The following is a 57,671-nucleotide window of genomic DNA, read 5'->3' as shown; positions in this document are numbered from 1 at the left end:
CTGTCACCTTACTAGCGGATTTTTTCTCTTTCGCTGCAACGGATGTTGGTAAGCTGAACGTGACGGCAAGAGCCAAAGCCGTTATGCCAATGCCGACAGGCCGAGTCCAACCTGATAATATATTATGCTTTACTATTTTCATTTTTTTCTATAATCCTCCGACTAAGATTAGCGTCGTTGCTAAGGATAACACGCACATTCTTATTGTAAAACACTCCAGGAAGTTCCATTGTCAAGCCCTATTCAGAAAAATCACTGAACTTTTCAAGGGTATTAAGTCTCTATATGATCGACATTGTGAAAGACTTATCCAATAACTGGGCTTACAATAACTTTTTATCTAACCTGTTTGTGAACGGGGCACTAGACTCATATTAGGTATGGAATTATGAAAAACGGGGAATCAATGCGAATTTTACATATTGGCGCACTATTAATGCTAGCAACGTCGCTAGCGGCCTGTAGCTCCCAAAATGTTCAGCCAAACACAGCGCTGGCTAGTAATGGGGATACACATGCGCAACCTGAACTTTTTGAGGTATCTCAGCCTCAACCCACTACACGCAGCACACAATCTCAACCTTACATTCAACAACAAAATCAGCAGATTGCCTCAACAAATAGAGAAAATAACAGTACACCTGCTGCCCAAATAACACCAACCCAACTAGGTTCAGCAGGGGCTGACAAGACCTATCGTGGCCAAGGCCGACTGAATAGACTACCTGACAATATCGCCAGCAGTCTGCGGCTGCGTGGCCTACCAGAGCAAAACCTTGGGGCGTATGTCCGCCCGGTTAGCGGGGCACAACCACTACTAGTAGCCTATGCTGATACTCCCCGTAACCCCGCATCTACGATGAAACTTGTTACAACCTATACAGCCTTAGGTGTACTAGGCCCAAACTACCGCTGGCCTACAGAAATTTATACAACCGGCAACCAAATGGGTGACACGTTGCAAGGGGATGTCGTTATTAAAGGTTACGGCAACCCTAACTTCGGTGAACAAGATTTCCGTCAATTGCTACAAGCCCTACGGGCACAGGGTGTGCGTAATATCAACGGTAACTTCGTCGTCGATAAAAGTTACTTCAATGTGCCACAGCAAGCGGCTATCGATAACAATGTGAATGCTGATTACAACGCCCAGCCAGAAGCATTGCTCTATAACGAACGCGGCAGTTGTTACGAAATGCGCAACAAAGCAGGGCAAGTTGAGCGCATGTGCCCGATCAAACCGCGCAACGGTAGCGATCTAAACGCCAATCTGTTCGCCGATTTCTGGCGTATCTGGGTGGGTGAAATGAGCGGCACGCTAAATGGTGGCCTACAAGTACAATCCGTACCGGCGGGCGCAAAACTGGTTAATACGCAGTATTCATCTCCCCTGCGCGACATCATTGTTGAAATCAACAAAGAAAGTAATAACGTCAAAGCCCGCCAATTACTCCTTTCTGCGGGAGCGAAACAATTCGGTGCACCGGGTACAACCCAAAAAGGGGCTGGTGCAGTGGGACAGTGGCTAGAAAGCCGGGGACTGCGCTTTTCTAACCTAAAAATCGAAAATGGTTCTGGCCTCAGCCGGATAGAACGTATTTCAACGCGGGAAATGGGGGAGATGTTAGTCGACGCCTATAATAGCCCTTATCGTGATGATTTAATGCGCTCAATGGCGGTACTTGGTACAGATGGTACTGTAAAAAATCGTCTGAAGAATTTGACAGGACGCGGTAAATTCAAAACAGGAACATTGCGTGATGTACGTGCATTAGCTGGCTACTTGACTGCTGCCAATGGACAAACCTACGTCGTTGCCCTATTACACAATGATGCCAATATTCGTGCTACTGCCAAAGAAGCACATGATGATTTGGTAGAGTGGGTATACTATGGTTCTCAAAATAATGTCGCAAGCGCACAATAAATAAACAAAACCGATTAATGATCGAATAAAAAAACCCGCTTACGCGGGTTTTTTTATGTCTACTTTATAATCATTCTTATATTTTATATAATCATAATCATTCCAAATGATATGAATAATACCCAGCCTAACATTTCGACTATTTCTTGAATCGGTATTTCTAAAACCGTCATTTGATAAAAAACAATGATAAGAAGCATTGGTAATGCGTCATGCAGATTCTCGACAAGAGAATTGCATAAGTTATTGATTTTTTTAGTCATATTTATTAACCCTTATACGGGTGCCTTATCAAATGGCAATTAGTTATAATAATCAGATACACTATAACACATACACTAGCATTACGATAATGATCAGCACCTGAATCCATTTAACTATTGTTAGCCAGCTCTCAACCCCGAAAGCTTCTTTATCAGAGTAAATAAATAGCAAAAATCACGCAAACTAAATTATCTTATCAATAATGATTAAATTTCCCCCCAGAGATCATGTTCATCAGCATGAGTAATGCGCACTTGGGCAAACTCTCCAACGGGTAACTCCACGCCTTCAATAATAACCTGCCCATCAATTTCAGGCGCATCACGATGGCTGCGAGCAATACTTTGTCCATCACCAGCTTCATCCACCAGTACAGTCATGGTTTTACCGATCAAACGACTAAGCTTTGCCGCACTGATCTCCGCCTGTACTTCCATAAAGCGCTCTAAACGCTCCTCTTTGACTTCCTCAGGAACAGCGCCGTCGATAGCATTGGCGGGCGCACCGTCCACTGCTGAGTACGTAAAGGCGCCCACTCGGTCAAGTTGCGCTTCCTGCAAAAAGTCCAACAGCATCTCAAAGTCGTCCTCGGTTTCACCGGGGAAACCCACAATGAAGGTACTGCGCACCGCGATATCCGGGCAGGTTTCACGCCAGTTTTTCAAACGATCCAAGACTTTCTCTGCATGAGCCGGGCGACGCATCGCCTTCAGCACCGAAGGACTGGCGTGTTGGAAAGGAATATCCAGATACGGCAAAATTTTGCCTTCCGCCATCAACGGAATCAGGTTATCAACGTGTGGGTAAGGGTAAACATAATGCAGACGCACCCATACACCCATGTCGCCCAAGGCTTCCGCCAATTGCTGGGAATGGGTTTTGATCGGGCGGCCTTGCCAGAAACCAGTACGGTATTTCACGTCAATGCCATAAGCACTGGTATCTTGTGAAATCACCAGCAATTCTCTGACACCGGCATTCACCAGATTTTCAGCTTCCTGCAACACATCACCGATCGGGCGCGATACCAGATCACCCCGCAATGACGGGATAATGCAGAAGGAACAACGGTGGTTACAACCTTCCGAAATCTTCAGGTAAGCGTAATGGCGCGGCGTCAGGCGCACACCCTGTGGCGGGATCAAGTGCATATACGGGTCATGCAGCGGCGGCAGATGCGCGTGTACCGATTGCATGACCGCTTCATAAGCATGGGGGCCACTGACCGCCAGCACGTTAGGGTAAGCATCCAGCACCTTGTCGGCGTTTGCCCCCAGACAGCCAGTGACGATCACCTTGCCATTTTCATGCAAAGCTTCGCCAATCGCATCCAGCGACTCTTCCACCGCCGAATCAATGAAACCGCAGGTATTCACTACCACCAGATCGGCATCATCGTAACTGCCGCTGATTTCATAACCTTCGGCACGTAATTGGGTAAGGATACGTTCGGAATCTACCAATGCTTTGGGGCAACCGAGACTAACGAAACCGACACGGGGCTGAGCTTGCTTCATAACTAAATAGGGGCTAAGTAATTGGAAAGGCGGTAATGATAGCTGATCCCTACGCATTATGCTTCTAGTGTGGAAAAAATCCCTGTCACACAACATATTGTGTCAAGACTTTTCAGTGATGATTTTCAAAGTTATACACAACCCCTCCACACCAACAGCAAAAATTGACATTACACAAAATAATACCACGAAAAACAGAAGCAAAATGGCAACACAATGATTTAAAAAGGATTTTTCATTGTTGTTTTTTTACACAATGTGGCAATAATCCTTATAAAACAAGCCACCTAGCATCCTTCAAACAAAACTTTCCACATAGTTATCCACAGGTTCTGGGGATAACTCACTTAAGATCATGATTCAGCTAATATTAAGATCACCCTATAAAGGCCTTGGGAGCATCCCTATCGAAAGGCATATACAGGCAAGCCGCCCGTTTGGTTAGAATGTTGGTCGATTGCGCATTCACATTCTAGAGAGGAGAATTCCAATGTCCCAAAAACACCCAGTTATCGCTGTAACAGGTTCCTCCGGTGCAGGCACCACCTTCGTCAAACGCGCGTTTGAGCACATTTTCTTCCGTGAAAAAATCACGGCAACAGTGGTGGAAGGCGATAGCTTCCACAGCGTTACCCGTGCTGAATTCAAGCAGCGCTCCGCAGTAGAAAGTAATTTCAGCCACTTTGGCCCTCACGCCAACGACTTCCACTCACTGGAAGCCCTGTTCAAAAGCTACGGCGAAACCGGCAGCGGCAAAAAGCGCTACTACCTGCACAACGATGCTGAAGCCGTGCATCACGTCAAGCGATTGGCGGATTTGGGTGTGGCTTGTAATGCGAGTTCTGGCGAATTCACTCCGTGGGAAGACACCGAAGCCAACACAGACATCCTGTTCTACGAAGGGCTGCATGGCTTGGTGAAAGATGCCAGTACCACTAAGAAATACGGTGGCTACGACGTGGCTAAATACGTGGATCTGGGCATTGGGGTTGTACCCAGCGTAAACCTTGAATGGATCCAGAAGATTTCCCGTGACCACGCTGAGCGCGGCTATTCACCGGAAGCGACCGTCGACACCATCATGCGTCGGATGCCGGATTACATTAACCACATCACCCCGCAATTCTCACGCACCCACATCAACTTCCAGCGTGTGCCGACCGTGGATACCTCCAACCCGTTCATTGCGCGTGATATTCCATCACCGGATGAAAGTTTCGTGATCATCCGTTTCGCTGACCCGAAACGTTTCAACGTGGACTTCCCATTCCTATTATCCATGATCCACGACTCCTTCATGTCACGCCGTAACAGCATCGTCGTGCCGGGTGGCAAAATGGTACTGGCCATGGAACTGATTCTGAACCCGATCATCCATGACATGATTGAAGCGAAGCATAAAGCGTAAGCTCATCCCCTCGGCGTTACAGTTGCGAGCGCATCGCCTCGCAACGTAATGCTGCGGTTTCAGCGGCATAAGGTTCTGGAACAAACTTCCCCCATACCGGTGCAGGCCAAGCCGCATCACGCTGAAAGCGAGCAATGTGGTGCAAGTGCAATTGCGGCACCATATTCCCCAACGCGGCCAGATTCAGCTTGTCAGGCTGGAATAATGCCATCAAAGCACTGTTAACCTGATCCGACTCTGCCCACAACTGCTGGCGTTCTGCTGGCATCAATTCATGGATTTCACGAATACCCGCACGGCGTGGCACGAGGATGAACCACGGGTAACGCGACTCATCCATCAACAATACCCGGCACAGCGGCAAATCCGTCACCAAATGGGTATCTTGTGCCAATTGCGGGTGCAAGCTGAAACCCGCTTCGTGTTCACTCATGGCTGTGTTTCCTGCATGGCTTTGAGGGTATCAGGGCTAAATTCAAACGAATCGTAAAACAGTTGTGCTTCTGGCAGGCCATGCGCCAAAAATGCGGTTTTCGCAGCATTCACCATCGGCGGTGGGCCACTCAGGTACACATCATGACCGGATAACGCCGGGAAATCAGCCGCCACGGCCTCATGCACCCAACCAGTACGCCCTAGCCACTGATCTTCCGGCTGCGGTTCGGACAGCACTGGCACATAAGTCAGGTGCGGGTGGCGAGAAACCCAACTGCGTATAACGTTATCCATGTACAAATCCGCCTTGGCACGCACGCCCCAGTACAGATGCACCGGCTTTTCCAAACCTTGCGCCATCATCTGCTCCAGCATCCCCTTGAGTGGCGCAAACCCCGTACCGCCCCCCATCAGGATCAACGGACGTTCTGATTCGCGCAGGTAGAAACTGCCCAATGGCCCTTCAATCCGCAACAACGCCTTTTCCTTCATCTCATTGAACACATGGTTAGTGAAATACCCACCTGGCACATGACGGATATGCAATTCCAGAAACTGGTCGTTAAACGGCGCATTCGCCAACGAAAAGCCCCGGCGCTTGCCATCTTTCAGCAAAATGTCGATGTATTGCCCCGCCAAAAAGCGCAAACGTTCCGACGCAGGCAATTTCAGGGTCAGTTCCATCACATCATCCGCCAGCTTGCGCAGCTTTTCGACCCGCACCGGCAACGCCTTGATTTCAATATCCGGTTCTGTGCCCACACGCGGGGAATCAATTTCCAGATCGCTCAACGCCCCCGCCATGCACAGAAAGGCTTTACCGCGCTCCTCATCGTAAGGAGCCAGCCCTTGCGGCTCACCAAACGGGTAATGCACCTGACCACTCAGCACCGTTGCGGCGCACGAACCGCACACCCCGCCCCGGCAGCCATATGGCAAAGCCACGCCTTGGCGCAAACCCGCCTCCAGCACCGTTTCATTCGCCTCTGCCAAAAAAGTATGCCCGGAGGGCTGCACCGTTACCTTGAAAGTCATCGCATTATCCATTGAAGAATCAAATTGACTGATTTTAACCTGCTGGTGCGGCTTGTGCTATTCTCCAGAATTTTCATCCACTTGTTGCCCCGGAGAATACTATGCGTATCGGAACCCCGCTCTCCCCTTCAGCCACCCGCGTCATGCTGCTTGGCAGCGGCGAACTTGGTAAGGAAGTCATCATCGCCCTGCAACGTTTAGGGGTCGAAGTGATCGCGGTAGACCGCTACCCGAATGCGCCGGGGCATCAAGTGGCACACCGTTTCCACAGCATCAATATGGCCGACCCGGCAGCCTTGCGAGCCTTGGTGGAAGCCGAAAAGCCGCACTTGATCGTGCCTGAAATCGAAGCGATTGCCACCGATGAATTGGCCGCCATCGAAGCGGCTGGCCTTGCCGAAGTCATCCCCACCGCCCGCACCACGCAATTGACCATGAACCGCGAAGGCATCCGCCGTCTGGCAGCGGAAGAACTCGGCGTACCGACCTCGCGTTACCACTTCGCCTCCAGCCTTGCCGAGATGCAGGCCGCTGCTGATGATGTGGGCTACCCGTGTTTCGTCAAACCTGTCATGTCCTCTTCCGGCAAAGGCCAATCCATGCTGAAAAGTGCGGCGGATGTGGCTGATGCATGGGAATACGCCCTTTCCGCTGGGCGCGTCAATCATGGGCGCGTGATCGTGGAAGAATGCATCCACTTTGATTACGAAATCACCCTGTTGACCGTGCGTGCCGTGGGTGCGAACGGCGCAATCGAAACCCACTTTTGCGCCCCCATCGGGCATCGTCAGGTCAAAGGCGATTACGTCGAAAGCTGGCAGTCACAACCGATGACCGACAGCGCCCTTGCCAAAGCGCAAGACATCGCCTCAAAAGTCACCGGCAATCTCGGCGGACGTGGCCTGTTCGGAGTGGAATTATTCGTCAAAGGTGACGACGTATGGTTTTCGGAAGTTAGCCCACGCCCGCACGACACCGGCATGGTGACAATGGCAACGCAGTTTCAGAACGAATTCGAGCTGCACGCCCGCGCGATTCTGGGCTTGCCGGTGAATACGTCGCTGCATTCTACGGGTGCAAGTGCGGTGATTTACGGCGGCATGGACGCAGAAGGCATCGCGTTTGAAGGCGTAGAACATGCGCTGCAAGTGCCGGAAAGCGACATCCGCCTGTTCGGGAAACCCGAGTCATTCGAGCGGCGGCGTATGGGCGTAGCATTAACGCGTGGCAAAGATATCGATGAAGCTCGCGCACGTGCAGTGGAAGCCGCTCAGCGAGTCAAACCAGTCGTAGATTAACAATCTTACGAAAATTCAGCACAAAAAAACCCGGCACAAGGCCGGGTTTTTCTATTCGGTATAAGCCGTGGGGGGCTTCTTACCAACGACCACCGCGTGAACCGCCGCCGTTGCCGCCACCGAAACCACCGCCACCGCTGCGATTGTTATCGCGTGGTGCTTGTGGCTTCGCTTCATTAACTTTCATGCCGCGACCGCCCATATCAGCGCCGTTCAGGCCGTCGATAGCTTTTTGTGCTTCGCTGCTGCTAGACATTTCTACGAATGCAAAGCCTTTGTTCTGCCCAGTATCACGGTCAGTGATAACGCTAACAGATGTAACATCGCCGTATTGAGCAAATTTTTCTTGCAGGCTTTGTTGAGTAACGGAATATGGCAAGTTGCCAACGTAAAGCTTAGTAGCCATGAGAACCTCCTAAAGGTTTCAGTAAACCGCTCAAGAGGATGTAGGCGAAATACCCGCAGACTCGATAGAAACGATATTGTAAAAAGTGTGACTATACAGGTTTTCGGGTAAGAAGAAAGCCAAATATTTGGATTAACTAGCAACTGCTATGCAGATTGCCAGTTAATCTGTTCTTGAGTGCTCAGGCAGAGGCACCATCATCACTCACATCTAGTGCAGCCTTGCGCTCTGCTTCTGCCCGTTGCAGGTGCAAATCAACAGCGGCTTTGTGGCGTAACTCAATGATATCCTTGCGCTCTTCCCAACGCTTTTCCAGAATGTTTTCGTGGGTAGGAATGGTTTGCTCATCAAACAATACCTGACGCAACAAGCGGAAACCGAAGCGTTGCAGCACCACGTCATCTTGCCATTCGTGACGCATTTCTTCACTGATCACATAAACCTTGGAGAAAGCGGGGCTTTCCACAAAACGGCGGAAACGGTCAATGTCAAAACTGGCCATGAAATACAACTGGTAGCTAAGCGGATCAGGCTTGCCAATCGCGGGGCCTGCCGATTTCTTTTTCAGCATCAACTGCATCCACTCGCGGTTGATTTCGTCGTATTCCGGCACGCCTTGGGCAGCGCGGTAATCGCGGACGGTCATAACCTTTTCGGTATTCCAACCCTGGCAATGCGCTTCCTTGTTACGGAAATAGAATTGCACGTCTTGCGAGGAGTCCGCCGCACGGTGCGACAGCAAACCCAGCCCGTAATAGCGGCACGCCGCCGGACGGTCTTCGTAGACGCTGCAACCTTCCTCACGCACAAACAGGCAGGTTTTGTTGTCATCGGTACGCAGCTTGATACCGGGCAAGCCTTGCCCATCGACCTCAAACGGCACGGTATGTTTATCGAGGAATTCGCTGGATGTCATTCCCAAACGCTTTTTCAAACGCAGGATGTCATACGGCGCGAGTGTCACATCGGCCGCTTTACAGCAAATGTTGAAACAGGAAACACCAGGGTGACAGTCAAACTGAATGGTGGTGTCATCCGTCAGCAGTTCAGGGACGAGGGTGCTGTGGAATTCCTCAGGAATATTGAGTTTTTCAGCCATAATAATGGTTACCGGGGTGTGGTCTGTGAAAACAGAAAGTATAAAAAGAACACCCCTGCTATGCAAACAGGGGTATTCACTGCAAGGGTGTTGATTTACTTACAGTTCAAAGGCAGGCAACTTCTTCTCCAGCAATTCATGCTTGAGCGTCACATACTTCGGCATACCGTTTTCGTATGGCGGGTAATCTTCACCGTCGATCAGCGGCAGCAAATACTCGCGGCAAGCCTCGGTAATGCCATAGCCATCTTCAGTGATGTATTCCATCGGCATCATTTTTTCGACGTTGGCAATGTCTTTCAACTCACCCACACCGATGTGCCACGCATACGGCTTGTTGGAATCGCGGATAACCGCTGGCATCACCGAGTTCTTGCCTTCCATCGCCAGCTCAACCGCTGCTTTGCCCAGCGCATACGCCTGTTCCACATCCGACTTGGATGATAGGTGACGTGCCGCACGTTGCAGATAGTCCGCAACTGCCCAATGGAATTTATAACCCAGCGCATCCTTGATCATGTTAGCCACGACCGGGGCAGCACCGCCCAATTGCGCATGACCGAAGGAGTCACGTGTGCCCTGCTCTGCCAGGAATTTGCCGTCAGGGTAATGGCAGCCTTCAGACACCACGATGGTGCAATAGCCGTACTGTTTCACTTTCGCATCAACCGTTGCCAAGAATTTCTCTTGGTTGAACTCGATTTCTGGGAATAGGATAACTACAGGAATATCGTTATTGGCATCTGTCGCCAAACCGCCTGCGGCTGCAATCCAGCCTGCATGACGACCCATCACTTCGAGCACGAAAATCTTGGTGGAAGTCGCACACATAGACGCCACGTCATAGCTAGCTTCACGAGTAGACACCGCAATGTACTTGGCAACCGAACCAAAACCAGGGCAGTTATCGGTAATAGGCAGATCATTATCGACAGTTTTAGGGACATGAATCGCCTGAATCGGGAAGCCCATTGCATCAGACAACTGCGAAACTTTCAAACAAGTATCCGCCGAGTCACCGCCACCGTTGTAGAAGAAGTAGCCAATATTGTGCGCTTTGAACACTTCGATCAAACGATCGTACTCACGCTTATTCTTTTCCAGACTTTTCATCTTGTAACGGCAAGAGCCAAAAGCACCAGAGGGGGTATGACGCAGCGCCGCCACATCTGCCGCAGAAATTTTGCTGGTGTCGATCAGGTTTTCCAGCAGTGCGCCGATGATACCGTTTTGACCAGCGTATACTGTGCCGATCTTGTCGCCGTGCTGGCGGGCGGTTTCAATCACGCCACAGGCGGATGCGTTGATAACGGCGGTAACACCACCGGACTGGGCGTAAAAAGCATTCTTGACGGTCATAACACAAACTCCTCTATGCGGTCTCTCAAACTAACGTGTGGATTTAAGTCGTGGGGAAATTTTTATTGCGCTCACTCTCATGGTCTGCCTGCAAACGCAGCAGGAAGAGAACACAGTCACCTAAGTCGGTGTATTCTTCAATGCCGGTGTTGAATTGTTCTTTAGCAGAGTAGAAAAATTGTGAACGGTAGCGATTTTCACCCGTCTTAGCGACGAGGAAGGTACAAGCGTCATGTTCCCAATACATCGCCGGGCAAGCGGTTACTTCGCGGTCACCCTTGGAGAGCCGTAGCTCCACCTCGACCTCCTCCGCTACGATGCCACCTTTGCGCCAACGCTCATTAATACTTTGCTGGATAATGGATTTTTCGAGGTCGGTCAAATCAGGAATTGCCATGATGCTGCCTCATTAGTGAACGGTTGTACTGCCAAAGTCGGTAGGTGCACCGGATTCAATCCCGTGCAATAACTCTTCCTTGCTAGCATCACGAATCGCAATAACTTTGACGTGGAAAGTCATGGTTTGCCCTGCAAAGGGGTGGTTGCCATCCAAGGTAACGGACTCTTCGGTGACACTGGTCACGGTGAAGGTTTTAATCTCACCGTTTTCGCCTTGAAACTGTGCTTCAGCCCCCAGCCGACGATAAGGTGGTGGCACATGCTCAATGTCTTGCACCAGAATCAGGTCAGCATCGGCTTCGCCCCATGCGCCATCAACGGCCGGAACTTCAACCGACACTTCATCACCCACGCGACAACCAACCAAGGCTTTTTCCACCACGTCATACAAGCGGTTATGGCGCATAAATACCATGCTCAAGGGTAAGTCCACTTGTTCCATGATGTCGCCATGACGGTCAGCGATACGGTACGTAAACTGGACTACCTTACCGGCTGCCACTTTTTCGGGAGATGCAGTCATTGTCGCTCCTAAATAAATTGTTCCCTTCGACTTCGCTCAGGGAACGGGATGTCGTTTAACCCAATGCCACGAAAATCTGATCGCGGATAGCATCAACCGAACCAACACCTTCGACACGGATATAACGTGGCGCCCGAGTATCCCCAGATGCTGACCAATCAGTGTAGTAACCGATCAGGGGTGCGGTTTGTGCGTGATAAATTTCCAGACGCTTCAATACGGTTTCTTCCGCATCATCAGCACGCTGGATCAGGTCTTCGCCGGTTTCGTCGTCTTTGCCTGCAACCTTAGGTGGGTTGAATACAACGTGGTAAGTGCGGCCGGAGGCAACGTGAACACGGCGGCCACTCATACGGCGCACGATTTCAGCGTCATCAACCGCGATTTCAACCACCGCGTCAATATCAACGCCTTGAGTTTTCAGAGACTCGGCCTGAGCCAAGGTGCGTGGGAAACCGTCGAACAGGAAACCATTCGCGCAATCTGCTTCAGCAGTACGCTCTTTGACCAGACCGAGAATGATTTCGTCAGAAACCAAACCGCCTGCGTCCATCACTTTTTTAGCTGCAACACCCATTTCGGTGCCAGCCTTGACAGCGGCACGTAACATGTCGCCAGTCGAAATTTGCGGGATATTGTATTTTTCTTTGATGAACCCAGCTTGTGTGCCTTTGCCAGCACCTGGACCGCCTAACAGGATAATTTTCATGCAATGATTCCTCCACTTTACTACCGTAGATGTAAATCAGGGCATCATGAGATGCCCTGATTTGGCCTAAACCCGATAGTAAGGTTTAGTGCTGTTTGCAAGCAACCCTTTATTAATGGGCAGCGGGCTTGAACAGCTTGGACTTGTCAACCAAGTCTTTGTGGGCGCGTTTGAACACGTTCCAAGTCTTGGTGTTTTTGTCGTAAACAGAGTTTACGAAGCAATGCCAGTTTTCTTCGTCTACCAGGTTGTAGTCCATACGGTAGTAGAAACCAGGGTAACGGCTTTCCTTACGGAATTGGATGTGCTTCATGTGCGCTTCAGCCGTCAGGATACGGTGATAGTTTTCCCATGCGCGGAGCAGTTCGTGCAGGTCTTTTGCACGCATTTTCTGCGCATCTTCTTTCAACATACCCAGCTTTTCTTCCGCTACCGCCAGCATGTGACCGTTGGTAGTGTAGTAAGTGGCAACACCTGCTACATATTCATCCATGATTTTTTGCAGACGGAACTGCAACATACGTGGCGTGATGTAGTGTGGGTTTACGTCGATCGCCGTGGTGTAGTCCTTGTGCTCAAGGAAAGTACGCACTGGCTGATAGATTTCGTTAACCAGATCTTCAACAGGCGTGTCCAGTGTAGGCACCCAGTCTTTGTTGTCCATGACGAACTTAACCATAGACTGTGCACACATACGGCCTTCAGTGTGTGAACCAGAAGAGAACTTGTGACCAGATGCACCAACGCCGTCACCAGCAGTGAACAGGCCACGTACTGTCGTCATTGAGCGATAGCCCCAGTTCCAGCCTTGTGGCAGGTGAGCAGGGATTTTGTCTGCTTCTGGATGCTCTTCAGTCGTTGGAGCGCCCACGTCTTCAGGACCAGAAGCCCAGATACCACAGCAGCCTGAGTGTGAACCCAGCAGGTACGGTTCGGTAGGCATCAGTTCAGAGTTTTTCTTCTCTGGCTCGATGTTTTCACCCACCCAGATACCGCACTGACCGATACACATGTCAAGGAAGTCTTCCCAAGCTTCTGCTTCCAGATGCTTTACTTCACGAGGAGACAGTGTTTCACGCAGTTTAGCCAGAGCGGTAACGGTATCCATATAGATAGGACCGCGACCTTCTTTCATTTCCTTCAGCATCAAGTGGTTACGCAAGCAAGATGCTGGAACCGCTGCCTGACCATACGGAGGATAGTCGTTCAACAATTCTTTGTTCTTGGTCATGTAGACTTCGCCGTAGGCGTTAGTCGCTTGCGCTTTGAACAGCAGGAACCATGCGCCAACCGGACCGTAGCCGTCTTTAAAACGGGCTGGAACGAAACGGTTTTCCATCATGGTCAGTTCTGCACCGGCTTCAGCAGCCATGGTGTAGGTGGAACCTGCGTTCCATACTGGATACCATGCACGGCCTTGGCCTTCACCAACGGAACGTGGACGGAAGATGTTTACGCAACCACCGGCTACCAGCAGGCAAGCCTTGAATTTGTAAACGTATACTTTGTCTTCACGGGTAGAGAAGCCAACAGCACCCGCCACGCGGTTTTTGTCGTTAGCATCATTGACCAGCTTAACGATGAACACACGTTCCTGAATGTTGTCAGAACCCAGTGCTTTTTTCGCAGCTTCAGCAACGATCCACTTGTAGGATTCGCCGTTGATCATGATTTGCCATTTACCGGAACGAACTGGCTCGCCACCGTCTTTCAACAGCTTGCCACCTTCTTTTGGCCAAGTAGCGCCGTCAAAACGCTCGCCGTTGACTGTTTTCCAGATGGGAAGACCCCATTCTTCAAACAAATGCACGGAATCGTCAACGTTACGGCCTAAGTCGTAAGCCAAGTCGTCACGGGTGATACCCATCAGGTCGTTGGAAACCATGCGAGCGTAGTCCGCTGGATCTTGGTTTGGACCGATGTAAGTGTTGATCGCAGACAGACCTTGTGCAACGGCACCAGAACGGTCCATTGCTGCTTTGTCGATCAGCTTAACCGTGATGTCAACGCCTGCTTCTTTTGCAGCGCCGATCCAAGGCATGATTTCATACGCCGCGCCGCACGCAGCCATACCGCCACCGATGATGAGGATGTCAACTTCTTCTTGGACAACCTCTGGATTACCAAATGTACCTGCCATTTGTGTTTCCTCAATACTTAAGAGTTAATAACGAAGCGTGTCTTGTAATTTACCAATTACTTGCAAATCAGTTCAGCCGGGTTGCCAGCGCGGTAGCCACCCATGACATCACGCGTCAACAGGGCTTTACCGAGGTTAGCCAGATCAGCTTTCGGCTTGCCGCCGTAGCAATCAATGGAACCTTCTGGGGTAGTACGGATCGGGAACTTGAAACGCTTCATGGTGCCGTTACGGAATTTGATAGACCACATGATGGAATCCTGACCACGCAATGGCTGTACAGAACCGCCGAGTGGTACAACGTCAGCATAGTGACGTGCTTCAATCGCGTTGGAGGGGCAGATTTTAACGCAGGAATAGCATTCCCAGCATTGATCCGGCTCTTGGTTATACGCTTTCATCGCGTGGCCTGTCGCAGAACCGTCAACGTCCAGCTTCATCAGGTTGTGGGGGCAGATGTACATGCAAGCGGTGCGGTCGCCGCCTTTGCAGCCATCACATTTGTCAGTACGTACAAACGTAGGCATGGTGTAACTCCTTGAAATTGATTGTATTGCTACATATGGTCACAGAACTCAACCAGTGAAGCCTGTTGCCCTTTCCTCAAAGCTCAGACTGCACCAGAGATACTTTAAACAGACTTAACTATTCTCACTTTGATAATAATCGATCAGGATCTGGGCGACTTCAGGGCGCGAAAACTCTTTGGGTGGTGCAATGCCATTGCCAAGCATTTCACGAACTTTAGTACCAGAAAGCAGGACAAAATCTTCTTTCTGATGATCGGGTGCTTCACACATCATCACAACCTTATCCAGCTTTTTGGAGTAAGCGGTGTGGTCTGCGCGGAAGATTTCGATATCAAGGGCGTCTTTAGGCACTTCATTATCGAAAATTTCCTGAGCATCAAATGCACCGTAATGATCGCCAACACCGGCATGGTCACGACCGATAATGAAATGTGTCGCACCCATGTTTTGGCGGAATACGGCATGTAATACCGCTTCTTTTGGCCCCGCATACAACATGTCGAAACCGTAACCGGTGACCATCGCGCTGTTCGGCGGGAAATACAGCTCAACCATCTTGCGGATGGCGGCATCACGTACCGGCGCGGGGATGTCGCCTTTCTTCAACTTGCCCAGCAGCATGTGGATGACCAAGCCATCACAGCCGAGACGATCCATCGCCATGTGGCACAGTTCTTCGTGTGCTAAGTGCATCGGATTACGGGTCTGGAAGGCAACAACCTTCTCCCAGCCGCGTTCGGTAATTTCATTGCGAATTTCAACAGCAGTACGGAAAGTATCCGGGAATTCGCTTTGGAAGTAGGAGAAGTTGAGAACCTTGATCGAACCTGACAGGCAAAACTTGCCTTGGGAATTGAACGTATCTGCACCGATATGCGCTTCACCTTCAGCAGGACGATAAATCTGCTGAGTCATGGTAGCCATTTCTGTGTCAGTGAACTCTTCGACACCCTCGACATCCATCACGGCAAGTACCGGATGCCCTTCCACGTTGGGGTCTCTCAGTGCAATACGATCACCGGCCTTGATACTGCCAGCATCTTCAAGCAGGTTCAGCACGGGTGTTGGCCAAAACAGGCCAGAAGTGGTGTGCATATTGCTCGCGACTGACAGCGCATCTGCTTTGTTCATGTAGCCAGTCAGCGGGTTGAAGTAGCCACCACCGAGCATCACAGCATTCGCTGCTGTCGCAGAGCTGACTACGATTGAAGCAAGACCTTCTGCTTCTTTCAGCAGCGCTTCGTTTTCAGCACTGTCATATACGAATAATGGATTCAGTTCGTCAGAACCATGAGGCTTGATCATGCCAATCTCCCGTCAGTGTGTGGTACTCGCCAAATCTTGTGTAGATTTTTAAGTGACCAACACCAATTCTATTCAGTATAGAAAAATTTCATTAGCCACTTGCTTGAAATTTTGAACCACGAACACTTTATACACTTTTAGTGCGCAAACCAATGAGTTTGTTTCTTCTGTATCATAAGGAAATTGTATCAAATACGTCTGTAAATGCTTATATTTAAAGTATATTATAATATTTGCATATTTTTATATGCCGATGAACAATTAGTTGATTTTATTACTGGGTTATTCGTAATTACCTGAATATACTTCAGGTTTTGGCTTTTGCACGACGTTGCAACCAGACATCCAGCCCTTGAGCATTCAGGGTCGCATCCACTGCCAGTAATTCACGACTATCCCTTTCGGGAAGGCTTACCCCATGAGCAACTATCTCTTCAAGCCAGGTACAAAAAATCCGCTCTTTGAGGGTATCGACGCGTCTTTCTGGTGCATTTTCCTCCGCCAGCGCCAATTGAGCCAAATTCTCAACACTCGCACGCAATGTTGGCAGCAGCCCCTGCACATCCGTTACCCGCCCGTAATGCGTCAATAACATCGCCGCCGGGTTCAACGCCGCCAGCTTATCCAGACTGCGCTGCCAGTCTTGCGGGGAAAAGGCCACGGGTGTGGTGGGTGCAAATATCCACGCTCCCCGATCCGTCACAAATTCGCGGTAAGCGATCCCAAAAGTATCGCCCGTAAAGCAATAACGGCTCTGCTCATCGAAAATGCAGCCATGATGATTGGCGTGCCCAGGTGTGTCGATGAACATTAGGGTGCGGCCATTCAGATCAATTGCCTGACCATCTTGCGCAATCACCACCCGCTCCTCAGGCACTGGAATCAGTTTGCCGTAATCCTTGGCAAAGCCTTCCTCACCATAAACAGCCGTTGCCCCCGCCTGCAAGCGGGACGGGTCAATCATGTGTGGCGCACCCTTAGGATGCACAAGCATGGTGGCATTCGGGCAACGCGCCATCAGCTCACCCGCACCACCGGCATGATCCAGATGCACATGAGTGGGGATGACGTAACGCACCTGCTCAGCCGTTAACCCCAGATCCGCTAACACTTCCATCAGCATGGGAATGGTGTGGTACGTGCCCGTGTCGACGAAAGCGGCCTCATCACCTTCTCGCACCAGATAGCACGCCGCCATTTGCGGACGGTAGAGGTCAGTATCAATACAATACACACCATTGCCCAAGTCTTCGTAACGTGCCGCCATATCCACTTCCTCCACTCATCTATACTGCAGTGCAGCAGTATAAACAGAAAATCAGGGAATTTGTCACTTGTCCCTGCAATTTGCGTATAATCATTAATCCTCACCACCACAGTCAGAATTAAAGGAGGCAGCCATGGCTCGCACCCCTTCCACCATGTTGGAACTTGGTACCGAAGCACCCGATTTTGCCCTGCTAGAACCAGCCAGCGGGAAAATAGTTACGCGTCAGGATTTTTCAGGCAAGCCCTTGTTAGTGGCCTTCATTTGCAACCATTGCCCCTATGTCATCCTGATCCGCGAAGTGTTCACACAACTCGCTAGGGATTATCAGGAACGCGGGGTAGCCATCGTCGCCATCAACGCCAATGACGTTGCCAATTACCCGGACGACAGCCCCGAAAAGATGGTCGAAGAAGTCAATAACCACGGTTACACCTTCCCCTACCTGTACGACGAATCGCAAGCTGTTGCCAAAGCCTATCAGGCAGCCTGCACCCCCGACTTATACCTGTTCGACGAACACCATACACTGTTTTACCGTGGGCAATTCGATGATGCTCGCCCCAGCAGCGATGTTCCGGTAACAGGTAATGACCTACGCCATGCACTCGATAGACTGCTGGACAACATGTATCCGCCTGCTGACCAAAAAGCGTCACTCGGCTGCAATATCAAATGGAAAGCCGGTAATGAACCGGACTATTACGGAACTTGAAACACATGAAACGCCCTGAATTGCTTGCCCCTGCTGGCACACTCAAATCCATGCGCCACGCCTTCGCCTACGGTGCGGATGCGGTGTATGCAGGCCAACCGCGCTACTCGCTGCGGGTGCGCAACAACGACTTCAAGAACGACATCCTTGAAGTGGGCATTGCGGAAGCACATGCCCAAGGCAAGCAGTTTTTTGTCGCGGCGAATATTTCCCCGCACAACAGCAAGATTGGCACGTTCATGCACGACCTTGCTCCGGTGATTGCGATGCAGCCGGATGCGCTGATCATGGCTGACCCCGGCCTGATCATGATGGTGCGCGAGAAATGGCCAGAAATGCCGATTCACTTATCGGTACAAGCCAACACCGTCAACTACGCTACGGTGAAATTCTGGCAAAGCATTGGCTTGACCCGCGTCATTTTGTCCCGCGAACTGTCGCTGGATGAAATCGCCGAAATCCGCCAGCAATGCCCGGATATGGAACTGGAAGTATTCGTCCACGGTGCCTTGTGTATCGCCTATTCCGGGCGCTGCCTGCTATCAGGTTACTTCAACCACCGCGACCCGAACCAAGGCACTTGCACCAACGCCTGCCGCTGGGAATACAAAACCACTGAGGCAGTAGAAGCCGCTGAAGGTAAATTCGTCCCCAAAGAAGCAGTATTGCCGATGGATTTGTTCAATCAGGCACAAAGCATGGGCAGTTGTGGCAATCAAGAACGCCACCCGCTGGCAGACAAGGTGTACTTCCTCGAAGAAACCAAGCGCCCCGGCGAGTTGATGCCAGTGATGGAAGACGAACACGGCACTTACATCATGAATTCCAAGGATTTGCGTGCCATTGAACACGTGCAGCGCCTAACGGAAATCGGCGTGGACTGCCTCAAGATCGAAGGCCGCACCAAGTCACATTACTACGTTGCTCGCACCGCGCAAGCTTACAAACAAGCCATTGATGACACACTGGCAGGCCGTGCATTCGACCCCAAATTGCTGGGCGTGCTGGAAAACCTTGCCAACCGGGGTTACACCGACGGTTTCTACGAACGCCACCACACCCACGACTACCAGAACTACATGCAAGGCGCGTCGATGGGGCATCAGCAACAATTCGTCGCCGAGGCCATGAATGTCGACCGTGAAAACGGCTGGATCGAGCTGGATGTAAAAAACCGCTTCAGCGTCGGCGACCGGCTGGAACTGGTATTACCTACCGGCAACCGCGAACTGGTGCTGGAACGCATGGAAAACCTCGAAGGCATTCCCGTCACCACCGCACCGGGCAGTGGCCACAAAATGCGCATTCCGCTCCCCGAAGGTGTGGATACCGACATGATTTTGGTCAGCCGTTTCCTGTAGGTATCAACAAGCAGCCAATCCGCGCCGTTTATCCCTACACTTACTGCCCCACTGATTAATTTCAGTAGAATCATTAGCGTATTAACCAACAATCGTGGAAATATATGCGCTTCGGTTTACTGTTTTTAGTCTTGGTGCTCGGCTTTTCCGTGTTTTCTGTGAATGCGGAAATTTACCGCTGGGTAGACGCCAGTGGTAACACGGTCTATGGCGATAACCCGCCAAAGCAAGGTGCTGCCAAACCTGTGAATTTACCCTTGCTGACGGTAGCGGATAGCCCTGCCCCTAGACAAAACACCCCCACCAGCGCCTCGGCAACTGATAAAAAAGCCGAAGCCACTGATGCAAACGCCGAAGCCTATTCCGATTTCAAGATCACCTCCCCGGTGGCGGATGAAGCCATCCGCGCCAACGAAGGTAACGTGACCATCACTGTATCCCTGAAACCGCAACTCAAACCGGGCGATGGCATAACCCTGTATCTGGATGCAAAACAGGTAGCCGCCGGTAGCTCGCTATCCTTTGCCCTCACCGAAGTGGAACGCGGCGAACACAGCGTGTTTGCCGTGTTGAGTGATGCCAGCGGCAACATTATCCAAAACACCGAACCTGTTAAATTCAACCTATTGCGGTACTCAGCCCTGCAAGGCCAATAGACCTACCCGCGCTATTCACGCACCCCGAAAATCGCCGTACCAATGCGCACGATGGTTGCGCCTTCGGCAATCGCCGCTTCCATATCATCTGTCATCCCCATCGACAGGGTATCCAGCGTGAAACCTTGCGCAATCAGCGCTTCTTGACACTCCCGCACTTGCGCGAAGACGGCGCGTTGCCTGGCAAAGTCATGTTCCGGGGCAGGAATCGCCATCAAGCCACGCAAACGCACGCCCGGTAACGCCGCAACCTCAGCCGCAAGCGCGGGCAACTCCCTCACTTGCACCCCGGACTTGCTGGTTTCACCACTGATATTCACTTGCAAGCAAATATTCAGGGCAGGCGCATCCGCAGGCTTTTGCTCACTAAGGCGCTTTGCCACCTTGAAACTATCAACGGAATGCACCCAACGAGCGGTTGCTGCAATTAGCCGGGTTTTGTTGGACTGGATAGGGCCGATGAAATGCCATTCGATATTGGCATCGGCCAATTCAGCCGATTTTTCAACCATTTCCTGCACGTAATTCTCGCCAAATAAGCCCTGCCCCGCAGCAAGCGCCTCACGGATATTCGTGGCGGGATGCTTTTTACTGACAGCCAGCAGGCTGACGCTGCCCGGCTCGCGACCGAAACGCTGTTCGGCAGCGCGGATGCGCTCGCCGATTGTCTGGATATTGTCATGGATTGTCATGATTTGTGTTACTTTCCTCACCAATTAACGACCTAAACAACCAACACGAATAATAACAACAATGGATATTACCCAACTGCTGGCGTTCAGCGTCAAAAACAATGCTTCCGACTTACACTTGTCGGGGGGGATGCCACCGATGATCCGTGTCGATGGCGAAATGCGCAAGATCAACCTACCCGTGCTTGACCACAAACAGGTACACGCACTGGTTTACGACATCATGAACGATCACCAGCGCAAAAACTACGAAGAACACTGGGAATGCGATTTCTCGTTTGAAATCCCCGGCGTGGCACGTTTCCGGGTCAATGCCTTCAACCAGAACCGTGGTGCAGGCGCGGTCTTCCGTACCATCCCCAGCAAGGTGCTGACGCTCGACCAACTCGGTGCTCCCGGTATTTTTCGCAAAATTTCCGAAAATCCACGCGGTTTGGTGTTAGTGACGGGACCCACAGGTTCAGGCAAATCCACCACGCTGGCAGCAATGGTCGATTACAAAAACGATACCGATTATGGGCACATCCTCACCATTGAAGACCCAATCGAATTTGTCCACGAAAGCAAAAAAAGTCTGGTCAACCAACGGGAAGTCCACCGCGACACCAAAGGCTTTGAAGCCGCCTTGCGTTCCGCCTTGCGTGAAGACCCGGACACCATTCTGGTTGGGGAAATGCGTGACCTCGAAACCATCCGCCTCGCCCTGACCGCTGCCGAAACCGGGCATTTGGTGTTTGGCACGTTGCACACCACTTCCGCCCCCAAAACCATCGACCGTATTGTCGACGTGTTCCCGGCAGCGGAAAAGGAAATGGTGCGTTCGATGCTTTCCGAATCCCTGCAAGCGGTCATCTCTCAAACCCTGCTGAAGAAAAAAGGCGGCGGACGGGTAGCAGCACACGAAATCCTCATCGGCACACGCGCAGTACGTAACCTGATCCGCGAAAACAAAATTGCACAAATGCGTTCCGCAATGCAAACCGGGCAAAGTGATGGGATGCAAACCCTTGACCAGTCACTCAAAAATCTGGTGCTGAAAGGGCTAGTCGATCGGGAAACCGCTCGCCGCAAAGCTGAAAACCCGGACTCCATTTAAGCAGAGGTAGATTATGGATCGCGATGCCGCCGTCAGCTATGTCCACAAATTGCTGGCCACCATGTTGGAAAAAAATGCTTCCGACTTGTATATCACGGCGGATGCCGCCCCCTCCGCCAAAATTGCCAGCGAAATGCTGCCACTGACCACACAAGCTTTGAATGAGCAAAATGCCCGCATGTTGGTACGAGCCATCATGAATGACCGCCAGCTCAAACAGTTTGAGGAAGAGATGGAATGTAACTTTTCCATCAGCCTGCCCGGCAAGGCACGTTTCCGGGTGAATGCCTTCACCCAGCGTGGTTGTGCAGGCATGGTACTGCGGCATATTCCCAGCCATATACCCGGCCTGAAAGACTTGGGTCTGCCACCGGTATTACGCGACATCGCCATGACCAAACGCGGGCTGGTGATCATGGTTGGTGCGACCGGCTCGGGTAAATCCACCACGCTGGCGTCGATGGTCGACTTCCGCAATACCAACTCCAAGGGTCATATCATCACCATTGAAGACCCGATTGAATTTGTCCACCAGCACAAAGGCTGCCTGATTACCCAACGGGAAATCGGGGTCGATACCGCCAATTACGAAATAGCCATGAAGAACACCCTACGGCAAGCGCCCGACGTCATCCTGCTCGGGGAAATCCGTGACCGCGAGTCGATGGATTACGCGATTGCCTATGCTGAAACCGGGCATCTGTGTCTGACGACCTTACACGCCAATAGTTCCAACCAAGCCATTGACCGCATTATCAACTTTTTCCCGGAAGAACGCCGCAACCAGTTATTGATGGATTTATCCCTCAACCTGAAAGCCGTGGTATCACAACGGCTGGTGCGCAAAGCCAAGGGCGAAGGGCGTTTAGCCGCCGTGGAAGTGATGATCAATACCCCGCTGATGGCTGATCTAATCCTCAAAGGCGACGTACCGGGGATGAAAACCCTCACCTCCAAGTCCCGTGAACACGGGATGCGTACCTTCGACCAAGCCCTATTTGATCTGATCGAATCCCGTCAGATTACAGTGAAAGAAGCCCTGCGCCATGCCGACTCTCAAAATGACCTACGCCTGCGCCTCAAGCTAGAAAGCCGCTTTGCCCAAGACAACGACTTTTTCAAGGGTCTGGATGATCTTGCTATCGAACCCATGGAGAATGCCCGCTAATGACCATCATCACCGAAGCTGATCTACGCATCACCCCCTTGCTAAACGTGATGGTCAAACAGAACGCATCTGACCTCTATTTGACAACAGGCGCTCACGCAACCATAAAAGTACGCGGGCAATTACGACACATCAGCCGTGAACCGATGAAGCCGGGTAATATTCGCCAACTAGCAGAAGAAATTCTCACTGCCACTGAAATTGAAGCCTTCTTTGCCGACCGTGAATTAAACAAAGGCTTTTCACTGAAGGGTATTGGGCGCTTCCGCATGAATTTCTACTTTCAGCGCGGCGAAGTATCGATGGTCATCCGTCACATTCGCTCCGACATCCGCAAGCCCGAAGAGCTCAAACTACCCGAAGTGCTAAAAAAACTGGTGATGCAAAAAGAAGGCATGGTGCTGTTTGTAGGCTCTACTGGCTCGGGTAAATCCACCTCAATGGCCTCCCTGATTCAGTACCGCAACGAAAACCACTGCGGGCATATTCTCACCATTGAAGACCCCATTGAGTACACCTTTCGCCACAGCAAATCCATTATCGGGCAGCGCGAAGTTGGCTTTGATACCCTCAGCTACGCCAACGCGATGCGCGAAGCTATGCGGGAAGCGCCAAACATGATCATGGTAGGGGAAGTACGGGATACCGAAACGATGGATGCCGTATTAGGCTTTGCCGATACCGGGCACTTGGTGTTATCGACACTACATGCCACCAATGTCATTCAAGCACTAGAACGTATGCTGTATTTATTTTCTAGCGAAAATAAAAATCGCGTATTGATGGACTTATCACTGAACCTGCGCGGCATTGTGGCACAACGGCTTATTCCCGATGAGAATGACGGCTTACATCTAGCAGCAGAAGTACTAATCAACACCCCCTATGTCGCAGAACTTATCCGTACTGGTCAATTCGGTGAGCTGAAAAGCATTATTGCGAAAGGCGCAGTCGATGGAATGCAAACTTTCGACCAAGCGCTATACCAACTTTACAATGACAACTACATCAGTAAATCCATTGCACTAGAATATGCCGGTTCACGCAACGACCTCGAATGGCAAATCAATTTTGGTCGCAGAGATGAGCTTAACAATACCATCAATCACGATTTACCTGAAATGGCTTGAATTAAACGGAAAGCGTAATAGGGGTACATTCAAATAACCCAATAAATCCGTCAGATTATCCATGCCCTCAACTGGAGGCTGGCGGACATTCAAAATAACACCCGCTAACTGAAGATGGCGCTGTTTAATGGCTTCGGCCACCAATAAAACCTGATTAATGCACCCGACCCGATCTTCTGCTACCAACACAACAGGCAGACCAAGAATTTGCGCAAGATCGGCATTCAACCCATCATTCGCCAACGGCGAATAGAAACCACCTGCCCCCTCCACATGCAAAAACTGCTGTTTATTCCAATGCAGAGGGCATGTAGCCGCAAGATCACGTAGCAACAACGTTTGCTTGGCCATATTGGCCGCCCGTGGTGGCGCAAGTGCTGCCTGAAAACGATAGGGACAAATCGCTTTATCCAACGGTACACCAGCGGCCTGAGCCAGTTGCCCTGCATCCGTCAATGCCTCATCTTTCAACCAGCCTGACTCTACCGGTTTACGCGGAATCACTTCTCGTCCCAACACTCTCAAAGCGTGTATCAATTGCACACCCACATGGGTTTTACCTACGCCAGTGTCAGTCCCAGTAACAAAGATACCCGGCGCATCAAACACGCCAGTAGCCTCTAGCCACTGAGCGAGTGACGGAACAATCATACCCATGCCAGCATCCTCCATTACGTATTTAAATACGTCACTGCAAACGTTCATAATCAGGAGCAGCATAATGGATAGAGTATCAACCTGAAATCAAGTAACAACGCTCGAACCATTCTCAACCTCTAGTTAATACACCTTCTTTATTCGCCACACTAAAGCTGAATACAAGATGATACTAGTAACAATCATCAAGCAATGACCAACATTACGCCGATAAAAGAGTCAGATGATTCTATTCAAAATAGATCAAAGATAAGCATCATTTTAAAAAATAGCCACTTGATATAAACATAAAAAAACCCACAAGAAAAATACCCGTAAATCATGCTTTACCCAAGCCAAGGCAAGCCTACGTTAAGGAAGCTCCAGCAAAATTAAATGAGAAGCTCTTTAAAAACTTATCATTATCCGTAATATTTTACCCCTAGCAACCTACTATTTCTCACGAAAAATACACAGACAAAACAAAAAATAAAATAGTATAACAATCTGATATTAAGGGCGCTTTCTAGGTTACTCACCAACAATACCAAAAAATGATACTTACACCACGCGCCGCCTAGTGATAGATTTATCTTATTGACTTGAACCGTTTTGACTAAATACACTACTAATAGATCAATAATTAATCGACTTTCGATTATGGTCAATAAATTTAACGAATAGATTGCTTGGTAAATAAAAATATGACAATGAAAAGGTTCACTTTTATCGTAGGCGCCTGCCTGCTAATCGCTAATCCTATAGCAGCTATCGCTAAACAAGATTGCAACCCTGACTTAGCCTCATCAACACCAACCCAACGCTTCAATCACAACGATAACGGCACACTCAATGACACTCAAACAGGCTTAATGTGGAAAACGTGCCTAGAAGGGCAAAGAGGCAGTAAATGCAAAGATGGCTCCCCCGAACGGATGCAATGGCAGATAGCAACAAATCGAACGCAACTCACCAATCAACGCAAATTTGCAGGCTACTCTGACTGGCGCCTACCAACGCTAACAGAACTAAAAAGCATCATAGAACAACGCTGTATAACACCAGCCAGCAATCTCGAAGTATTCCCTAACATGCGGGCCGTTAACCTGTGGTCAGGCAACCAGTCTGATCCTAAAGCATGGAGCATGGATTTTACTAAGGGTAAAATCCTCAATAACTTCAAAGGCGCTGGCAATTATGTTCGTCTGGTGCGCGACTCACGGTGATCCCGTCGGTAGCATCAGACTCACCCAATACTGGCTGCTGGTTTCGGTGATATTCAACATCCCCTGTGGGTAGAAACCGAATACCAGCACCAGTATACCCATCAGCAACAGGACACCGAGTTCCCGTTGCTTCAAGTCAGGCGCGTCACGGATAATGTCGTGACGTGCTTCACCCAAAAATGCCTTGCGATAGAAATTAAGGAAATACGCCGCCCCCAAAATCACCACAAACAACACCACCAAACCTGCACCCGTATGGGTTTCCAACACACTCACGATCAGCAAAAATTCCGCCGGAAAACTGCTAGTAGCAGGCATACCAATACTCGCCAAACCTAGGAAGAAAAACAGCGACGCCAACACCGGCATCGACTTCGCCACCCCGCCCAGACTCAACAATTCCGTTGACCCGGTACGCTGATGCAAGAAGCCGGTCAGCAAGAACAGCCCACCCGCAATCAAGGTAAAATTCAACAACTGGAACACGGCTCCCTGAATCCCCTGTGGACTAAACGCCGCTATTCCCAGCACCACCAGCCCCACATGACTCAAGGATGAAAACGCCAGCATCCGCCGCAAACTGGTTTGACTCAACGCCGCCACCGCTCCATACAGCACCCCGATCATCCCCAGCCCCACCAGAACCCAGCGGAACTCCAACGCCGCCTCTGGCACTAATGGCAAGCCAAAGCGTAACAAACCATACGCCCCCACTTTCAACCCCGTCAGCAGAGCCACCGTGGTCGCAGGGCCTTCCTGCGCCACCACCGGCAACCACGTATGCAGCGGAAACAACGGTATTTTCACCCCAAACCCGACCAACAGCAGGAAAAACACCGCCACCTGAATCTCTTTACTACGGCTTCCCTGCAACAACTCGGGATAGGAAAAGCTCATGCCTGTGGAATTATTCAACGCCAACAACACAAACCCCAGCAAGATCGGCAAGCCCCCCGCCAGCATGAACAAACTGTATTTCACCCCCGCATAACGCCGGTTCGCCCCACTACCCCACAAGCTGATCAAGAAAAACAGCGGCAGCAAAGTCATTTCCCAAAACAAGAAAAACAGAATGGTATCCAGCGAAGTAAAAATCCCCATCATGGTACATTCCAGCACCAACAACAAAGCAAAGTACAAACGCGGCATGGTACGGATTGCATTCCACGAGGCCAAAATCACCCCCACAAACAGCAAAGCCGTAAAGGGCAAAAACAATACCGACAGCCCATCCACCCCCATAAAATAAGCGATGCCCAGACTAGGCATCCACGCCGTTTTTTCCACAAATTGGAACCCAATCTGCTGCGAATCAAAGCCCGCCAGAATCACCAACGTCACCCCCAACGTTAGCAACGCCGTAGTCAAAGCCGCCCAACGTGCCTCTTTAGCTGGCATCATCGCAGTCAACAGCGCCCCCAACGGCAACATCAGCACCAACAAGCTTAACCACGGAAAATCAACACTCGTTAAACTGACCATCAGTGACCACCTCTCTGTACTTCGCCCGTATAGTCAGTAAATAACCCCGCCAGCCCGCTGATCGGTTGATCAATTAACGCAATCCACGGCGCAGAATAAAACCCTACCGTAACCGTTACCAGAATCACGATTCCCGCCATCAACTTCTCCGCCGGATAAGCAGGGCTGGTATCCCAACGACTAGTATCCCCACCCGGTGTTGCCAAAAACGCCTGCTGAAAAGCCCGTAACAGAAAACCCGCTGCCACCAAATTTCCCAACGCCGCCGCCACCGTCACCACCGCCCCAAAGCTTTTAATAGACCCTTCCAATACAAAATGCACCGCATCAAACCCCGGTGTACCTGGCATCCCCACAATCGCCAAGCCTGCCACCAAAAATGCCAAGCCCACAATAGGAATATAATCCAGCAACCCACCCAACTTACTCAAACGCGTCGTGCGAGTACGCTGCCACACCATACCCGTCATCAACAGCAAACCTGTAATCGCCAACCCAAAATTCAGCGTCAGCAATACTGCCCCCTGAAACGCCATCTGATGCAAACTAAACAAACCAATCGTCAAAATCCCCGTATGGCTGATCACCGCAAACGCCAATAACTCCCGTAGCGTCTGTTGGCGCATCGCCAAAAATGCCGCGTAAAACACCCCGGTTGCCGCAAATGCCGTCGCCACCACATGCCATTCCCACACCGCATTCGGCAAGATCGGAAACACAAAGCGCAACAAACCGTATACCCCAACTTTCAACCCCAACAAATAAATCGGTGCAACGGCCACATTGCCATGCAACATAAACGCCGGTAACCAACCATGAAAAGGGAACAAGGGAATCCGTATACCCAGCGCATAAAACAACGCAAAGAACACCAGCGTTCCCACCATGTCATGCTTGCCAAACCCCAATTGCGACAACTCATACAGATTAAAACTCCAGCGCCCACCATTAGCATCCGCATAATGCCAGCCCAGCACCAGCGTACCGAACACCATCAGCAACACACTCACCGCCATGAATTGCAGGTAACGCGCCAAGGCGGGCTGCACATCATTGGAGGTTGGCCAACGCTTAATCAAATACCCCACCAATACCATTTCAAGGCAAGACATAGAGGCAAACCACAACAAATCCACCGTCACAAACTGACTAGTCACCACCGCCTGAAGCAACATCATCACAGACAGCATCAAACTCTCATGCAAACGCATCACCAGAATGAAGGCCACACTCAACAAACTAATCAGACTGGTTAACAACACAAACATCACACTGATGCCATCCACCGCCGCGTGGTAATGGAAAGCCCCCAATACCTGCCTATCTTCAGCAAACTGCATCACCCCCGCAGGCTGATGCACATCAAATTGCACATACAAATTGATAGCCAAAAACACCTGCGCCAGTGACATTATCCCACCCAAGGCTACCGCAGCATTGCCGCGCACCCGAATCAACACCAAGCCGGTCAACAAAGGTAGCAATTGCAACGTAGCCAACAAAGGCGTAGGCGCCACCATCTCAACAAAGTTCATCCTAACTACCCTCGGAAAATAACAACCAGCGTTGCCATAATCAGCAACACCAGATAACGTGGCTGAGTTAGCAACCGTTCAACCTTATCGACATAACGCCCCAACGTATCAAGACTCGTCTTAGCCTTACCGCCATCCTGTTGCAGCAGCAAGCGATTTTCAAACCACTCCAGATGCTCCGCTACCCACTGCATCAACTTACCGAACACCCCAGAACCGACGCCGATACTACTTTCCACCCGCAAACGCCCTTGTTGCAACGCCTGCATATCCGCCAGTGTCTCAATACTGCTGTGCGGCCCCGGCGCCCCACTAAGCTTATCCAGAATCTGTCCATCGAATACCTGCGCTTCCTGCGACAATGCCAACGTTGGCTTAGCCAATAACCAGTCCGCCAGCGGATCCAGCCAGAAACGCTGCAAGGCTGCATTATGCAGCCAGCGTTGCCTGCCCAACCACACCGGGGCAGCAGGTGCAGGCTGCCATTGCGTATGCAGCGCGAAAGACGGCGAATGCAAAAACTGATAAGCCCGCCATACCGCGTGCAACAACAAATGCACCAACACCAACGTATACCAGCCAAAGCTAATCGCCACCAACATCAGACCTGTTTGCGCCAAGGTCGCAAACATCAGCGACGTTTTAATGTCGGTTTGCACCATTCCACCCAACCAACCATACAACACTGTCAGAATGCCCAGCACCAGCAACAACCATTGCAGCGCAGGTGCTTGCTCCAGCAGCGGATGAATCCTCAGCAGCAAAAAAATCCCCGCATGAACCATCAACGAACCATAAAATACCGTACTTGAGGGTGTTGGCCCCTCCAACGCCCGCGTGATCCACGCCGAAAACGGAAATTGCGCCGACTTCACCAACGCTGCCGTCAGAAAACCAAGCGCCACCACCCCAATAAACAAGCTCGATGTATCTGTTTGCGTCACCAGCATCACATTCCATTCCGTGGTACCAAACAGCACAAAAGCCATGAATATTCCCAGCAAAAACCCAGCATCACCAATCCGATTGGTCACAAACGCACGGGTAGCATTAGTAGCGGCAGTGCGGCTCTGCCAGTTATAAGCAATCAGCAAATAAGAACTAACCCCCGCCAACTCCCAGCCCACAAATGCCAGCAAGGCACTACCAGACAACGCAATTAACTGCATCGCAGCGGTAAACAGCGCCATCACCATAAAAAAGCGCTGAAACCCCGCTTCCCGATGCAAATACGCCACCGAAAAACGCGTCACCAGCAACGTGATGACCCCTACTAGCGTCGCCATACTCAAGCTCAAAGCATCCAGCATAAAACTGATATTGACGCTATACATAGCACTGTGCAGCCACGACCCCACCACCACATGGCGACTACCCGCCAGCACATATTGCACATCTGCCCACAACACCAGCAACAGGCTCAAGCCACCCGCTGCCTGCAACAAACGGGCAGTGAAACGTTCACTATCTCCCCGCTTGCTCCAACCGAACAAACGATCCAGCACCATCAGCACCAGCGCCAACAAAGGCAGGCCGGGAATCAGCAACAACATCATCTCAGGCATGATTCACCTCCGTCATACCGCGCACCGCCGCAGGCGACAAATGCCCATGATGCCCCGCATACCACTCCCGCGAATGTTGCACTTGCGGCAAGGGATGCACCAAGCCCTGCCATTGCACAAACCCCCGACCGGGCTGGAACACATGAATTTCATTACGCCCCGGCGGTTTCGCCGCCAGCAACACCCAACCATTATCCAACAGCCGCTGCAAGTAAGCATGACGCTGATGAATCGCCCCCAACGTTGCCAATTCCGCCTCCACAATCACCAGCAGCCGCATCGGCTCATGTAACTCCACCATTTGCTGAGCAAGCCCAGTACGCAAATCGCTGGAACCGCCCTCCATCACCCCAAACATTCCCGTCAGGTTGTGGGTCGCTTTGCTACCGGAACCGAAGTAACCGCTTTGCATCCGCGAAAAATAATAATCCATCTGGATACCAACCCCGACCACGCCATTGCCATTCAATTGTGCTTCTAGCAACTTGCCTGCCGGATCGTTGTACGGGTCATAGGAAATCAGGAAGGAACGCCGATCCCAAAACACCCCTTTACTCAAACTACGCGGTCCGATAAACGCCACCGCACACCCCTGATGTCCCAACTCGGCACGCACCTGATCGGGGGAAGCCGCTCGGCCTTCCACATGACGCTTGGCCTGCGCCGGGGTCAAATGCGGGCTGGCCGAGGCAAACTTGCGGCAACGTTCCAAGGATGACTCACAGGCGGCCTGTTCAGTGGCCTGTTGCACCCGCTCGAATACCGCCTGATGGCTGTCAGGTATCAAGTCAGTATCAAACCAGTCAATGTCATCGCTGGTCGTGTCATGTTCACAGGCAATGAACCAGCAACCATCAGGAATGTGAATATCATGCTTCTCAAGCAACTGGATTCGCACTTCCGGCTCATTGCAGATACCCGCAAACGCCCGCGCATTCGGCCCCCCGAAACGCCCGCTACACGCCCCGCAGCCATAACCAAGAATATGCGGATTATTCAAATGGTGTGAACGGTGCGCCATCAACACCACTAAGGGTGCAAATCCACGGGTAAAGCCCGTCAACTGGAGGAAAGCCGCGACTTTGGCGACCTTTTCGGCGGCACTCAAACCGATCTGGTTATGCTCCTTGCTGGGGCATTCCAACACCTCGCTAGCCGTGTAAGCCACACGGGTTTTGAGGGGCAGGCTGGCGCGGTGTTGCCACTTGCCCATGAAACGCTGGTAAGCGGCGGGCATCAAACCGCGCCCCAACAATTCCAGCAACGCAAACGGTGCCAGCAGAGGCAAAGCCAAAGCAGTGCCCAACACGCTGTGGCGCATCCAATGGTTTTTCAGCCCCTTCAGCCGCCTGAGGAAACGCTGACGGCGCTGATGTGCAGGCAACAAGGATTCGGTGCTGCTATCCGGGGTTTCGCGAAGTTCGTGTACTGCCGTCACCACCGGCTGTGCCAGCTTGAGCGGGGCGGGCGCATCCAACCCACGCCAGTTATTGGGCAAACCGAAAACACCCGCAGCGCCCAGTGTTTCAAGGTCAGGGGCGATTTCTTCCAGATGGCGACGCACGCTTTCCTCACGGTCATCCATGCAAAAAATCAGTTGAGCAGCGGGTGGGGAAGAGAGAGCATGAGGAGTATCATCGACATGCTTGTTCAGTACCGCACTGAAGATTTCTTCCTGATAGTGGTGTTCATAGGCTTGCAGCCACAGGTAGCCACTGGTATTGGGGTCATCGAGTTCTTCCAGAATGGCCAGCAAACGCTTGATCCGTTCTGGTTCCAATTGGGCAACACTGGCAGCATCCAGCGCCAAATGTTGCGCCAGATGAAACAAGCGCCATGCCTTGCGGTAAATGTCTGTACCGACCGGGATAACGGTTTGTGGCGCAAGGTTCCACGTCAGAATCTGATGAGCAAGCTGATGCCAGTCTTGCGGTTGGATGTCCTCTTCACTTCCCAGAAACTGCTCGGCGAGTTGCTGCAAGAACTCAGGCAGCGTGGTGTTGTAAGCGTGGTAGCGGACAAAAAACTCGTCCTGATGCTGATGGAAATAACCCCGCAAATTGCTAGTGCTGGCGTTGATTTTCCAATGTTCGCTGGTATATCGACGGCAATACAGATGTTCTAATACCAACCTAACTGCGAGGTAATCTGCCATGCTGACAGGTACTGACAAACCATCATAATCAGGGTTTTTCGAGCGCCAATTGAACATGCCAGACCAGCCCGGCAATTCCAGCGCCAACACCCGCAGGTAGCCAGCCCAATGCTCCCGGTCGATACCGATGCGCATCAACTCTTGATGAATCGTTTCCAGCGGGTCATCGTGCAGAGAACTCAGGTAATCTTCCCAATCATTCATCCCCTCCAGCGTCAGGGTGATGTCATGCAGGGTGGCTTTGCGCCAGTAGGCATAGAAACCCTCCCCCTCTGCCCTCAAACTCGCCACCCCCTGATCCAGCCAGCTTGCCAGATGCCGATCCAGCAAAGGCAACAATTGTTCCATCACATCGACATTCACCAGCTTGTGCAACAGACTGCGCATGGTCAGGGTTTCGCCCACCTGCCCCAGCAAATGATGTAACAGGCGACGGCTTTCGGTATAGATGAAACTTTCCGCATCCGGGATGCTAGCACCGATCTGGCCTTGTTGCTTGATCTGATCCCAGATGCCATTGATATCGGTAAGGCGTAAATTCAGCAAGGCTTCCGGGTGCGGCAAATCGTACTGAAGCTCCAGTTTTTGCAAACACATTTCCCACAAAGTGCGGATAGCGACAGCCTCATTCTGCCCAGCAGCTTCCAGCAGCTTGTCACGCTGTTCGTAAGCCACATCTGCCTGAAAGCGTTCCAGCGCATGATTTTCTTCCACCTGCCAACGCATTTGCTGGAAGCTGATCGCCTTAATGTCCGTCGCCAGTGCGGTAAGGTAAATCTCGCGATCAGCAAACTTGTCCGGCTCACTCGCCAGTACGCTGAAAATGTCATGGCGGTTAATGCGCCCTTCCCGGAAAAAACGCCGGTAATCGCTAGCAGGTAAATAGCCCAGTGAACCACTGTCGGCATGGGCAGCGCGTAACGCCTCCGCAAACGGAAGGTGTTCGTAATGCATCAGCGGATTAAAATGCACAAAATCCTGTAATGGCGCTTGAATCGGTAACACTGCATCCAATGCTGCAATGGCTTCGCGCAATTGTTCGCGCTGTTCGTGGTGTGCCTGACTGCTGTTACTCATAGACTACCCCCTGAAACTTGTGCCATGGTTTCCAGCGCAAAGCGGCTAATGAGTTGCTGCACGGACATATCCACCATGTGTAACAAAGGTTCGGGGTAAAAGCCCAGCAGAAACGTACCCGCAATCAAACCACCTGCCGCGAGCATTTCCAGCGGACGTAAGTCTTCAACCTGCTGCATATCCAACCGTACCGGCCCAGTGTAAAGCTGCTTGACAGTGCGGATACTGTAAGTGGCCGTAATCAGCATACCCAGTGATAACAGCACAATAGACCAACTCCAACGCTCAAAGCCACCGATCAACACATGCAATTCCGCCACAAATCCAGCAGTACTAGGCAAACCCACGCCCCCCACAAATGCAAGAATAATCAGGAAGGCAAAACGCGGCGTTACCTTGATCAGCGAACCGTAATCATTGATGTCGCGGGTATGGGTACGCTCATACAACAAACCGATCAGCATGAAGGTTGCCCCGGCCACCAAGCCATGCGCCACCATCTGATAAACCGCCCCAGTCATGCCATGGACATTCAGAGTGGAAATGCCTATTAGCACCACTCCCATGTGACTCACCGACGAATACGCGATCATTTTTTTCATATCGCTTTGCCGCCACGCCAACAAGCCACCGTAAAGCAAGCCAATGACACCCAAGGCAAACAACAAGCCTTGCAGAGCAAGTGCGGCGGCGGGTAAACCATCAATCGCCCGCAGCAAACCATATGAACCCATTTTTAAGAGGATACCGGACAGCAAAATACTCACAGGACTAGGCGCTTCCACATGCGCCAGCGGCAACCAGCCATGCAATGGAAACAACGGTATTTTCACGCCGAAGCCTATCAACAAACCTGAGAAAATCAGCACCTGTTCGGCGGTACTCAAACCTTTCGCCCCTTGCGCCATCGCCGCAAAGGTGAAGGAATGCTGCGGTGTGGCATCAAATAGCACCAACAAAGCCAACAGCATGAAAATTGAGCCACCCATTGTATACAGCACGAAATTTAACGCAGCCGTCTGACGGTTTTTCCCACCCCATCGGTCGATCAGGAAAAACAGCGGGATCAGCACCAACTCCCAAAACACGTAGAACAAACCCCAGTCCTGCGCCATGAACACGCCCAACGTGGCAGCCTCCAGCAATAACATCAGCAAGTAATAGCCTTTGATGTGATGAGTAATCATGTGGGAAGCCAGTAAGGCCATCAACACCAATACGGTAGTCAGCAAGATCAGCGGAAACGATAAACCGTCCACCCCCAAAGAAAATGACGTACCCAATTGCTTATTCCACACCACACTGGTTTCTAATTGAACCGCTGCACTGGCGAAATTCATCTGACTGGTTAAAATCAGTGTATAAACAAAGGTTAATAACGCCACTGCAATGGCTGCATTACGTATCAGACCGGGGCGTTCACTAGGTAATAGCGCCAAGACACAAGCACCCAAAGCGGGTATTAACAATAATAGGATTAAAGGGTGCTCCATAAGATCCAATACGCCTTAAGGTTGGGTCAGGGGAATGTAGGCGAATGATACTACATAAGTTTGTCATTTTAGGGTAGGTGTTATACGGTGGGGGAATAGATACTCCCATGCCATAGAGATAAGTAAATGCAGTATTCCCGTCATCAATTGGTATTGTTTCCCACCTCCTCTGAAACAACACCACTCACACCTTCGGCATTACATACGTGCTTACGCAAGCTGGGGTTATTAGGGGAAACATTGGGAAAGGGCTACTACACAACAGGCAAGGATTTTCTATCACTGCTGTGCTTTTTAGGGTGCTCGCCCGATATTGAGCTGAAACCACACCCAGATAAAGTATTTTGCTATGTGCAATTACCTGAGAATGAGACAGCGCTGGATTTGCATTTAATCCGCAAACCCACCCTCAACGTGACGAACTGGGTCATTATCGGCAATATTCATGAGGCAGAAGCTGTCCCGGATGCCACCTTGCTCAGTGCGCTGGAGGCCGCATCCGGGGAGCGTTGGAAATACGCTTATCGCTTATTAGCAGATGGCGCTGTCTGTTCCACAGTTTTATCAGCAGGTACGGCACTATAACGTTCGAAACTGCCGTTATCTTCTAGATCCGTGGGTGATTCGCTTGGCTGTAACGCTGCTTCTATTTGCTTGGGTGATGTCGTCATAATGGCGTTCATCGACGCAATATCCTGCTCGGATAACGTCCCTGCTGCCTGACGCAGTTTCAGGGTATTCAGCAAATAAGTGTAACGGGTCTGTGAATAGTCACGGCGAGCGCTGAACACATTTCGCAACGCCGTCAGCACATCAACGGCGGTACGCGTCCCTACCTCAAAACCTGCTTGGGTCGCTTCAGCGGCAGTTTCAGCCGAAGCAAGAGCACGTTGATTGGCTTTTACCTGACTAATGCTGGACTGCACCGTGAGGAAAGCATTACGTGCCTGCTGCTCAGTGGTGCGATTCAGAAAGTCATACTGTTGCTGTGCCTGCCGGAAATTGTGTTGAGCCGCACGGATTTTGGAATCCGTCGCACCACCCGTGTACAGGGGCATACTCACCTGAACGCCAACACTAGCGCCATAGCTTCGTGGGTCTAGCGCCGAATTACTTTGCGTCTCACTGCCTGTTTGCTGGGCTACAAGATCCACGACCGGTTTTTTGGTGGCACGCTGAATATCAATAGCCGTTTGTGCAGACTGGATCGCATGTTGGCTAGCAATGAGTTGCTTGTTATTGGTCTTAGCCGTTTTAACCCATTGCTCAATGTCTGCGGGTGTTGGCATGACAAGAGGCAAATTGGCGGCTGGTGCATTCAGGCTTTGGTAAAAACCACCTGTTAGTACCCGTAACTGCTCCCGTGCCAAATCAAGCTGGTTAACCGCATTGATTTCTTGCGCACCGGCAAGATCATAACGGGACTCTGCTTCCTTAACATCCGTAATAGCCGAACGACCTGCATCAAAATAAGCACGCGTCTGCTCTAATTGACGGCCAATGGCTGTTTTCTCAGTACGGGCAAATTCCAGACTATCCTGTGCCGACAGGAAATTGAAATACGCTTCTGCAACCCGCAAGATAAGCGCCTCACGCTCCGCATCCAAACCTGAACTTGCCTGCGCAATAACCGAATCTGTCTGCTTAACCTGCTCATCCAAGGTTTTATTGTATAGGGATTTGCTCAAACTTAGGCTGTAACTAGCATTACGACTGCTAGAGGAACCATCTGGGTCAAGCAACGAATAATCATAGGTTGTCCGCTGATGACTTTCGGTAATCGAACCAGAAACACCCACCTGCGGCTTGAGTGCAGCCAGAGCTTGCGGCTTACTTTCCAAAGTCGCCAGGTAATTACTCTCCAACGCTTTAAATTGGGCATCGTACCCTTTTGCCTGTTGGTAAACCTGAAGCAAATTTTCAGCCTGTGCCTGTTGAGCAACCAGTGCCAAAGAAGTTGCTATCAAGAATGCCAGTGTCTGTTGTTTCATAAAAACGATTCCAATAATGTAGTTAGCCACATACGGATGCTGCATGTTCATCCAAACGCGAATTATAGCCCTAATTCGTATTAATAGAGTGACATATCATGGTCAACCTCTCGAGCCCAGCGGTCAATACCGCCTGTCAGATTGATCACGTGGAAACCATTACGCTCCAAATAATAACCGGCATGGGCACTACGAATACCATGATGGCAGATTATCAACCACTCACGACTACTATCCAACTGCGCCAAATTTTCTGCCAATTTCCCTAAAGGAAGCAAGATAGAGCCTTCCAAGTGGGCAATATCGTATTCCCACTCTTCCCTAACATCCAATATCGATAAAGATTGAGATGATTTTAAATAATCAGCAAGCTCAGTAGGTGTCCAATGACGCATAATCAGAAGACAAAAGCGTGCTGGGTATCGCTATCAGCGCCCAGTAACGCTTGTAAGCGGGTTTCAAATAAAGGTGTACGTGTAAACTCATCCCCTTCTTCACGCTTAACGAGCAGTGCCTGCATCGCAGAACCACTGCCGACCACGATGAATAAACGTCCACCGGGTGCTAGTTGCTTTTCAAACTGCGGCAGGTAAACGGGAACCGAACCAGTCACCGCAATGACGTCATATTCCTTGCCCGTTCCAGAGTCACGCAAAGCATCTGCTGTCACCAAGGTATGGTTACGCAGCTTCAGGGCAAACAAGCGTTCTTCCGTTTGTCGGATAAAGTCCTCATAAATATCCACACTGTCGACGTGTTTGCTAAGATGAGACAAACAAGCCGTTACAAATCCGCTACCTGTGCCAATTTCTAGACACGTATCTTCTGGGGAAATCGCGAGTGCCTGCAACATCCGCGCCTCTACTCTTGGGAACATCATGTGTTCACCATGCGCCAAAGGTATTTCGATATCAGCAAAGGCGAGGGTTTTATGAATTTTGGGTACAAACAGTTCACGTTGAATGAAACCAAAGGTTTTCAAAACACTCTGATCCAATACGTCCCATGGACGTATCTGCTGTTCGATCATATTAAAACGGGCATGTTCCAGATTCATGTGCAGGCTCCAGACAAAGGGTGGCACTAAGAGTACGGATTACGACGGCATGTCGCAAGTGATTGAGTACTGACCAAAAGCATCTAACACGAGGTTTTTTTATGAAAATGCGAGGAATGCTACTGTTCGGGGGGCTATTGCTGGCAGTGTCGTTGTCAGGATATAGCCGTTCTAATACGGCGGATGCAAAGACAACGCCTTTTCTACAATGTCAGGAACCACGACCTGATATTTGTTACGGAACGTTCGCACCAGTCTGCGCAACCATCAACACCCCAACTATCCGACAAGTAACCTATACCAACGACTGTAAAGCCTGTGCCGATTCTAGGGTACAAGGCTTTACACCAGGAGAATGCAAATAAGGTGAAGCCCTGATCAGTAGAGACGCAAAAGCTTGCGTCTCTACCTTAAACGTTTAAGCCAAGCCTTCGTTACCGTCGACGTTTTTCAGTTTCGGGGTATTCAACTCGATTTTGCCAATGGTCTTTTTGCTACGCAGGTAATCCGCGACCACTTCCCAAATCTGCTTATTCTCAGGCACTTCTTCCTGCACGCTTGCCCAACCCGCTACCGGGTAAGTTTTTGCTGCATCCAACGGTTTTCCGCCCAATTCCATGTCAGAAACACGCTGCCCCATCTTCGCAGTAGGGTCGAAGCTGAACTTCAAGCCACCTACACGCACCATGTCCCCCCCTTGCTGGTAGTAAGGGTCTTCGTTGAACAGGTTATCCGCCACGTCTTCGAGGATGGTTTTGATCATTTCACCACTCATCTCGTTGCGCGTGACCGTGCCGTAAGTGATCGCCGTTTGGTCAGCAACGTGTTCAAAGGTGATTGGCTGACCCGGCAGCACGCTTGTGCCCCAACGGAACCCCGGTGAGAAGGCCATCGGCGCATCCAACCCTTCCATCAGCGCGTCACAGATCAATTGGTCGAACGTACCGTTGAAGTTGCCACGACGGTACAGCACGTCGTCACATACAGCGAGTTCTTCCGCCAGCTCTTTCTTGTACGGTTCGCGGATCTTGTCGATCAGCGTTTGCATGTCCTTGTTGGCTTCCAGCAGATTGGAGAACACTGGCAACAATTTGTAACGGAAATCAGCAACTTTGCCATCTTTCACATCAAGGTCGAGGACACCGAGGAATTTACCGTTGGAACCGGCATTGGTTACCAGTGTTTTACCGCCACTGTTTTCCACGACTACTGGTTGGAACACGCCGTCGTGGGTGTGACCGCCCATGATCGCGTCGATGCCGGTGACTTTGCTGGCCATTTTCAGGTCAACGTCCATACCGTTGTGGGACAGCACGATCACGACTTTGGCACCCTTGGCACGGGCAGCATCCACCGCTTCCTGCATGTCATCGTCACGGATGCCGAAGCTCCAGTCAGCCACCATGTGTTTCGGGTTGGCAACCGGCACATACGGGAAGGCTTGCCCGACAATGGCCACCGGCACACCGTTGATTTCCTTGATCACGAACGGTTCAAACACACGCTCGTCAAAGTCATTACTGAAGACGTTCTGGGCAACAAAATCAATCTTGCCCGCGAAATCCTTCTCGACGATTTCCTTAACGCGGTCAGCACCGAAGGTCATTTCCCAGTGTGGGGTCATGACATCGACACCGAGGGCAAGCTGTGCGTCTACCATGTCTTGCGCATTGGTTTTCAGCGCCGTCCACGAACCTTGCCAAGTATCGCCGCCGTCCAGCAACAGCGAGCCGGGGCGTTGTGCCCGTACTTGGTCAACCAGCGTTTTCAGGTGAGCAAACCCGCCGACCTTGCCGTATTTTTTAGCCGCTTCCACATAATCCAGATAGGTAAAGGCGTGTGCATCCATCGTTCCGGCTTCAATGCCGTATTTTTTCAGGAAATGTTCGCCAACCAAATGCGGCACTTGGCCTTTCATGCTGCCAATACCCAGATTAACTGTCGGCTCACGGAAGTAAATCGGCATCAATTGCGCGTGACAGTCGGTGTAATGCATCAAGGATACATTGCCGAATGCGGGCAGTTCATAAGGATTACCGGGGGCTTTGATATCGGTTTTACTGCCTTCCTTGCTGGCACCATCGGCAGCAAAGGCATTATTCAGGCTGAAACCGGCAACGCTGGCAGCCGCCAACATTTGCATAAATTCACGACGGGTTAGACTCACGTTCTCTCTCCTCAAACGGGCTGAAGTTGTTCTCGCTACAGGTTTACTGACGGGCTTCAGCCCAAAATATTCCATCTTTTTTGGAATATTTTGCAAGTTTTCGGCATCATGTTTGACAGAACCGCAGGAGAATTTAAATAACTATTATGTTTAGCCATTATTTTCGTTTTAACCGACTCGACCACAGGTTAGCAGAATACCGCGCCAAACTACACCGCATGGCACTAGCGTGGTGCGGTGACCCGGTACTGGCTGATGATCTGGTGCAAGACACCCTAACTAGAGCACTGGAGAAACAGGAGCAGCTCAAAGACGATGATCGCCTCGGCGCGTGGTTGTACAAAATTCTGCATAACTGCTGGATGGAACATCTGCGCACCCAACGCCCGACAATGGACATTGACGAGATGGAATTGGCCTGCACCGATTGCCCAGAAAAGCAATTAGCCGATGACCAACTGGCTGAACAAGTACGTGCTGCGGTAGAGACCTTACCCGTCGGTCAATGCCAAGTCATGACACTGATCGATTTAGAAGGATGCAGTTACGAACAAGTGTCGGCCATCCTCGACATTCCGGTGGGCACGGTGATGAGCCGCCTCAGTCGCGCCCGTGACACCATGAAAAAACGCCTGCAAGGCATACGCAATACTGACAACGTTCACTATTTACGGAGAGTGAAATGAACCCGGATCAGCTAACCATCCACGACCGCCTACACGCACTGGCGGATGGACAACTGGATGCCGAACAAAGCCGCCGCGTGCTTGCCGAAGTGGAAGCCGATATTGGCTTGCAAAAAGAGCTGTGCGACATCCAGCGCATCAAACATCTGGTCAAATCCTCCTACCCCTTGCCCGCCATGAGCAGCATGGGCAAACAGCACCAACGCCCACAAGCATGGCAACAGGCAGCGGTATACGCCTTAGTATTTGGCCTAACCTTCCTCGCCGGGGCAGGCACGACCGAATACCTGCCACGCCTGTGGCAACCTGAAGGCTTAACGCTGGAAAATGCAACGGCGCATGACAACCGTTTCATCGTATTTATCGATTCACACGAGCCAGTCAAACTGGAAAAAGCGCTGGTAAAAGCCGAAACGCTTGCCCAACAGATCGAGCACACAGAGGGTAGCGTGTATGTTGTCACGAGTGCAGAAGGCATTGATTTATTGCGTTTGGGAACAACCAAGCACGAAGGCCGCATCCTACAAATGAGCGAAACATACCCACACCTAAAATTTGTAGCGTGCAGCAATACGCTTTATTCCTTCAAGCAACGCGGGGAACTGGTTGCCCTAGTGGACGAAACAGAAATTGCTCCATCAGCCGTAGAATTTGTCGTGGATCACATGCGTGCTGGGTGGCGCTATATTGCCATTTGAAGAAATTTTGTACCTCAACCGTTTATCGTAGCTATCAAACCTATTAGCTCGCTAACCCTCCACTTGCCATAAAACTAAAAGAGAGAATATAAACCTAGACTATAAACATGTGCAGATCAAACAGAGGATTGACAGATGAAGTTTCACACAACATGGTTATTAAGCCTGTGCATGTTTATATTACTATTACCCTTCAATACTCAGGCAGCCACGCATGAGTCTGGGCTGGCTCTAACATTTGATGACGACTATGTTGATCAATGGTATGACTATTTCATCACCAACAACCAACACATCGATCTATCGAATGTGAAGGCGACGTTCTTTGTCAGCAATTTTCATCTGCTATCCAGTAGCCAGCTCACTAAACTGCGAGCACTGGCCAATGCAGGGCATGAAATTGGTAGTCACAGCTATTCCCACGGCGAAGTCAACACTAGCGACCCCACCGTCAATGACCCAGTAAAAGTCAGTGCCTACCTGAACACGCAAGTACTCCCCACCCTAACCGAAATGGTAGCAGCGGGTTTTACACCGTTAAGCTTTTCCTACCCATCCAATGGGCACACGAATGCCTATGATGATGCTATTCGCCCCTACTTTCCCTTCCTGCGAGCAGGGTACGCGGATGGAACCCGGCCTCTATCGCAACTGGATCGGCTTTATCACAACAGCGACAAGTATTACACGTTTCTAGAAGGTGACAGCATCGATAGCAGTGGCCAAAACGAACTGCCAGAAATCGAAGCGGCTTTGACTCGTGCAAAAAACAACACAGAAATTCTGACGCTCTACACACACCGTATTCAGCCCGATACCCAACCTCATGCCTACGGCCTCAGTGTTAGCAAACTCAATGGCGTTATCAGCAAAGCCAAACAGCTTGGGCTGCGCTTTTATACCTTCAGTGAAGCGTATGCCGTTGGCCCTGCCCCCAATCCACAAGGGCAAACAGGTGACCCCAACAATATCAGCGTCAGTATTGAATCGAGTAGCCGAGTACGCGTCCGCTGGAACAGTATGCCCCTCAACGATTACCTCGGCATTGTGCCAGTAGGCAGCCTGTATTGGGCGGAAGGCGCGACAACGGAAGGCAGCTCTTCCGGCAACCTAGGCATCAGCGTACCGGGTGTTCAGGCTGGTCAGGCATATACTGCGATTCTTTATTATCGCGGCAACAAAGTCGTGACCTCCGCCCCCTTTGTGATTATCCCCGGAACATCACCCACCACACGAACCCTCACCATCAACAAAACTGGCACGGGAACAGGCACGATCAGCAGTCTGCCAGCAGGCATTAATTGCGGTGCAGACTGTACAGAAAACTACACCAGTGGCGTCAGTGTCACCCTGACGGCAACAGCCGCCGCTGGCTCAACCTTTTCTGGCTGGTCAGGCGCAGGGTGCAGTGGAACACAGGCCAGTTGCGTGGTAAGCATGACAGCAGCACAAACGGTTACAGCAAATATCACAGCGAATACTCCCCCGCCGCCTCCGCCCCCATCGAACGCCGACATCAGCGTCTCCATCGAAAACACTAACCGGGTACGGCTCAACTGGAGCAATATCCCACCCCACGATTTTGTAGGTATTGTGCCTACCAGCCAAGCCAACTGGCAGCCCGGTATGTCCGGGGCAACCACCAATGGCAGCGTTTCCGCTAAACTGGGTATTACTGTTTCGGAAGCTGTCGCGGGTCAAACATACTCAGCCATTTTCTACCTGAATAATGGTCAGGTAGCAGCATCAACACCGTTCACCATCATTCCTGGAAGTACACGCTAACAAGACTCTCAATCATTGATTCTATATGCATTTCCTGTATAAACGACCTACCCCATGTCATTGAAACATGAGGTATTTTTATTTATTGACACATAGGAATTTCAAATGAATAAGTTGCTTTGTATGACCGCCCTGATGTTGGCATTTTCTGGGTCTGCCATGGCTGGTACTGGTTTAGCCTGTAAAGATATGGCGAACTCTGAAAGTTTCGAGACCGATGCCCAATTTTCTCAATGCCTGACCCAAACTGATCAAGAGTTAAACGGCTCATTCCAGGCCCTCAAGAAAAAGATGAAAGACAGAAATGTCGCTAACGACCTCAAAACCATGCAACTGGGCTGGATCAAGATGCGGGATGCCCAATGCATCGTAGAAGCACTCACCGCAAATTTGGCCAATGGCATGGAATACAGAGAAAAAACCTGCAAAATCAGGATGACGACCGAGCGCACCGATCAACTAGACGCCATTGCAGACAAGTTATAATCGCTTAGAAACTACACTAACAGAATGCTTACGGGTGCTGCTGACTTTTGCTGGCAGCATCACCCCAGTCAAGGTTATTGCAGGCTTCGCACTCTTCTTCCAACACGCCCATCCACACCAGCAAGGCATGGACTTTGCAGCCCGCACAAAACCCCAGTACGGTTTCCATCCACATAAAGCCAAAGCATACCCACACCATCACCAGCGGAATCCATGACGGCATGTAGTTATAGGTTTCGGGCAATAATTCACTTCCGGCTACGGCATTGACCCAACCCGCAAACACTTCCGGGTTGAAGAAGATCAGGCAGGTAATAATAAAACTCGCGCCAATCGACCATGCAAAACGCTTTGGTAATAACGGTTTCCACACCGGGCGTAAATTTTTAGCCAGAAAACTACTGAGTAAGATGGTGGGTGACAAGCGTGATGTGCGCACGAACATACCCGAAATCATTTCAAACAACGCATACAGCAGCACCAAGGTTTGCGTACTGTAATCAAAGGTACGTTTAACCGCTTCGACACTGTAAATTATGCGTCCATCAAAATCGGTTTCCAGCGTGTCAGTAATCACCTCGCCTGTCACCACCCAATCTGCGCCAAAAATAGCATCGAATAGCGTAAACGCCATGTAAATCGGAATAGCAAGCAAAAGCCCCGCACGAATCCGCACCGCAGTATCATTAATATAGGGGCTGACTTCGTTGCGATCGCGGAACCACAAATCTTTACAGCAAGTAATAATCCAATTTATCATGAGTCACGCCCATCTGTGCCGATAGCCAATATAAAGCTGGCTTAGTACAACCCGCCTTATTCCCGCCAAACCGCCATTACGGTTTCAGTAGCTGATACCCTTGCGATTGCAAGCGCCCGGCCTCTGCTACACCGGACGGAATCACGTCTTCCGGCTTGGCATCATACAAGTCCTCAAACTTGATTTTACGCCCAATCAAAGTGTTGTAACACACCTCGAATTTCACGCCTTTTTCCTTCAGTTCGGCAATTTTGGCGGGCAGCTTGGCGTCGGCATTCATCTCCACCTGCTTGGCAGTGGTCAGCAAGCCGAGACCGTCGCCGTTCATCACAATGACTGCATCGGTTTTCTTGCCGGTTGCATCCAGTGCCTTGATGTAATTGCTGACGTTACCCAGCACGCCCATGTACTTCTTTTCGTCGCCATCCATGCTGACATGGACGATAACTTTTTCCGCACCTGCGTAATAATCATCGGCGACCTTGGGGGCTGGTACACCAGGGTCGAATTTCGCCTCCTCTGCGCTCGCCACCTGCGTCAGCAAGCTGCCAGCCATGAACATGCTGAATAGTATTGGTTTTAGCATGATTTTCTCCTCCTACGGTTGATAAAATTATCGTCTTATTCAAATTCCATCTCGCGAAACACCATGCCAGCATTAGCCAGCGATAGCTCGTCGAACGTATCAAGGTGGGCAAAAGCACTTTGGTCGATCTTATAGGCATCTTGTAAGGTGCCACCGTTTTCGAGAATCTCCCCGACCTTGGTGCGTAGGTATACCAAATAATCTTTAGTGTATTGCGTGACTTCTGCCAAATTGGTGGGGCTGCCGTGTCCGGGAATAATGTGAGTGGGTTTGAGCGCTTCGAGTTTTGCCCAAGTGTCGATCCACGCATCAGTATCGGTATCTTCAAACAGGGGCAACAGGCGTTCATGAAATGCCACATCACCGCTAATCAGCAATTGCTTATCAGGCATCCATAACATAATGTCACCGGGGCTGTGTGCTGAACCGATACGTAAGGCTTGTATTTTCCATGAGCCAAGGCTTAAGTCCATGCTGTCTTCGCTGAGGATAACATCAGGCTTGGAAAGCTCGGTGCGGTAGGCTTTATCACGGCTACGGGCACGCATTAAAGCAATCAGGTCAGCACCACGTTGCTCGACTTCGTGCCATGCATCTTGGTGCATAATGACCTTCGCCCCCTGCTCCTGCCAATAATTCATACCAAGCATGGCGTGGCCTTGCCCATTCTCCAGCAACACGTATTTGACGGGCTGATCGGTGCGTTGTTTGATTTCGTCATGCAGGGCTTGTGCCAACAGGTAATTGTCACCAGCATTCATGACCACAACACCTGCATCCGTAATCACGAAGGAAAGGTTATTGTTGTGCCCGCTATTGTCGTAGGAAGGCGGAGCGGTTGCGCCAATCGCTGACCATACGCCGGGAATGACCTCGACGGGTTTGCTATAAAGGAATGAATCGAGGGCTTTGTCGTTTTCTTCGACGGGCAACCCAGCGTCTTTCCATGCAAAAAAGCCATCAGCGTAGTTTTTAACATTGGTGTAGCCAAGTTTCATTAAAGTATCAGCGGCGAGTGGGCTGCGTTGGTTTACGCCGCAATACACCACAATCGGGATATTTTTATCGGGTAACTGCTCGGTGGCGTGCATTTCCAGCCAACCGCGCATGAGGTTACGGTGACGTGGCGCATCAATACTGCCACCCAGTAGCGTGATTTCTTGTGGGGTACGCACGTCAATAAGCTGGGTTTCGGGGTGCTTTTGTAGCAAGGCCTTGAGTTCAGGCGTATTGACATTGGTGATGCGTTGATTGACCTCATCCAGCAGTTGCTTGGCTTGTTCGGTGAGAGCCGGGGCTTCACGCAAGACGGGGGCGGCGGGCGTGTCGGCACTGACCTTTTCGGCTTCAGGCGGCTGCATCCCTTCCTGTTCCAGCGACAGGTAGACCTGATAAGCATTCTTGCGGTTGGCTTCTGCAAACGCTGGCATGTCGATAAACTCACCCCAGTCGGTAGCTTCATAGGCTTCATCAAACGGGGTCATATCTTCTACGGCCTTGCCCATTGTTTCACGCAAGAATTCGATGTAATGGGCGGTGGTTTTGATAACCTCTTGGGGTTTTTTGGACATCGGGCCGTGACCGGGAATCATTGCTGTCAGCTTGCTTTGCGACATTTCCTTAAGACGTTCCAGCCAAACTTTGGTATTGGCATCGCCGACATAGGGCACACGGCCTTCAAAAATCAGGTCGCCGATCAGCAATACGCCATCCGGCTCAACCAACACACTTTGGTCGCCGTCCGAGTGCGCTTTGCCATTGAAAATCAGTTTGAGGGTAACGCCACCGAAGTTAATCTCTTCATTGCCTTCCACATAACGGTCAGGTTTGACGATATGGGTATCGGCATTCACCCACGGGGCAAGCGAGGTACGGCGCTCTTCCAACAAGGTCTGGGTATTCTCGGCATTGAGATAGTCCTCAGCACCAGCGGGGGCAATGATTTCCGCACCCATGTCCTTGAACACTTGCAGGCCGTAAACATGATCAGCGTGGTAATGGCTGACAATGACCTTTTTTACTGGCTTGTCAGTCACTTTTTTGAGTTTTTGCAGGAATAGTTGTGCAAGTGCTGGTGAACCGAGGGTATCGAACAGGATCACACCCTCATCGGTGACGATCACCGCAGCATTGGAAATAAAACCGTGATTCTGGGTAGCTGCACCGGGCGCACCTTGAACATAGTAGACGTGCTCGGAAACCTTGATGAGTTCCATCACGACCGGCGGAAGTTTGTCATCAGCACGGGCATTCAGCCCCAGCAACAAACAGAAAATAGCGATAAATGCGGCAATGGCTCGCATGATTCCTCCGGTATTGAATGAGAGGAAAATGACACGGTAGAGACGCAATAGCTTGCGTCTCTACGAATTAACCAACAGTAGCGGGTTAGGCTACGTCTGCTTCGGCGGAATCTTTTTCGCCCTTGTTGTCTGTCCACGACAGTTTCACCTTGTCGCCCGCTTTGCCTGCGTAGCTGAACGCGAGGTAAGGGTTCTTGGAAACAGAGCCACCCCAGTTAGCCGTCAGGACGGTCTTATCACCCGCCGTGACAATGATTTCCTTAATGAAATGCGCTGGAACCAGTTCCCCGGTTTTTTTATCCTTGCGCTGCCCGGTTTCCATTGGGTGAGTCATCAAGGCTTTGACTTCGACTGCCCCATCTTTAGCTGAGGCTTTGAGTTTAATGCTAGACATGTGTTTGCTCCTCTGAATTAGCCGCCGCAGCCGCCGATGGTTTTTTCCTACAGTTGTACCCGCTACACCAGAGGTAACGGTCACCGGTACGACTGCACCATTTTCAGCAATTTCAGGGGCTTTGATTTTAACGTCACCGGAATCTTCTGGGGTAAGCGCCATCACTTTCAGGGCATCTTCCATCGACTTTGCATCGAATGCACCGCCGCCCTCTGCCATGACCATGCCCGGCGTCAACAAGCCAGCACTCACCGCAAGGCCAGCTGCACTAGCCGCTAATGTACCCTGCAAAAATGTTCTACGTTTCATAGGTTCCTCTCTAGAGATGTATTACTAACATTCAGGTAGTAAGACGTAACGTATCGTGAAAATATTCCGTTTTTTTGAAAAATTCTCATAAAAAAACCCGGCACGAAGCCGGGTTCCATCGATTGTCAGATCGAACGTAAGCGTGTTACTTACGTGAACCAGGGCCGTTCCATTCTAGGCCGTTGGACGTATAAGTAAGGAAATATTCCAGTGCTTTATATTCATCACTTTGTGGTTTGAACTTATTGGCACGAACCATGGTATTACAACCCATGAAACGGTTATGCAACGTTGTGATTTCACCATCTGCTGAACGGTACGTTGGCCAATGGGTAACATGCCCCAAGGATGGGCTGAGCAAATCCGCACGGATCATCTTACCCGCGTTGCTGGTATGGCAATCTGCGCAAGACATATTCAACTGACCACGCTTGGCGTAGTAGAAGGTTTTGCCTTTTTCGTACCAATCCACTGCCTTGCCTTCCGGTGTCGATACAGCAATTTTGCTGCCACGATTTTCCATGGCAATATAGGCCATCAGTTGGGCGATTTTGCCTTTATTCAGGAATGGCTTGCCATCTTTATCCACAAAGCCTTCGCCATCACCTGCTTTCTTACAGGCATCCAGCGCACCTTCTGCGGTAACAATGGTGTCTTTTTCGGCATCATAGAACGGGTATTTAGTACGGATTGCTTTGATATCACCCATGCAATCAGCGTAGGTTTTACCATCTTTAAACGGGGTTTCCCACATGGTCTTACCCGCATCAATATCCGGCTCATAAGGCGGGAACTCTTCCATAGACTGCCATTGCTCTTTCAAGCCAGCATCTAGGGCATAAGCACCGTCTTTGAAATCTTCAAAAGGTACGTCTTTAAAGGTTGTTTTGAAATAATCTTGATAGGCCGTCAAATCTTCTGCTGGACCAGCTTGCACGGTACCCAATGCAGAGATGCTCAAAACCAAGGCAACGGCTGCTGCTGTAAATACTTGTTTCATAAGAATCTCCTCCAGTTAGGCAACATCAGCTTCAGCGGAATCTTTCTCGCCCTTGTTGTCTGTCCACGACAGTTTCACCTTGTCGCCCGCTTTGCCTGCGTAGCTGAACGCGAGGTAAGGGTTCTTGGAAACAGAGCCACCCCAGTTAGCCGTCAGGACGGTCTTATCACCCGCCGTGACAATGATTTCTTTAATGAAATGCGCTGGAACCAGTTCCCCGGTTTTTTTATCCTTGCGCTGCCCAGTTTCCATTGGGTGAGTCATCAAGGCTTTGACTTCGACTGCCCCATCTTTGGCTGAGGCTTTGAGTTTAATGCTAGACATGTGTTTGCTCCTCTGAATTAGCCGCCGCAGCCGCCGATGGTGACTTTAACTTCCTGCTTCGCGGTGTAGGATTTATCGCCTGCTTTTGCGATTGCCACCACGTTGGCTGTTTTACCCATTTTGATACGGGTGGAAACTTCAGGGGATGTACCTTCTGCCAGAATAAAAGTCGCTGCCAGTGGGGTCGGGTTGCCATCAACCAGAATACTGATTTCGGTTGTGCCCGCGACACCTGAGGTAACGGTCACCGGTACGACTGCACCATTTTCAGCAATTTCAGGGGCTTTGATTTTAACGTCACCGGAATCTTCTGGGGTAAGCGCCATCACTTTCAGGGCATCTTCCATCGACTTTGCATCGAATGCACCGCCGCCCTCTGCCATGACCATGCCCGGCGTCAACAAGCCAGCACTCACCGCAAGGCCAGCTGCACTAGCCGCTAATGTACCCTGCAAAAATGTTCTACGTTTCATAAAATTCCTCTCTCCAAGAATTCAGTGAATATTTAAAAATTACAGGGTTGAAATGAAGTCAACGACCTTATCAAGCTGCTCATCGTTCAGGATGCCCATCGGACCAAAAGGAATCATGATGGTATTAGGATTGGCAACACGAGCATCATAGATTTGTGCTTTCAGTTTAGCCTTATCTGGGAAACGAGCCGCCATAGCAATCAAAGGTGGACCGATATTACCCGGCAACTCACCACCTGCAATCATGTGGCACGCCAAACAGTTGCCAAGAGCACGATCAAAAGCCAGATCCTTACCTGTTACTTCTTTTTTTTCTTCCGCCGGTTTTGCATCTGCTTTAGCAGCATCTGCTTTTTTAGCGCCATCAGCTGCATAAGCAGATGTGACACCGACACCTAAAGCCAACACCGAAACCGTTGTTGACATAACTAAAATGCGAAAAAATTCCCGCATAACTACCTCCTCTCTAACAGAACCATTATGATTAAAATCAAACCTCAAGCTTGTAAATTAAGATTGCACTCCTCATGTCACCTTAAAACTTGAGATATATCAATAGTCAGACATTGAGCTTAACCGATTGTGGTAAAACACGCAAAAAAACTTTAATAAAACCAATTGATTATAAGAATATAACGATATTCTTATATCATTTAAGGTCAATATATCAAAACTTATCCAATTGCTTCTGCTGGGACTCCATGCGCTCGATGTCACGTGCCATGGCTTGCAATTGGGCACTGGTCTGCGCGGGATTACCAGGCAAACGTGAAGCTTGTTCAAGAATGGCGCGAGCATGTTTGTACTCCCCCATTCGCAGGCTGCGCTCAGCAGCAGAGCGATAAGCTTCCACAGGTTGACCTGCTTGCTCAGCAACTCGCTGGCGGACTTCGAGGAATTCCAAACTGGTTTGCTCGGTCAGGCGGGCACGGCTCATGAGTTGCCAAGCTTTTGCCGATTGCTGGTTGGCTAGTAATGCCTCTGCCAGTGGCACGAGAATAGCCTCCTGACCGGGATAAGCGTTTGCCAGCGGAGTCAACAGGGCTTCAGTATCGGTATAACGTTGTGAGATATTGAGCGCCTCAGCAATGGTCAAAGCAACCGGAAGTTCCCGAGACTGTGTACCTAATAGTTGCAAGACAGCCTTGGCATTACCCCGGTGTAACTGACTGGCAGCTTCGGCATATTGCGCCAGTTGCGGATTGCCATGAGCCACCCGCGAGGAGCCAGACGTGGTAATAGCCCGCAGTTTTTCCCGTGCATAAAGGTAATCACCATCCTCGCGTACTGGGCGCTTGCCTAACTGGTTGGCACGCTCGCGAGTATCACTCAAGCGGTCGATGCTCTGTGGGTGAGTACGCAGATACTGCGTAATATCGCCATTCACATCGGAAGTACGCCGATCAAGCTTTTCCATGAACAATGGCATAGCCTGAGGATCCAACCCCGCTCCAGCCAGAATGCGCAAACCTGTCCGGTCAGCCTCGGTTTCCATCTGACGGCTAAAGCTGAGTTGGCGATGAAATTCACTGGCAATCGCCCCCGTAATAATAGCTTGGGCTGCTTCTGGACTTTTGCTGGCAGCAGCAGCACCCGCAAGGACACCAAGGCCGGTAAGCAGTGGATTACTCTTCCCCCCTGCCATCATTCGCGCAATATGGCGTTGGGAAACGTGGGCAATTTCATGAGCGATCACCGCTGCCAACTCACTTTCCGATTCTGTATTAAGGATCAAACCTGAATGGATAACCACCACCCCGCCGGGCATGGCGTAGGCATTGATTTCAGCGTTCTTGACGATCAGGAAATAGTAATTGCCAATGCCACCGGGAGCTTGTGCCGCTAAACGGTTGCCCAAGGCTCGTAACCAACCGCTGAGCTCAGGGTCTTCTACCACTGGCTCACTACCGCGTAATTCGCGGATCAGCTTTACGCCAAGCACAGACTCTTCGGTGCTGCTAAGGGTATTGTTAGCAAAATCGCCGAGATCGGGAAGGTTTAGGGTCGGCACGTCCAGATCAAGTGCGGCAAATGCGCTGGTACTTAGGCCAAACGCGACCAGACCGGTTAATATCAGGTGTTTCATCATCAAACTGACTTCCGTATGCGAGACCCTAACTATAATAGCAATGCAACGGAAAGTATCTTTTCCTGTATCCACACCGACATTCGGTCACGGGAAATTTGCATTATGGTGGTTCTATGCTGTAATCCCCGTTTGGCCTGAACAGGAACCTGCCCGTGTACCATCTGCTGGAACAACGCCTGCGCGAGATTGACACCAATCAACTGTACCCTTACCTGCGCAATGCCCGCACGGGGCTGGAAAAAGAAAGCCTGCGCGTCACCCCCGATAACCGTCTTTCCCAGCGTGATCACCCCAAAGTACTCGGTTCTGCCCTGACCCATCCGTGGATCACCACCGATTACGCCGAATCCCTGATTGAATTGATTACCCCACCGCAGGAACGGGCGGCGCAAGCGCTGGATTTCTTGCTGAATATCGAAACGTTTGTGTACCAGCAACTGGAAGACGAACGCCTGTGGACGACCAGTATGCCCTGCGTGCTGGCGGGTGAAGACGACATCCGCATTGCCGAGTACGGCAACTCCAACGCCGGGCGCATGAAGCATATTTACCGCGAAGGGCTGGCTTGGCGTTATGGCAAAGCGATGCAAGTCATCGCCGGGATTCACTTCAACTACTCCATCGACGAGGCATTCTGGCAACCCTGGCAGCAAGTGCAAGGTGATCAAGGTGAGTTGCGCACCTTCCGCGATGCACAATACATGGCACTGGTGCGCAACCTGCAACGTTACGGCTGGCTAATCATTTACTTATTCGGCACTTCCCCTGCGATTTGCAAAAGCTTCCTCGGCAATCGCCCCGCCCCAGAAGGCATGGAGGCTTTCAACGAATACACCCTGTACGAGCCGTTTGGCACCTCCTTGCGGATGGGCAATATCGGTTACACCAATAGCAAGGAAAACAAAACCGGCGTCAAGGTGTGTTACAACACGCTGGAAACTTACATCAGCAGTTTACGCCGCGCCATTACCACGCCCTGCCCCATCTACGGGGAGATTGGCGTCAAGGTCGCAGGCGAATACCGCCAATTGAACGCCAATACCCTGCAAATTGAAAACGAGTACTACAGCACGGTACGCCCCAAGCAGCCCTTGCAAGGTTTCGAGAAGCCGACCGATGCACTGGAAAAACGCGGCATTGCCTACGTGGAATTGCGCTCTATTGATGTGAACGCCTTCCACCCCGCCGGATTAACCCGCCGCCAACTGTTTTTCCTCGAAGTCTTCATGCATTTTTGCCTACTACAGGAAAGCCCGCTGGTCTCTGCCGAAGAGTTTGAGGTCATCAACCACAATCAGATGCTCACCGCGCATCGCGGACGTGACCCAGAAGTGCGCTTAAGCTGTCTGGGCAAGAGTGTATTGCTGCGTGACCATGCACGGGAATTACTGCAAGCCATGCGTCCGGTGGCCGAAATGCTCAACACCGTGCACGGAGAAGACTGTTACACCGACTGTCTGGATAGCCAGATCCAGCTTGCTTACAATCCCGACATTACCCCGTCGGCGCGAATGCTGGAAGAAATGCACGCCAATCAGGAAAGTTTCTTTGAATTTGCCCAGCGAAAATCTGACGAGCACCGTGATTATTTCTTGAAACGTGAGCTTGATCCTGCGTTGGCAGAGGAATTTCAGCAACTCGCGGCAACCTCGTTAATCCGCCAGCAAGCTATTGAAGACAGCGAAGAAATGGATTTTGACAGCTTCCTGAATGCCTACCTTTCGGGGACTTCGGCTGACATAAAAAATTAACCAAACAATCATCCGATTTTTGTTACAAGCGACAGAAAACTGGGGTACACTCTGAATAACTTGCCTGATACTTGAAAGTTTATTGTGTTTGCTTACTGCTACAACAGCCTAAACTTACAGGTTTCACAGTGCATAACCTATCGCACCACAATGGTCGATCGTTATCAGGTAATTTGGTGTGACTGATTATCTATAACGTAAATTCCCGAGCAGCACACGCTTTTATGAGATGACAAACAGTGAATATTTACGTTGGCAACCTGCCCTATAAAATTACCGAAAACGACTTGCGCGACCTGTTCTCCGCTTATGGCGAAGTAACCAGCGTTAGCATGATCAAAGACAAAATGACGGGGCAATCCAAGGGCTTCGGTTTTGTTGACATGCCAGACGGTGCTGAAGGTAATGCAGCTATTCAAGGTCTGAACGAGCAAGCTGTTCAAGGCCGCAACATCAAAGTTAACGAAGCAAAGCCACGCGAAGATCGTCCACGTGACGGCGGCGGCCGTGGTGGTTTCGGCGGCGGTAGCCGTGACGGCGGCGGTAGCCGTGGTGGTTTCGGCGGCGGCAGCCGTGATGGTGGCGGTAGCCGTGACGGCGGCGGTAGCCGTGGTGGTTTCGGTGGCGGTAGCCGTGACGGCGGTGGCCGTGGTGGTTTCGGCGGTGGTAACGGCGGCGGTGGCTACCGTTAATTCCGTTAAGCGATAACTGTTTCGCGGGGCAGGCTCAAGGTTTCCTTTAGCCTGCCTTTTCAATACCTGCTGGCAAAAGAACCGGACATTCGATAGACAAGTGCTTATTCCTGCCGGTTTCTCCGTTTATTATCTTCACCTTTGATTTAGCAACACCACACGTTTTTGCCAAAAATTTCACAAGGTGTGCGTTAGCTTTGCCATCCACGGGCGGGGCTGTAATCCTGATACGAATCCGATCTTCCTGCACTTCAGCAAATTCATCCCGACTCGCTTTGGGCTGCACCCGCACAAACAGGTGCAACACATCATCTTCCCAACGGTAAAATTCCGTCGCCATGCCTTACAAGCCGACTGACTGAAGCACAATCAATACAATGTACAACAGCAGCATAGCCGCCATCGGCGACATATCCACCATACCGATGGTCGGTACCACCTTACGGATCGGGCGTAGTAAAGGATCCGTCAAGCTATTCAATACATCGGCCATCGGATTACCATAACTGTTTCCTACCCAACTCAATACAGCCTGAATGATCAACGCGAAGATGTAGATCTGGATAACGGTACGCAATAAATCCACAATCGCATAAACCAGTACCACTGGCAAATTAGCATCACTGCCTTGCAAAGCCACGAGCAGGAGAACCTGAATAACTTTCAAGCCCAGCGCCAACACAATCGCCGCCGTATCCAGCTTGCCAATCGCCGGAATAAGACGCCGTAACGGCACCAACACCGGGTTAGTAATCTTGACCAAAAATTGTGACAGCGGGTTGTAAAAATTAGCGCGTGACAAGGCCAACAGGAAACGGATCAGCACCGCCCCGATATAAAGCGAGAATAAGGTTTGCACCAAAAAAACGCCGACATTCTGTAAGGCTTCCATGTAAAACGATCCCCAATAAATATGGATGAGTAATGATTAACTGTTGGCGGCTGCCAATTCTCGGGAACGGCTTTCTGCCGCCTGCAATGCCTGTACGAACAAGTCCTGCAAACCACCGCCGGTCAACACCTTGAGGGCTGCCTCGGTCGTACCGCCTTTCGAGGTAACTTTATGGCGCAGTTCGGCTGGCATATCGCCACTTTCCAGCGCCAGTTTGGCAGCGCCCAAGGCCGTTTGCATGATTAGCAAGTGCGCGTCTTCAGCACGGATTCCCAATTGTTCGGCAGCGGTTTGCATCGCCTCCATCACCAAGAAGAAATAGGCCGGGCCACTGCCAGAAATCGCCGTGACTGCATCCAGCTTGATTTCATCGTCAAACCACAAGGTAATACCGACCGCACGCAGGATGCTTTCCGCCACGCTACGCTGCTTTTCAGACGCCTGCGGGTTGGCGTAAAGACCCGTTGCCCCGGCTTGCACCAATGCGGGCGTATTCGGCATACAACGCACAATCGCCTGATTGCCGCCCAACCAGCGGTTCAGCGCTGCTTCGCGGATACCGGCGGCGATGGAAATAAACAACGGGCGGCTGCGTTGAGCCGCTTCAGCCAGCGTTTCGGTCACGGCGCACATGATTTGTGGCTTGACCGCTAGCACTACCACATCCGCGCCTTGCATGGCTTCGAGATTATCAGTCGTGGTCAGCACATCCGGCCAGTGTTTGTGAATAGCATCGAGTTGTTGCAGATCAGGGTCAGCCACGCGCAAGACGACGTTCGCCTTGTCTTGTAACAGGCCAACAATCAGGCTGCGAGCCATATTACCAGCGCCAATAAAGGTAATGGTGGTGGGTTTTTGTGTGATTTGAGGTATGTCCATGTGCGCTCTTTACTTTGTGTCGGTTAGCGGATTTCCGTAATAATGGGTACATTCTACTATTTTCAAGGACAATAATGGAAAATCTGCTTTTACTGGGGTTACTTGGCTTGGGTTTTTGGTTCTGGATCGACTCAATGAACGCCAAAGAACGGGCAGTGGAGGCTGCCATACGTGCCTGCCGCGAGATTGACGTGCAGTTATTGGATCAAACCGTGGCGCTGGAAAGCATGAAACCTGCCCGCAACCGTCAGGGGCATCTGGTCTGGCGGCGCATTTACGGCTTTGAATACAGCAAGCGCGGGATTGAACGGCGGCACGGACGAGCCATCCTGCGTGGTCGGGTGCTGGAACAGGTACAAGTCGACCGGGACGATGGCACAACGATTGAGCAGTTTGACTACTCCCCACGGCTAAAGCCGGGGGATTCCTAATTCACCGAGAACAGGACGACGACACCGAAATGCCATCGCCACTAACATTCTCTCCAAAGGCTAACACCGCCAGCCCGGCGGCTAAAATGTTACGTGCTGCATTCACGTCACGGTCGTGGGTTGTGCCGCATTCGGGGCACTCCCACGATCGCACGTCCAGCGGCATGTTTTCTTTCACGAACCCACAGCAGGAACAGCGTTTAGTGGACGGGAAGAATCTCCCTATCTCAACGTATGTCCTCCCGTACCAGCCAGCTTTGTACGCAAGCTGGCGAGTGAACTCACCCCAACTTGCATCCGCAATGTGCTT

The 57,671-nt window shown here is 50.8% G+C and carries 56 protein-coding genes (1 of these 56 running past the window's edge); 18 read left to right on the top strand and 38 right to left on the bottom strand.

The window, feature by feature from the left end; genetic code table 11:
* Positions 1 to 142, bottom strand: the 5' end (the start) of a protein-coding gene (locus tag Q394_RS22745) for a septal ring lytic transglycosylase RlpA family protein (RefSeq protein WP_211248812.1). It extends 665 nt beyond the left edge of the window; 142 of the gene's 807 nt are visible here — the first part of the coding sequence; the start codon lies at positions 140 to 142; the stop codon falls past the left edge of the window.
* 264 nt (positions 143 to 406) lie between these two features.
* Between Q394_RS22745 and Q394_RS0113200 the strand changes: the two genes are divergently transcribed.
* Complete coding sequence (locus Q394_RS0113200) at positions 407 to 1,927, top strand: D-alanyl-D-alanine carboxypeptidase/D-alanyl-D-alanine-endopeptidase (RefSeq protein WP_028489690.1); 1,521 nt, start codon at positions 407 to 409, stop codon at positions 1,925 to 1,927.
* 470 nt (positions 1,928 to 2,397) lie between these two features.
* Here the strand turns inward: Q394_RS0113200 and rimO are convergent, their stop codons facing one another.
* The gene (rimO, locus tag Q394_RS0113190; RefSeq protein ID WP_028489688.1) at positions 2,398 to 3,708 is read right to left on the bottom strand and encodes a 30S ribosomal protein S12 methylthiotransferase RimO; all 1,311 of its coding nucleotides are present in this window, start codon (positions 3,706 to 3,708) and stop codon (positions 2,398 to 2,400) included.
* Positions 3,709 to 4,198: 490 nt separating this feature from the next.
* Between rimO and Q394_RS0113185 the strand changes: the two genes are divergently transcribed.
* Positions 4,199 to 5,116 (top strand): phosphoribulokinase, encoded by a 918-nt coding sequence (locus tag Q394_RS0113185; RefSeq protein ID WP_028489687.1) that lies wholly within the window; start codon positions 4,199 to 4,201, stop codon positions 5,114 to 5,116.
* A 16-nt stretch (positions 5,117 to 5,132) separates the two neighbouring features.
* On the opposite strand, the gene Q394_RS0113180 is transcribed toward Q394_RS0113185, so the two are convergent.
* Both Q394_RS0113180 and Q394_RS0113175 read right to left on the bottom strand, forming a co-directional pair.
* Entirely contained in the window at positions 5,133 to 5,549 is a 417-nt protein-coding gene (locus tag Q394_RS0113180; protein WP_028489686.1) for an HIT domain-containing protein, read from the bottom strand.
* Positions 5,546 to 6,586, bottom strand: coding sequence for a CDP-6-deoxy-delta-3,4-glucoseen reductase (locus tag Q394_RS0113175; RefSeq protein WP_028489685.1), 1,041 nt, complete (start codon positions 6,584 to 6,586; stop codon positions 5,546 to 5,548). Before Q394_RS0113175 ends, Q394_RS0113180 begins: the two co-directional genes overlap by 4 nt.
* Before the next feature lie 101 nt (positions 6,587 to 6,687).
* Between Q394_RS0113175 and purT the strand changes: the two genes are divergently transcribed.
* Positions 6,688 to 7,884, top strand: a complete 1,197-nt coding sequence (gene purT / locus Q394_RS0113170) for a formate-dependent phosphoribosylglycinamide formyltransferase (RefSeq protein ID WP_028489684.1) — start codon at positions 6,688 to 6,690, stop codon at positions 7,882 to 7,884.
* Between the two features lie 79 nt (positions 7,885 to 7,963).
* On the opposite strand, the gene Q394_RS0113165 is transcribed toward purT, so the two are convergent.
* The 10 genes from Q394_RS0113165 to Q394_RS0113120 all read right to left on the bottom strand — a co-directional run bounded on the left by Q394_RS0113165 (position 7,964) and on the right by Q394_RS0113120 (position 17,621).
* Positions 7,964 to 8,290 (bottom strand): RNA recognition motif domain-containing protein, encoded by a 327-nt coding sequence (locus tag Q394_RS0113165; protein WP_028489683.1) that lies wholly within the window; start codon positions 8,288 to 8,290, stop codon positions 7,964 to 7,966.
* A gap of 181 nt (positions 8,291 to 8,471) precedes the next feature.
* Complete coding sequence (locus tag Q394_RS0113160; protein WP_028489682.1) at positions 8,472 to 9,389, bottom strand: YkgJ family cysteine cluster protein; 918 nt, start codon at positions 9,387 to 9,389, stop codon at positions 8,472 to 8,474.
* Between the two features lie 99 nt (positions 9,390 to 9,488).
* Positions 9,489 to 10,748, bottom strand: a complete 1,260-nt coding sequence (locus tag Q394_RS0113155; protein WP_028489681.1) for a 6-phosphofructokinase — start codon at positions 10,746 to 10,748, stop codon at positions 9,489 to 9,491.
* Positions 10,749 to 10,791: 43 nt separating this feature from the next.
* Complete coding sequence (locus Q394_RS0113150; protein WP_028489680.1) at positions 10,792 to 11,145, bottom strand: hypothetical protein; 354 nt, start codon at positions 11,143 to 11,145, stop codon at positions 10,792 to 10,794.
* Between the two features lie 12 nt (positions 11,146 to 11,157).
* Positions 11,158 to 11,670, bottom strand: a complete 513-nt coding sequence (locus Q394_RS20345; protein WP_038141530.1) for an FKBP-type peptidyl-prolyl cis-trans isomerase — start codon at positions 11,668 to 11,670, stop codon at positions 11,158 to 11,160.
* Between the two features lie 55 nt (positions 11,671 to 11,725).
* A complete protein-coding gene (gene adk, locus Q394_RS0113140; RefSeq protein ID WP_028489679.1) occupies positions 11,726 to 12,379 on the bottom strand; it encodes an adenylate kinase in 654 nt (217 codons plus the stop codon).
* 112 nt (positions 12,380 to 12,491) lie between these two features.
* On the bottom strand, positions 12,492 to 14,519 hold the full coding sequence (gene aprA, locus Q394_RS0113135; RefSeq protein WP_028489678.1) for an adenylyl-sulfate reductase subunit alpha: 2,028 nt from the start codon (positions 14,517 to 14,519) through the stop codon (positions 12,492 to 12,494).
* Positions 14,520 to 14,575: 56 nt separating this feature from the next.
* Positions 14,576 to 15,046 (bottom strand): adenylyl-sulfate reductase subunit beta, encoded by a 471-nt coding sequence (gene aprB / locus Q394_RS0113130; RefSeq protein ID WP_028489677.1) that lies wholly within the window; start codon positions 15,044 to 15,046, stop codon positions 14,576 to 14,578.
* A gap of 114 nt (positions 15,047 to 15,160) precedes the next feature.
* Entirely contained in the window at positions 15,161 to 16,354 is a 1,194-nt protein-coding gene (gene sat, locus Q394_RS0113125) for a sulfate adenylyltransferase (RefSeq protein ID WP_028489676.1), read from the bottom strand.
* A 307-nt stretch (positions 16,355 to 16,661) separates the two neighbouring features.
* Entirely contained in the window at positions 16,662 to 17,621 is a 960-nt protein-coding gene (locus tag Q394_RS0113120) for an MBL fold metallo-hydrolase (RefSeq protein ID WP_028489675.1), read from the bottom strand.
* Between the two features lie 133 nt (positions 17,622 to 17,754).
* Between Q394_RS0113120 and Q394_RS0113115 the strand changes: the two genes are divergently transcribed.
* The 3 genes from Q394_RS0113115 to Q394_RS0113105 all read left to right on the top strand — a co-directional run bounded on the left by Q394_RS0113115 (position 17,755) and on the right by Q394_RS0113105 (position 20,353).
* Entirely contained in the window at positions 17,755 to 18,336 is a 582-nt protein-coding gene (locus tag Q394_RS0113115; protein ID WP_028489674.1) for a thioredoxin family protein, read from the top strand.
* 5 nt (positions 18,337 to 18,341) lie between these two features.
* Entirely contained in the window at positions 18,342 to 19,697 is a 1,356-nt protein-coding gene (gene trhP / locus Q394_RS0113110) for a prephenate-dependent tRNA uridine(34) hydroxylase TrhP (protein WP_028489673.1), read from the top strand.
* A gap of 104 nt (positions 19,698 to 19,801) precedes the next feature.
* A complete protein-coding gene (locus Q394_RS0113105; RefSeq protein ID WP_028489672.1) occupies positions 19,802 to 20,353 on the top strand; it encodes a DUF4124 domain-containing protein in 552 nt (183 codons plus the stop codon).
* Positions 20,354 to 20,364: 11 nt separating this feature from the next.
* Here Q394_RS0113105 and Q394_RS0113100 read toward each other — a convergent pair whose 3' ends face one another.
* Positions 20,365 to 21,045 carry a YggS family pyridoxal phosphate-dependent enzyme gene (locus tag Q394_RS0113100; RefSeq protein WP_028489671.1) on the bottom strand — a complete coding sequence of 227 codons (681 nt, stop codon included), beginning with the start codon at positions 21,043 to 21,045 and terminating at the stop codon, positions 20,365 to 20,367.
* A gap of 61 nt (positions 21,046 to 21,106) precedes the next feature.
* On the opposite strand from Q394_RS0113100, the gene Q394_RS0113095 reads away from it, so the two are divergent.
* The 3 genes from Q394_RS0113095 to Q394_RS0113085 are packed head-to-tail and all read left to right on the top strand — an operon-like array spanning position 21,107 to position 24,439.
* Complete coding sequence (locus tag Q394_RS0113095) at positions 21,107 to 22,141, top strand: type IV pilus twitching motility protein PilT (protein WP_028489670.1); 1,035 nt, start codon at positions 21,107 to 21,109, stop codon at positions 22,139 to 22,141.
* Between the two features lie 13 nt (positions 22,142 to 22,154).
* Positions 22,155 to 23,309 (top strand): PilT/PilU family type 4a pilus ATPase, encoded by a 1,155-nt coding sequence (locus Q394_RS0113090; RefSeq protein WP_028489669.1) that lies wholly within the window; start codon positions 22,155 to 22,157, stop codon positions 23,307 to 23,309.
* Positions 23,309 to 24,439: a PilT/PilU family type 4a pilus ATPase gene (locus Q394_RS0113085; protein ID WP_028489668.1), complete on the top strand. Its 1,131-nt coding sequence runs from the start codon at positions 23,309 to 23,311 to the stop codon at positions 24,437 to 24,439. Before Q394_RS0113090 ends, Q394_RS0113085 begins: the two co-directional genes overlap by 1 nt.
* Here Q394_RS0113085 and bioD read toward each other — a convergent pair.
* Positions 24,422 to 25,096, bottom strand: coding sequence for a dethiobiotin synthase (bioD, locus tag Q394_RS20340; RefSeq protein ID WP_051543429.1), 675 nt, complete (start codon positions 25,094 to 25,096; stop codon positions 24,422 to 24,424). The two genes, Q394_RS0113085 and bioD, sit on opposite strands and share 18 nt — an antisense overlap.
* A gap of 683 nt (positions 25,097 to 25,779) precedes the next feature.
* Between bioD and Q394_RS0113075 the strand changes: the two genes are divergently transcribed.
* A complete protein-coding gene (locus Q394_RS0113075; RefSeq protein ID WP_028489667.1) occupies positions 25,780 to 26,301 on the top strand; it encodes an Lcl C-terminal domain-containing protein in 522 nt (173 codons plus the stop codon).
* Here the strand turns inward: Q394_RS0113075 and Q394_RS0113070 are convergent.
* From Q394_RS0113070 to Q394_RS0113050, 5 genes are read right to left on the bottom strand one after another with little or no spacing between them, the layout of a single operon-like run.
* Entirely contained in the window at positions 26,293 to 27,783 is a 1,491-nt protein-coding gene (locus tag Q394_RS0113070; protein WP_028489666.1) for a complex I subunit 4 family protein, read from the bottom strand. The two genes, Q394_RS0113075 and Q394_RS0113070, sit on opposite strands and share 9 nt — an antisense overlap.
* The gene (locus tag Q394_RS0113065) at positions 27,783 to 29,318 is read right to left on the bottom strand and encodes a complex I subunit 4 family protein (protein WP_028489665.1); all 1,536 of its coding nucleotides are present in this window, start codon (positions 29,316 to 29,318) and stop codon (positions 27,783 to 27,785) included. Before Q394_RS0113065 ends, Q394_RS0113070 begins: the two co-directional genes overlap by 1 nt.
* A 5-nt stretch (positions 29,319 to 29,323) precedes the next feature.
* The gene (locus tag Q394_RS0113060) at positions 29,324 to 30,883 is read right to left on the bottom strand and encodes a proton-conducting transporter transmembrane domain-containing protein (protein ID WP_051543427.1); all 1,560 of its coding nucleotides are present in this window, start codon (positions 30,881 to 30,883) and stop codon (positions 29,324 to 29,326) included.
* Complete coding sequence (locus tag Q394_RS0113055) at positions 30,876 to 34,115, bottom strand: putative inorganic carbon transporter subunit DabA (protein WP_028489663.1); 3,240 nt, start codon at positions 34,113 to 34,115, stop codon at positions 30,876 to 30,878. Before Q394_RS0113055 ends, Q394_RS0113060 begins: the two co-directional genes overlap by 8 nt.
* Entirely contained in the window at positions 34,112 to 35,608 is a 1,497-nt protein-coding gene (locus tag Q394_RS0113050) for a complex I subunit 4 family protein (protein WP_028489662.1), read from the bottom strand. The genes Q394_RS0113055 and Q394_RS0113050 overlap by 4 nt, the downstream gene beginning before the upstream one ends.
* 126 nt (positions 35,609 to 35,734) lie before the next feature.
* Between Q394_RS0113050 and Q394_RS22470 the strand changes: the two genes are divergently transcribed.
* Positions 35,735 to 36,193, top strand: a complete 459-nt coding sequence (locus Q394_RS22470) for a hypothetical protein (RefSeq protein WP_156946869.1) — start codon at positions 35,735 to 35,737, stop codon at positions 36,191 to 36,193.
* Here Q394_RS22470 and Q394_RS20335 read toward each other — a convergent pair.
* The 4 genes from Q394_RS20335 to soxB form a co-directional block, all read right to left on the bottom strand.
* Positions 36,130 to 37,599, bottom strand: coding sequence for a TolC family outer membrane protein (locus Q394_RS20335; RefSeq protein WP_084260472.1), 1,470 nt, complete (start codon positions 37,597 to 37,599; stop codon positions 36,130 to 36,132). The two genes, Q394_RS22470 and Q394_RS20335, sit on opposite strands and share 64 nt — an antisense overlap.
* 80 nt (positions 37,600 to 37,679) lie before the next feature.
* Positions 37,680 to 37,994: a rhodanese-like domain-containing protein gene (locus tag Q394_RS21995; protein WP_084260471.1), complete on the bottom strand. Its 315-nt coding sequence runs from the start codon at positions 37,992 to 37,994 to the stop codon at positions 37,680 to 37,682.
* A gap of 2 nt (positions 37,995 to 37,996) precedes the next feature.
* Positions 37,997 to 38,656, bottom strand: a complete 660-nt coding sequence (locus Q394_RS0113040) for a protein-L-isoaspartate O-methyltransferase family protein (RefSeq protein WP_028489661.1) — start codon at positions 38,654 to 38,656, stop codon at positions 37,997 to 37,999.
* 418 nt (positions 38,657 to 39,074) lie between these two features.
* The gene (gene soxB / locus Q394_RS0113035; RefSeq protein WP_028489660.1) at positions 39,075 to 40,823 is read right to left on the bottom strand and encodes a thiosulfohydrolase SoxB; all 1,749 of its coding nucleotides are present in this window, start codon (positions 40,821 to 40,823) and stop codon (positions 39,075 to 39,077) included.
* A gap of 146 nt (positions 40,824 to 40,969) precedes the next feature.
* Here soxB and Q394_RS0113030 point away from each other — a divergent pair, with 146 nt between their 5' ends.
* The 4 genes from Q394_RS0113030 (at position 40,970) to Q394_RS0113015 (ending at position 44,478) form a co-directional block, all read left to right on the top strand.
* Positions 40,970 to 41,509, top strand: coding sequence for an RNA polymerase sigma factor (locus tag Q394_RS0113030; protein ID WP_028489659.1), 540 nt, complete (start codon positions 40,970 to 40,972; stop codon positions 41,507 to 41,509).
* The gene (locus tag Q394_RS0113025; RefSeq protein WP_028489658.1) at positions 41,506 to 42,207 is read left to right on the top strand and encodes a hypothetical protein; all 702 of its coding nucleotides are present in this window, start codon (positions 41,506 to 41,508) and stop codon (positions 42,205 to 42,207) included. Before Q394_RS0113030 ends, Q394_RS0113025 begins: the two co-directional genes overlap by 4 nt.
* 135 nt (positions 42,208 to 42,342) lie before the next feature.
* Positions 42,343 to 43,992, top strand: a complete 1,650-nt coding sequence (locus tag Q394_RS0113020) for a polysaccharide deacetylase family protein (protein ID WP_028489657.1) — start codon at positions 42,343 to 42,345, stop codon at positions 43,990 to 43,992.
* A gap of 105 nt (positions 43,993 to 44,097) precedes the next feature.
* Positions 44,098 to 44,478 carry a lysozyme inhibitor LprI family protein gene (locus tag Q394_RS0113015; RefSeq protein ID WP_028489656.1) on the top strand — a complete coding sequence of 127 codons (381 nt, stop codon included), beginning with the start codon at positions 44,098 to 44,100 and terminating at the stop codon, positions 44,476 to 44,478.
* A gap of 28 nt (positions 44,479 to 44,506) precedes the next feature.
* Here Q394_RS0113015 and Q394_RS0113010 read toward each other — a convergent pair whose 3' ends face one another.
* The 9 genes from Q394_RS0113010 to Q394_RS21575 all read right to left on the bottom strand — a co-directional run bounded on the left by Q394_RS0113010 (position 44,507) and on the right by Q394_RS21575 (position 52,716).
* A complete protein-coding gene (locus tag Q394_RS0113010) occupies positions 44,507 to 45,238 on the bottom strand; it encodes a DUF4395 domain-containing protein (protein ID WP_028489655.1) in 732 nt (243 codons plus the stop codon).
* Positions 45,239 to 45,314: 76 nt separating this feature from the next.
* Entirely contained in the window at positions 45,315 to 45,824 is a 510-nt protein-coding gene (locus tag Q394_RS0113005) for a DsrE family protein (protein ID WP_084260470.1), read from the bottom strand.
* Between the two features lie 35 nt (positions 45,825 to 45,859).
* Positions 45,860 to 48,127, bottom strand: coding sequence for an MBL fold metallo-hydrolase (locus tag Q394_RS21990; protein ID WP_084260469.1), 2,268 nt, complete (start codon positions 48,125 to 48,127; stop codon positions 45,860 to 45,862).
* An 85-nt stretch (positions 48,128 to 48,212) separates the two neighbouring features.
* Complete coding sequence (soxZ, locus tag Q394_RS22900; protein WP_245606792.1) at positions 48,213 to 48,830, bottom strand: thiosulfate oxidation carrier complex protein SoxZ; 618 nt, start codon at positions 48,828 to 48,830, stop codon at positions 48,213 to 48,215.
* 145 nt (positions 48,831 to 48,975) lie between these two features.
* The gene (gene soxA, locus Q394_RS0112985) at positions 48,976 to 49,830 is read right to left on the bottom strand and encodes a sulfur oxidation c-type cytochrome SoxA (RefSeq protein ID WP_028489653.1); all 855 of its coding nucleotides are present in this window, start codon (positions 49,828 to 49,830) and stop codon (positions 48,976 to 48,978) included.
* Positions 49,831 to 49,845: 15 nt separating this feature from the next.
* Positions 49,846 to 50,154 carry a thiosulfate oxidation carrier complex protein SoxZ gene (gene soxZ / locus Q394_RS0112980; protein WP_028489652.1) on the bottom strand — a complete coding sequence of 103 codons (309 nt, stop codon included), beginning with the start codon at positions 50,152 to 50,154 and terminating at the stop codon, positions 49,846 to 49,848.
* A 17-nt stretch (positions 50,155 to 50,171) separates the two neighbouring features.
* Positions 50,172 to 50,627 carry a thiosulfate oxidation carrier protein SoxY gene (gene soxY / locus Q394_RS0112975; protein WP_028489651.1) on the bottom strand — a complete coding sequence of 152 codons (456 nt, stop codon included), beginning with the start codon at positions 50,625 to 50,627 and terminating at the stop codon, positions 50,172 to 50,174.
* A 39-nt stretch (positions 50,628 to 50,666) separates the two neighbouring features.
* Entirely contained in the window at positions 50,667 to 51,080 is a 414-nt protein-coding gene (soxX, locus tag Q394_RS20320) for a sulfur oxidation c-type cytochrome SoxX (protein ID WP_245606791.1), read from the bottom strand.
* 214 nt (positions 51,081 to 51,294) lie between these two features.
* The gene (locus Q394_RS21575) at positions 51,295 to 52,716 is read right to left on the bottom strand and encodes a M48 family metalloprotease (RefSeq protein WP_051543425.1); all 1,422 of its coding nucleotides are present in this window, start codon (positions 52,714 to 52,716) and stop codon (positions 51,295 to 51,297) included.
* 152 nt (positions 52,717 to 52,868) lie between these two features.
* Here Q394_RS21575 and gshA point away from each other — a divergent pair, with 152 nt between their 5' ends.
* Positions 52,869 to 54,467, top strand: coding sequence for a glutamate--cysteine ligase (gene gshA, locus Q394_RS0112960; protein WP_028489650.1), 1,599 nt, complete (start codon positions 52,869 to 52,871; stop codon positions 54,465 to 54,467).
* 239 nt (positions 54,468 to 54,706) lie between these two features.
* Complete coding sequence (locus Q394_RS0112955) at positions 54,707 to 55,159, top strand: RNA recognition motif domain-containing protein (protein WP_028489649.1); 453 nt, start codon at positions 54,707 to 54,709, stop codon at positions 55,157 to 55,159.
* 46 nt (positions 55,160 to 55,205) lie between these two features.
* Here Q394_RS0112955 and Q394_RS0112950 read toward each other — a convergent pair whose 3' ends face one another.
* The 3 genes from Q394_RS0112950 to proC are packed head-to-tail and all read right to left on the bottom strand — an operon-like array spanning position 55,206 to position 56,930.
* Positions 55,206 to 55,499, bottom strand: coding sequence for a DUF167 family protein (locus tag Q394_RS0112950; RefSeq protein WP_028489648.1), 294 nt, complete (start codon positions 55,497 to 55,499; stop codon positions 55,206 to 55,208).
* A 3-nt stretch (positions 55,500 to 55,502) separates the two neighbouring features.
* A complete protein-coding gene (locus tag Q394_RS0112945) occupies positions 55,503 to 56,051 on the bottom strand; it encodes a YggT family protein (protein WP_028489647.1) in 549 nt (182 codons plus the stop codon).
* A 36-nt stretch (positions 56,052 to 56,087) separates the two neighbouring features.
* Positions 56,088 to 56,930, bottom strand: a complete 843-nt coding sequence (proC, locus tag Q394_RS0112940; protein ID WP_028489646.1) for a pyrroline-5-carboxylate reductase — start codon at positions 56,928 to 56,930, stop codon at positions 56,088 to 56,090.
* Positions 56,931 to 57,004: 74 nt separating this feature from the next.
* Here proC and Q394_RS0112935 point away from each other — a divergent pair, with 74 nt between their 5' ends.
* Entirely contained in the window at positions 57,005 to 57,361 is a 357-nt protein-coding gene (locus Q394_RS0112935; RefSeq protein ID WP_028489645.1) for a DUF3301 domain-containing protein, read from the top strand.
* A 1-nt stretch (position 57,362) separates the two neighbouring features.
* Here the strand turns inward: Q394_RS0112935 and Q394_RS20310 are convergent.
* Positions 57,363 to 57,671 (bottom strand): RNA-guided endonuclease TnpB family protein (locus Q394_RS20310; protein WP_038141527.1); only part of this gene is annotated, 309 nt, incomplete at its 5' end.

Origin of the sequence: Thiothrix lacustris DSM 21227, assembly GCF_000621325.1 — a bacterium.
Classification (GTDB): domain Bacteria; phylum Pseudomonadota; class Gammaproteobacteria; order Thiotrichales; family Thiotrichaceae; genus Thiothrix; species Thiothrix lacustris.
This window is presented reverse-complemented; position numbering and strand designations above follow the sequence as displayed.

Coding starts and splice junctions, on each gene's coding strand:
- Q394_RS0113200 (WP_028489690.1), top strand. CDS start 407: ATGCGAATTTTACATATTGGCGCACTATTAATGCTAGCAACGTCGCTA.
- rimO (WP_028489688.1), bottom strand. CDS start 3,708: ATGAAGCAAGCTCAGCCCCGTGTCGGTTTCGTTAGTCTCGGTTGCCCC.
- Q394_RS0113185 (WP_028489687.1), top strand. CDS start 4,199: ATGTCCCAAAAACACCCAGTTATCGCTGTAACAGGTTCCTCCGGTGCA.
- Q394_RS0113180 (WP_028489686.1), bottom strand. CDS start 5,549: ATGAGTGAACACGAAGCGGGTTTCAGCTTGCACCCGCAATTGGCACAA.
- Q394_RS0113175 (WP_028489685.1), bottom strand. CDS start 6,586: ATGACTTTCAAGGTAACGGTGCAGCCCTCCGGGCATACTTTTTTGGCA.
- purT (WP_028489684.1), top strand. CDS start 6,688: ATGCGTATCGGAACCCCGCTCTCCCCTTCAGCCACCCGCGTCATGCTG.
- Q394_RS0113165 (WP_028489683.1), bottom strand. CDS start 8,290: ATGGCTACTAAGCTTTACGTTGGCAACTTGCCATATTCCGTTACTCAA.
- Q394_RS0113160 (WP_028489682.1), bottom strand. CDS start 9,389: ATGGCTGAAAAACTCAATATTCCTGAGGAATTCCACAGCACCCTCGTC.
- Q394_RS0113155 (WP_028489681.1), bottom strand. CDS start 10,748: ATGACCGTCAAGAATGCTTTTTACGCCCAGTCCGGTGGTGTTACCGCC.
- Q394_RS0113150 (WP_028489680.1), bottom strand. CDS start 11,145: ATGGCAATTCCTGATTTGACCGACCTCGAAAAATCCATTATCCAGCAA.
- Q394_RS20345 (WP_038141530.1), bottom strand. CDS start 11,670: ATGACTGCATCTCCCGAAAAAGTGGCAGCCGGTAAGGTAGTCCAGTTT.
- adk (WP_028489679.1), bottom strand. CDS start 12,379: ATGAAAATTATCCTGTTAGGCGGTCCAGGTGCTGGCAAAGGCACACAA.
- aprA (WP_028489678.1), bottom strand. CDS start 14,519: ATGGCAGGTACATTTGGTAATCCAGAGGTTGTCCAAGAAGAAGTTGAC.
- aprB (WP_028489677.1), bottom strand. CDS start 15,046: ATGCCTACGTTTGTACGTACTGACAAATGTGATGGCTGCAAAGGCGGC.
- sat (WP_028489676.1), bottom strand. CDS start 16,354: ATGATCAAGCCTCATGGTTCTGACGAACTGAATCCATTATTCGTATAT.
- Q394_RS0113120 (WP_028489675.1), bottom strand. CDS start 17,621: ATGGCGGCACGTTACGAAGACTTGGGCAATGGTGTGTATTGTATTGAT.
- Q394_RS0113115 (WP_028489674.1), top strand. CDS start 17,755: ATGGCTCGCACCCCTTCCACCATGTTGGAACTTGGTACCGAAGCACCC.
- trhP (WP_028489673.1), top strand. CDS start 18,342: ATGAAACGCCCTGAATTGCTTGCCCCTGCTGGCACACTCAAATCCATG.
- Q394_RS0113105 (WP_028489672.1), top strand. CDS start 19,802: ATGCGCTTCGGTTTACTGTTTTTAGTCTTGGTGCTCGGCTTTTCCGTG.
- Q394_RS0113100 (WP_028489671.1), bottom strand. CDS start 21,045: ATGACAATCCATGACAATATCCAGACAATCGGCGAGCGCATCCGCGCT.
- Q394_RS0113095 (WP_028489670.1), top strand. CDS start 21,107: ATGGATATTACCCAACTGCTGGCGTTCAGCGTCAAAAACAATGCTTCC.
- Q394_RS0113090 (WP_028489669.1), top strand. CDS start 22,155: ATGGATCGCGATGCCGCCGTCAGCTATGTCCACAAATTGCTGGCCACC.
- Q394_RS0113085 (WP_028489668.1), top strand. CDS start 23,309: ATGACCATCATCACCGAAGCTGATCTACGCATCACCCCCTTGCTAAAC.
- bioD (WP_051543429.1), bottom strand. CDS start 25,096: ATGGGTATGATTGTTCCGTCACTCGCTCAGTGGCTAGAGGCTACTGGC.
- Q394_RS0113075 (WP_028489667.1), top strand. CDS start 25,780: ATGACAATGAAAAGGTTCACTTTTATCGTAGGCGCCTGCCTGCTAATC.
- Q394_RS0113070 (WP_028489666.1), bottom strand. CDS start 27,783: ATGGTCAGTTTAACGAGTGTTGATTTTCCGTGGTTAAGCTTGTTGGTG.
- Q394_RS0113065 (WP_028489665.1), bottom strand. CDS start 29,318: ATGAACTTTGTTGAGATGGTGGCGCCTACGCCTTTGTTGGCTACGTTG.
- Q394_RS0113060 (WP_051543427.1), bottom strand. CDS start 30,883: ATGCCTGAGATGATGTTGTTGCTGATTCCCGGCCTGCCTTTGTTGGCG.
- Q394_RS0113055 (WP_028489663.1), bottom strand. CDS start 34,115: ATGAGTAACAGCAGTCAGGCACACCACGAACAGCGCGAACAATTGCGC.
- Q394_RS0113050 (WP_028489662.1), bottom strand. CDS start 35,608: ATGGAGCACCCTTTAATCCTATTATTGTTAATACCCGCTTTGGGTGCT.
- Q394_RS22470 (WP_156946869.1), top strand. CDS start 35,735: ATGCAGTATTCCCGTCATCAATTGGTATTGTTTCCCACCTCCTCTGAA.
- Q394_RS20335 (WP_084260472.1), bottom strand. CDS start 37,599: ATGAAACAACAGACACTGGCATTCTTGATAGCAACTTCTTTGGCACTG.
- Q394_RS21995 (WP_084260471.1), bottom strand. CDS start 37,994: ATGCGTCATTGGACACCTACTGAGCTTGCTGATTATTTAAAATCATCT.
- Q394_RS0113040 (WP_028489661.1), bottom strand. CDS start 38,656: ATGAATCTGGAACATGCCCGTTTTAATATGATCGAACAGCAGATACGT.
- Q394_RS0113030 (WP_028489659.1), top strand. CDS start 40,970: ATGTTTAGCCATTATTTTCGTTTTAACCGACTCGACCACAGGTTAGCA.
- Q394_RS0113025 (WP_028489658.1), top strand. CDS start 41,506: ATGAACCCGGATCAGCTAACCATCCACGACCGCCTACACGCACTGGCG.
- Q394_RS0113020 (WP_028489657.1), top strand. CDS start 42,343: ATGAAGTTTCACACAACATGGTTATTAAGCCTGTGCATGTTTATATTA.
- Q394_RS0113015 (WP_028489656.1), top strand. CDS start 44,098: ATGAATAAGTTGCTTTGTATGACCGCCCTGATGTTGGCATTTTCTGGG.
- Q394_RS0113010 (WP_028489655.1), bottom strand. CDS start 45,238: ATGATAAATTGGATTATTACTTGCTGTAAAGATTTGTGGTTCCGCGAT.
- Q394_RS0113005 (WP_084260470.1), bottom strand. CDS start 45,824: ATGCTAAAACCAATACTATTCAGCATGTTCATGGCTGGCAGCTTGCTG.
- Q394_RS21990 (WP_084260469.1), bottom strand. CDS start 48,127: ATGCGAGCCATTGCCGCATTTATCGCTATTTTCTGTTTGTTGCTGGGG.
- soxZ (WP_245606792.1), bottom strand. CDS start 48,830: ATGAAACGTAGAACATTTTTGCAGGGTACATTAGCGGCTAGTGCAGCT.
- soxA (WP_028489653.1), bottom strand. CDS start 49,830: ATGAAACAAGTATTTACAGCAGCAGCCGTTGCCTTGGTTTTGAGCATC.
- soxZ (WP_028489652.1), bottom strand. CDS start 50,154: ATGTCTAGCATTAAACTCAAAGCCTCAGCCAAAGATGGGGCAGTCGAA.
- soxY (WP_028489651.1), bottom strand. CDS start 50,627: ATGAAACGTAGAACATTTTTGCAGGGTACATTAGCGGCTAGTGCAGCT.
- soxX (WP_245606791.1), bottom strand. CDS start 51,080: ATGCGGGAATTTTTTCGCATTTTAGTTATGTCAACAACGGTTTCGGTG.
- Q394_RS21575 (WP_051543425.1), bottom strand. CDS start 52,716: ATGATGAAACACCTGATATTAACCGGTCTGGTCGCGTTTGGCCTAAGT.
- Q394_RS0112950 (WP_028489648.1), bottom strand. CDS start 55,499: ATGGCGACGGAATTTTACCGTTGGGAAGATGATGTGTTGCACCTGTTT.
- Q394_RS0112945 (WP_028489647.1), bottom strand. CDS start 56,051: ATGGAAGCCTTACAGAATGTCGGCGTTTTTTTGGTGCAAACCTTATTC.
- proC (WP_028489646.1), bottom strand. CDS start 56,930: ATGGACATACCTCAAATCACACAAAAACCCACCACCATTACCTTTATT.
- Q394_RS0112935 (WP_028489645.1), top strand. CDS start 57,005: ATGGAAAATCTGCTTTTACTGGGGTTACTTGGCTTGGGTTTTTGGTTC.